This is a genomic window from Providencia sp. Marseille-Q8014 (assembly GCF_965112055.1).
The window spans coordinates 3,633,301-3,690,971 of record NZ_CBCOPT010000001.1 but is presented as its reverse complement, the minus strand read 5'-3'; the positions used below and the strand labels follow the sequence as shown (position 1 = coordinate 3,690,971).

The window sequence follows — 57,671 nt, the reverse complement described above, 5'->3', positions numbered from 1 at the left end:
GCACTCTGTGATCATGATGAAGTTATTACGTCGCGCAGCGGATGAACTAGGTAAAACAATTATTTTAGTTATCCATGATATTAACTTTGCGTCGGTTTATTCAGATCATATTTTGGCCATGCGATCTGGGGAGTTAGTTTATCATGGCACGCCCAAGGATATTATGAAGGTGGACATTATTGAGGATATCTTTGATACACCAATAGAAATAAAATCGGTGGATGACAAACTCATTGCGATGTATTACTAGCTTAATTCCTTAGTTTCTATCGTATAAAAAATAACCTCTATCACCGGTTCGGTATAGAGGTTATTTTATTGATGCAGCGAATGATAATAAATCACCATCGCCCGCTGCATTAAATCACTTATTTCTTAGGACGTACCGCGGTCACTTCGATTTCAACACGCCAAGCTGGGTTAGCTAGTTTAGCGACTTGGAAAGTTGAACGAGCGGGCAGGTTTTCTGATTTGTCATTATAGAATTTTGAGTATCCAGCCATAAAGCCAGCAAAATCCATAGTGCCTTTAGTTTCATCACCACCAACAAGGAAAACTTGCATTTTCACAACATCGTTCAGAGTCAGGCCAAGATCAGCAAGGTGAGCTTCGATCTGCTTCATGACGTTGATAGTTTGAGTTTCAGTATTACCGTATGACTCAAGGACACCTTCAGGAGCGTCTTTAGAGATTTTAGTTGGCACCTTTCCGCTTAGGAAAATGATGTCATTAGTTGCACTGATTTCTACCGACTCAGCGATAGGCATTCCTTGCAGCTTATTGGTTTTTACACCTTCAGCATTTGCACTCGCTACACCCAGAACCAATGGGAGAGAAAGAAGTAAAGTTTTATAGCGCATGTAAGCTCCTTAACATTATCACAGTAATAGTTCTCCTCATACTTCAAGCCGTCGCGTTGTTGGCGACGGACTGAGTTATTTAGAGTATCAACTTATATAGACAAGCCATACATTCATTGATGCAATGCACAGCTTGAACAATAAATTTTAAAGAACAATTAACGTCAGTAGAAATTATCGCTCTTATTCAGTAAAACGAGAAAGTCTGTACGGGTGTGGATCGATGACTGGTTTAGTATCCATCAATAGATCCGCAGTCAGTTGACCTGATGCTGGACTTTCTGTCATACCCCAACCTGTTGCTGTGTTGATAACAAGGCCTGGGTATTGTTCAATTTTAGAAATAATTGGAATTTCATCATCGGTTGGGCTAACTGTGCCGCCCCAACGTTCAACCACTTTCGACTCTTTAAACACAGGGAATTCATTACGCAGTCTTTCGAGTACGCCATCCAGGTGGTCTGTGTTTGGTGTGTTAGTAGCTGTACGGAACTCTTCAAATGGTGTTTTTTCATCTAAACGCCATGACGTTGCCATTGTGAAAGAGTTAAACAAATCTTTACCGATAGAGAATTCTAATGGTAGTTCTCCGCCGCCCAGTAAGTGCATAAAGCGTGGACCTAACAGGAAGCTGTCTTTCACGATAGAGCTCGTAAAGATACGTGGAGCAACCGCATAAGTTCCATCTGCCTGCTCACGGAAGTGGATACCATTTGGTAAGTGTACGTTACCTTTTGGTGCGCCCGGTACACCCGTGATACGTTGTTGTGAGAGATAAACATTGAGTGTAGGAACGTCAACGCCAAGGTTACCCATAAACAGACGAGACCAAATACCGCCCGTTAGAACCACGTTAGAGGTTTTGATGGAGCCTTTCTCAGTCACCACATCTGAAATTTTACCGCCTGCGGTTTCCAAGCCTCTTACGGCACAATTGGTATAGATACGAATCCCGAGTGATTTTGCGTAGTTCGCCATCGTTGGCGTCACAACTTCAGGATCGAGGCTACCAGCATCTTCTTCAAATCCACCAATTTTCCATGGTGTCTGAGCATTAGGAAGACGTTTTGCCAGTTCTTCACCCTCGATCATGCGAGTTCTCAATGGGGTATCAAAACCTGGGTTCTCTGAATTCTTTTTAATCCATTCTCTGGTCAGTTCAAGATCTTTTTCGCTTGAAGGAACTTCAACACGGCCTTGAATTCGGTAACTTGTATCTGCACCGATTTTTTCATTCATACCGGTCCATAAAATCTTTCCATAATGGTGTAATGGAAAAATTTCTGGAGAGGTTTTGTAACTAATGATTTGACTGTAGGCACGACCAGACTGTTCACCGCCGACAACACCTTTTTCACAAATAACGACGTTCATTCCTCTTTCAGTAAGATTAATGGCAGTCATTATTCCTTGAAGGCCAGCACCGATAATGACAGCATCTGCTGATTTCGGTAATGCCCCCTCGGTGCCCGCAACAGCAGGTACACGAGATTTAGTCGACTCAAATCGACCTTCTCTACGGATCATTGGAACAACCGTAGCACCCCCTGCGAGAACACCCGCAGCACCGACCCCTAAAAGTAGTTTTCTTCTCGAGATTTTCATCTGTAACCTCAATAATAACCTTAGTTTTTATATAGTAAATTATTACAATTTAAGATAATCATATTATCATAATTCAAGTAATTGTTAACCATGGGGTATATTTGTTAATAAAACTAAGTGGAATGTGAATAATCTTGATTGTGATAGTCAAGCCTGTAAAGGGTTTGCGCGTTGTTTTAATAAAAATCAATCCTTTTAGGCGGCAAAAAAATAAAGTGAAATGTCAGCTAAAATGTACAGTTGTTTTTTTATTTGCTCGGGAAAAATGTCAATTTGTTTCACGAGGTGAGTAATAAATAAAAATACTCAAACATGTTAAATAATAATCAACTATATTTCGTGTGGTTAATAGCAAGAAAAAAAAGGTGCCCCATTATTATTGCATTTGTGAGGTGCCATCTTGATGGTGGAGGAAAGCCAGTGACAAAGACGAGACAGTAATGATTAAATATTTATTAAATGTCTAAATATATTTTGAAGATTATTGTTGAATTTTTAAACTTTATATTTTTGTTTGGTAGAAAGTTGGTGAAATAATAGCGTCTCATTAGGTTTACACTATTTAAAAATAAACGCAAAAAATATATTTGTTCAATTTTTATCGGTTGCCACTGTGGATGGAGATATTTTTTGCTCAATAAAACATATAGTTATATTTTTCTGCTTTGGGTGAGTCATGCAGGTTGATTTTTAAATTTGGTTTCAACCTTTTCGCCACTGTGGTGTTAAAAATAATCTTAACGCCTACACTCTGTTGTTCGCTCATATTGATAGAAACAAAATATACGAGCATTGTAAATAGGGTTATTTTTTGGGTGATTCAATAATTGTGTTATGACGTTAAATCTATCTGTAAGTTATTTAGCTTAAACGCTATCCGTATATTTATTGTGCTTATTAGTCTGGCAGATATAAAAAGCGTGTATCAAAAAAATATGGGTTATTTGATGTTTATTAATTAAATATTTTACTTAGACTAAATTACTTAGATAAAAACCCTTACAATTAAGGGCGGATTTGTTATAAGTTTAGTGATTATTCCTTTGTGTAATATGGGGTGAAACCTTGAATTATGTTTGCCGTCCGTTGTTCAATAGCATAATTCTTTTGATTTTCTTAGTTATCCTTACTGTGAGTATAAACCTTGAACGAAGTGCTGTTTTTATCTTTAATAAAGTGCTTTAGGTATTGGCTTAATGAAGGTGGTGCTAGTAAGGCATGACCTTTCACCCTAGAATTCTTATGATATTCATTGAAGATTTTTTGCATGAAAATTAGGCAGTCTTGATCTAAAACCGATAAAAATCGATAGAGCAAATCAAGAGTGAGTGGGGTGATGCCATTTTCGTAGCGTGAAATTTGCTGTTGGCTAATTCCCATTAACTTAGCAAGTTCCTTGCCGGTTATTTTTTTCTCTTTTCTTGCTTGGCGCAACAAGCTACCTGCTAATGTGGTGAGTTTATGCTCTTCCATTATCCTATTTTCTACCCAATGTTAGATTAGATGGTGGTTATCACTAGGTCGCTACTATAACGAGTCCATAGTTGGTGTAAAAATGTTTGTACCGAATAGATAAGGATAATTGATAGCTTCTGACTATCATAATGATTTATTTCGATCGAATATTTCGATCATTTGTTTTGTTTGATAGCTGTTTTTTTAGCTAATTGAAAGTTTAAAGCTATGATGGGTAAGTCATTTTATGATTATTATTTTGATTATATTTTTCATATCATATAAAAAATAGTGAATGTGGTTATTAATACGCCATATTTGGAATTATTTATTTGATAGTATTTTGTTTCTATTTGTTACAAATTCTCATAAGCAGAAAATACTCTGTACGCCGTAGTTTCATATAATGAGTATTTTGGGGCTAAACGTGAGCTGCAAAGGCCATGATTGATTCATTTTTGTCTAAGTTGTGTAACAGTGAGATAAAGTTGATGCGATGAGCAAATTTAGCCAGTCGCGCTATTGCAAGCGAGAGAATTTCTCTCTGTAGACAAATAACCTGCCATATTGATTGAAAGCGGCGCAACTCGATATTTTGCGCCGCTTTGTATGACCAATTACTATTTAAAAATAGTGGTTCAATAGAGAGCATTAATGACGGTCATTCAAATATTCAGGCTCTTTAGGAAGCTTAAAGCAGCAGAACAAGCAGATACATAATATAACCATGACATAAATAAAGAATGAGTTTTCTGCGCCATTGGCTTTAAATTGTAATGCGACTGAGGGAGCTGAGCCGCCAAAAATTGCATTTCCTATCGCATAGGATACACCGACACCTAATGCTCGTAGGTGTGGTGGGAACATTTCAGCTTTAACCAAACCACTGATCGATGTATAGAAGCTTAATAGCATCATTAAGAAGATAAGTAATAAAGTGATAATGACAGGAGAGTAAGCAAAATAACGCATGCCTATCACCATTACGGGATAGATAAATATAATCATAGATAGCGTAAATGTAATCATGGCGGCTCTACGACCAATTTTATCTGAGATAATGCCAAATAGCGGTTGAGACAACATAAACACAAATAATGAGATGGTCATGATATAGCCGACAATTTTGCTATCAATACCGATATTGGTTAAATAGGTTTTTGAATAAACCGTAATAATATAGAAACACAGAGATCCTGCTGCGGTATAGCCAATGACTAATACAAAGGATTTCCAATGTTGCTTGAGTAGTGCGATTAAAGAACCAGACTCCTCGGCTTCAGAAGCTTCATTACTGAGCGTTTCATCAAGGCGTTTTCGGGCGATCAGCGAAACAATAGCGGCAAAGCCACCGATGACAAAAGGAATACGCCAACCCCCATCCGATAACTGCTGTTCACTGAGGAACGCTAACAGAATGACACTGAGTAAACTCGCTAATAACTGACCCCCAGAGAGTGTGACATATTGAAACGATGCAAAGAACCCCCGTTGTCCTTTGAGGCCAAGCTCACTCATATAAGTTGCAACCGCACCATATTCACCACCAACAGATAATCCTTGTAACAAGCGAACTAGCAGTAAGAGTAATGGCGCAAACATTCCTACTTGTGCATAAGTGGGGAGAGCCGCAAATAAGAAAGAGCTGAAGCCCATCAAGTAAATTGAGGCAACCATAGAACGTTTGCGACCATGACGATCCGCGATGCGACCAAATAGCCAACTACCGATGGGACGCATAAAAAAACTGGCTGCAAAGACACCCCATACATAGATAGATTGTGTCAGGGGATCCATATTTTGAGGGGTAAGAGCTTTAGTGAAATAGGCAGCAAAAACAGCATAAATATAAAAATCAAACCATTCCACTAAATTACCCGAAGCCGCACCCACAATACCGCGAATACACTTGGCTCGGTTATCTTGCGTGATATCCGTTTTTTTGAGATTAACTTGAGATATTTCCAATTTATCACCATCGTAACATTGGTTAACAATATTTTAACTAATAGCGATATTTACTTAGTGAGTCAATATTTGAATATATGGTAAGTTAAATACTGAGATCAATATCCTGTTTTTCGTTTCTTTTTTAGATAACTAACAAGACTAAATTTTACAAGTAACTGAGTGTTTTATAGATGTTTTTTAATTAGTTTAACTTAGCTATTGAGGTGAACTTTCCTGTTAATTAAGAATTTTCGCAAATAAAAGCGCTGACAGACTAATATCGTGAGTAAAATACCTTTCCTTTGCATTTCATTGCATGAATGCAGCGAGCTTGAGAAATAAAAAAATAATAGGTTATTGATAGTGATCACGAAAATAACGATGAACATGCCTTTGAATATTGGTTGATTCAGTAAAGAATACTATCGATTAATATGATGCGATTCATGTTTAACTATTTGAAAATAAATGCTTTTTAAAAAGTGGTGTTTGTCGGTTAGTTTAAATTGAACGTTAATAAAATCCTCTATCTAAATTAACGTAATAAAAATGATTATCATTTTATATTTATTAATGTTGATAAATTTATGTTAATTAATTCTTATAAAGAATAATAAAAATGTTTTATTATTTTTCTGATAATTTTGTTAGCTAAATATTAACTGAATGCAATCATTATATTTTAGATATAACCGACTGGAAATGTATTTTATAAAGTTATTAACTAACATTTAATACCGTTAATAGAGGGAAATAGGCTAAAATAATTCATCGATATATATGTTTTGATATAACGGAAGCGCTGTGATTTATAGTTTTTATCAAAGGGTTGGTGTTATTAGTAACGTAGGTTATTACTCTTTTATTGATGTGAAACAATCTCTTAGTTTTGTGTGTTGATATTATGACCTCGACTAAAAATCTTATTATTTCGACTTTATATGACTAGTCACATTTATGACTAATCGTACTCATCTTAAATAAATTTTATTCAGTGTCGATGGAAGTTTGATTTCTAACACTTTAAGCAAACTAATTGAGCGAGTTATGTATGGCAAATATAAAAGAGAAAGCATCTGTTTTTGCTCCTCTTACCCGTCGTGGATTTATTAAAGCCGGAACAATCACTGGGTTAGCGACAGCGGCTGGAGGATTTTCTCTTCCTTTCAGTTCGGCTGCTGTTGCAGAGCAAAAAACAGTTACCCCCACTGGTGAAGAAAAAGTGGTTTGGAGTGCATGTACAGTCAACTGTGGGAGTCGTTGCCCATTACGTATGCATGTCGTTGATGGTGAAATAAAATACGTTGAGACTGACAATACCGGCAATGATGTCTATGAAGAATTGCATCAAGTGCGAGCCTGTTTACGTGGCCGTTCTATGCGCCGTCGAGTCTATAACCCAGACCGTTTACGTTACCCAATGATGCGGGTCGGTAAACGTGGTGAAGGCAAATTCAAACGCATTAGTTGGGATGAAGCTTTTGATGTCATTGCTGACAATATGAAGCGCTTAATTAAAGACTATGGTAATGAGTCTATCTACCTCAATTATGGCACTGGGACTTTAGGCGGTACCATGACAAAATCATGGCCACCAGGGGCTACATTGATTGCACGTTTGATGAATTGCTGCGGGGGATATCTAAATCATTATGGCGACTATAGTACCGCACAAATTGCTGCCGGTTTAAATTACACTTACGGCGGTTGGGCTGACGGTAATAGCCCTTCTGATATCGAAAATTCAAAACTTGTCGTCATGTTCGGTAATAACCCAGGTGAAACACGTATGAGTGGCGGCGGGGTCACGTACTATGTTGAACAGGCTCGTGAAAAATCGAACGCCAAAATGATTATCATTGATCCTCGTTATACCGATACAGGTGCAGGACGTGAAGATGAATGGATCCCTATTCGCCCAGGAACCGATGCTGCGTTAGTCAGTGCGATCGCTTATGTGATGATCAAAGAAGATTTAGTCGATCAGCCATTTCTTGATAAATATTGTGTTGGTTATGATGAGTCGACTTTACCAGCGGGAGCCCCCAAAAATGCGCACTACAAAGCCTATATTTTAGGGGAAGGACCAGATGGCCAAGCGAAAACACCTGAATGGGCCGCACCTATTACAGGTATTCCTGCTGCACGAATCGTAAAACTTGCACGTGAAATTGGTATGGCGAAACCGGCTTATATTGTTCAGGGGTGGGGACCACAACGACGCTCTAACGGTGAGCTCGCCTCCCGTGCTATCGCAATGTTAGCGATTCTTACAGGGAATATCGGTATTCATGGTGGCAATACTGGAGCGCGAGAAGGATCGTACAGTATTCCATTCGTGCGGATGCCAACTTTAACCAACCCAGTAAAAACCAGTATTTCGATGTTTATGTGGACAGATGCCATTTTACGTGGGCCTGAAATGACGGCAACACGTGATGGTGTTCGCGGTAAAGATAAACTTGATGTGCCGATTAAAATGGTTTGGAACTATGCAGGAAACTGTTTAGTGAATCAGCATTCAGAAATTAACCGTACCCATGACATTCTGCAAGATGATTCGAAATGTGAAATGATCGTGGTGATTGATAACCACATGACAGCATCAGCGAAATATGCCGATATTTTGTTACCGGATTGCACCGCTTCTGAACAGATGGATTTTTGTATGGATGCTTCAGCGGGCAATATGTCATATGTCATTTTTGCCGATCAGGCAATTAAACCGCGTTTTGAAAGCCGCAATATTTATGAGATGACGAGTGAAATTGCTAAGCGTATGGGCGTTGAAGCGCAATTTACTGAAAACCGGACTCAAGAAGAGTGGTTACGTCATCTCTATGAGCAATCTCGCGAGGCATTACCTGAATTACCAACTTTTGAAGCGTTCCGTGCACAAGGTATTTTCAAAAAACGCGATCCTAAGGGCCATCATGTTGCTTATCGTCATTTCCGCGAAGATCCGATCGCTAATCCACTCACGACACCATCGGGAAAAATTGAGATTTATTCTTCTCAATTAGCTGAGCTGCAAAATCTTTGGGAGCTCGAGGAGGGGGATGTGATTCATCCATTGCCAATCTATTCCGCGGGTTTTGAACAGTATGGGGATCCATTAATGGAAAAATACCCACTACAGTTGACTGGCTTCCATTATAAATCACGTACTCACTCGACATATGGCAACGTTGATGTACTGAAAGCCGCATGCCCACAAGAGCTATGGATTAATCCACAAGATGCAGTGAAACGAAACCTAAAACATGGCGATTTAGTGAGAGTATTTAATGATCGCGGCGAAGTGCGCGTGAAGGTGAAAGTGACACCTCGTATCGTGCCGGGCGTTGTGGGTCTCGGTGAAGGCGCTTGGTATGACCCAGATGGTAACCGAGTGGATCATGCCGGAAGTATTAATGTGCTAACTACCCAACGGCCGTCGCCATTAGCCAAAGGTAATCCATCACATTCTAATCTTGTTGAAGTTGTGAAAGCTTAGGGGTGCGAGTTATGTCAACGCAATATGGTTTTTATATCGATTCAAGTCGTTGCACTGGCTGCAAAACCTGTGAGCTAGCGTGTAAAGACTTTAAAAATTTATCTCCAGACGTCAATTTTCGTCGTATCTATGAATATGCTGGTGGCGATTGGACTGAGCAAGATGGTGTATTTGGGCAAAACGTTTTTGCTTATTACCTGTCAATTTCCTGTAACCATTGTGATGATCCTGCATGTACAAAAGTATGTCCAAGTGGGGCAATGCATAAGCGGGAAGACGGTTTTGTCGTTGTTGATGAAGAGGTTTGCATAGGCTGTCGTTACTGTAGTATGGCTTGTCCTTACGGCGCTCCGCAATTTGATGAGGTCAAAGGACATATGACCAAATGCGATGGTTGTTATGAGCGAGTTGCCGAAGGTAAAAAGCCGATCTGTGTTGAGTCTTGCCCGTTACGTGCATTGGATATGGCACCTATCGACGAGTTACGTCAAAAATATGGCACCTTAGCGGAAATCGCGCCATTACCAGCTGCAAAATATACACATCCAAATATTGTGTTAAAACTGAATGCCAATAGCCGTCCAGTTGGTGACACTTCAGGGCATCTGGCTAACCCGGAGGAGGTATAATATGGGATCGGGAATTCATGAATGGCCATTGATGTTTTTTACGGTGATTGGTCAAAGTGTCGCGGGTGCTTTTATGATGATGGCTGCGGTATTACTGAGCGGTAAACTTTCAACTGAGTTGGATCGCAAGGTTCATTACAGCATGTTTGGCTTGTGGCTGTTGATGGGAATAGGTTTTTTATTATCAACAATGCATATGGGAACACCATTACGTGCTTTTAACTCATTTAATCGCTTGGGAGCATCTTCCCTCAGTAATGAAGTTGCCAGCGGCGCCATTTTCTTTGCGTTAGGCGGTTTTTATTGGTTGCTAGCGGTCTTCAATAAGATGCCTGCTGCGCTTGGTAAAGTATGGTTGTTCATCGTGATGGTGATGGCGGTTGTCTTTGTTGTTGCGACCTCTCGTGTGTATCTGATTGATACCGTGCCAACATGGAATACTATCTATACGACAATGAATTTTATCCTCACCGCATTCCTTGGAGGACCTATACTTGCCGCATTATTGTTGCGTATTGCAGGCTTTGATTTGCAATGTATTCGTCGTATTCCTGCGCTAAGTGTGTTGGCATTATTGGTGAGTATATGCATCGCTATTTCTCAAGGTTTTGATTTAGCGAGTATTGAAACATCTGTGCAAAAAGCCACCGACTTAGTACCTGATTATGGAATATTGATGGATATAAAAGTGGTGGCTATTGCGATGGGATTAGGCTGCTGGATCATGCCATTAATCGCGAAACGTAACCCTTCTGTGCTGAATATGTTGATAGGATTTTTATTCGTGATGGCCGGTGAAATTGTCGGACGCGGCGTTTTCTACGGCTTACATATGACAGTGGGTATGGCAGTTAACTAGTTAATGAAAAAGAGGCTTAGTAATTTACTGCTAAGCCTTTTAATGCGATTTATGGTTAAATCAAGATAGACAAATTATTAAATATCTAACGATAAGTGAATAAAACACACCATGAGTGAACAATCTTTAAATCATATTTCTTTGACGGCACGAGTGCTTGGTGCTGCTTTCTATTATGCGCCAGGTGATATACAGGAAATCATTTCATTGCTGTCAACGCTTCAATGGACAGAGGAGTGGCCGTACGGTTCTCATGAGCAAAAACAGGCTATTGCCGATAAATTGGCCATAATCGCGACGGATAATGAATCCTTGGATGAGGCCTATCAGCGGTTATTTATTGGGCCTTATGCGCTGCCTGCACCGCCTTGGGGATCGGTATGGCTCGATAGGGAAAATGTGATTTTTGGGGACTCGACTTTACAATTGCGTGAGTGGATGCATGCCCATAGTATCGATATTCATTTATCACAGAATGAACCTGAAGATCATTTTGGCTTATTGCTTATGATGGTGGCATGGGTCGCTGAAAACAATCCATCTCAATTAAACGAGTTATTGGCTCAGCATATATTACCTTGGGGATTCCATTATCTTAATAAAATGGAGCAAGAGGCTAACTTTCCTTTCTATACAGGCCTTGCTGAATTAGCGCATTTAACATTAGCGAGTTGGCAGCAATCGCTTCATGTTGACGTAGAGAAGAAAATGATTTTTTATCGCTAATATTAAAATGGCATAACACGTATAGCCCTTAACTGAAAGGGCTATATAAATATAAAACAACCACTTGTATTTTGTGTTCTCTCCCAATCGCATCCCCATCATGTCTTTCAGGTAAAAAGCCATAGTCTGTTGTATCCATTGAGAGGTATAGGGGAATACACTTATTTTCTATTGCTTGCGAGTTATCCTATTTAGATAAATTATTTTTTCTAGAGTATAGGGATAGCGATTAAGTCGGTTTAAAATAAGTCGTTTTTTCTCTGGTCGTTATGATGGGTTGAGTATGCGTAATCAGTCATTAATGCTTTTTTTTATTTTTCTTTTTTTATCGGTCACAAAGTCGTTTGCACAAGTACCAACACAAAGTACAGAGAATTGGCAACTGGTGGATACGCCGCCAGCACTGATGCAACTTAAACAAAGTGAGACGATTTTCGCCCCAATTGCAGGCAACATGAAAGCCGTTGCTGAACTTTATCCTGAGCATGGTTTTTATCTGTATAAACCAATGGGGGATTACCAACCTATACAATTTGGGAATGATTATGCCTATGTTAATACTGAGGCGGTATCCCCATTAAAACCTCGCTTAACCCCTGAAGATGATAGGCTAAATGAGTTAAGTAACCCGATTTATGATTATTTAATTACCACAAAAAATACGCCCGTATACCGTTCGGCAAAACCGCATAGCCAGCCAATCGCAACGCTATTTAGCAATCTCCGCTATCCAGTATTAGTTCGTATGATTAAAACAGATAAGCAAGGGGAAAAAGTGGCATGGTTAACGATTCGTTTAGGTGATCGCTTGGGGTATATCAAGTTAGATGATGTGGAGATAGATAAAGGTATTCCTATCTTGACCTATCATCATTTACTGAAAGAAAGTGAAAACAAAAAATTCCAACAGACTTCAACGACGACTTCGGTTGAAGCATTTCAAGAACAAATGAATTATTTGCAGCAAGCGGGTTATCAAACGCTTTCTTTAGCCGATCTTGAAGGATATTTAGATAAATCAGTGAATTTACCCGCTAAATCAGTGGTTTTAACCTTCGATGACGGTTTGAAATCGGTATATCGCTATGCTTATCCCATTTTAAAACACAATCAGCAGCAAGCGACCTTATTTGTGATCTCTTCGCGTATTAAAATGACCCCTCAAAAATGGTCTGCGGACGGGCTGCAATTTATGAGTAAGCAAGAAATAAAAAATTGCCAAGATGTGTTTAATATTCAGTCGCATACTCATTTTTTACATAAGCTCGATAAGCACAAAAGCCCCATTATTTTTAGTCGTCAAGAGCACACTATTTTCTTAGACTTCCAGCGCTCTATGCGAATTTTACAGCAATTTGAGCCTGAACAACGCTATTTAGCATACCCCTTCGGTGGATTTAACCCAATCGCGATGGATGCCGCTAAGTTATCGGGCATACATCTTGCCTTAACCACGATTCAAGGTAAGGTGCGCCTTGGCGATAATCCATTTGCCCTTAAAAGGTTGTATGCACTGAAAACAGACCCAATCGAAAAGTTTGCACGTATGGTGGGGAATAGTGGAGAGTCGGTGGTTAACGAAAATATTGTTGTTGATAGGTAGAATCGTTATTTAAGCAAGAATATCTTATCGGCCTTCATGTCATCGTTTTATTATTGATAAACAATGGAAGCATATTTCCATTGTTTATCTTTTTATATCGCAATAGTCGGTTAAGAGTGTGGGTCATCCGCCCGCTTTCCTCGCCCCATTTCTTTTAAAAAGCGCTGCTGATAAATAAACAGCTCTTTAGCTGAAATACAGTGATAATTGATAGAGAACTGTTCAGCGGTACACTGAATAATATCCGCTAAAGCAGGATAGTGGCGGTGATTCCAATTAGGAAACAAGTGATGGGTTAAATGTAAATTAAGCCCACCGAGCCAGTAAGTTAACCAACTAGGGGTAGTATGCCAGTCATAGGTCGTTGAAAAAGTATGGGTGTAAAATCCATGCGGCATATTTCCTTGTTCTGGTGGGGTATAGAAAGTCGCTTTGGCCCAGTGAGTACCTAAAATTAATACCACGAAAATCAGCGATGCTAACATTTGGCTCAAGAAATAAGTGAATAGTAGTAAGCCTAATCCAATCTGTTTATCTGTCAGGAGATAAAAAGGAATGATAATCACGAGAGAGATATGCAGTATTTTGGCGCATAGAAATGTCACAATGCCGCTTTGCCCTTGATGGCGCATATGTGGAGCAACACGCGTGAAGTGGAAGCGATCTAACCAATCAAATACCCAAATTAATGCTGGAAAGGTGAGCGCCGCAACCAATGGCCAATAGAGGTGCTGCGCCTTCATAAAAGGATACCAGCGTTGATAGGGGGTTTGTCGCAATACAAAATTTTCTTCGATATCTAAATCATAATGACGAATGTTGGTATGCGCATGATGAAAAATAATATGGCGTACTCGCCAACATTCGGGATCCAAGCCTAAAGGTATCGTGATCCAAAAATTTAGCCAACGGTTGGCTTTCGCTTGCTTGAAGATTGCATTGTGCGAGGCATCATGGACTAAATTGATCGCTAAGAGCAGCGCAAAGCAGATAAATAGGGGATAAAAAATAAAAAAGAGCCATGCCGCATCACTCCACAGGGCAGTGAGATAGCTACCTAGGCAGCAACCCACTAATACTAGGCTTTTTAGATAAAACCGCCAATCGGCAAAGCGATGGTCATTATGCTGCTGTAGATATCGATTAGCGGCCTGCATGAGTGCTTGGCGGAATGCTTGGTCTTGACGATGCTGGTAGCCGAGTGGTCTTAGGGGTTCAGGATGCATGGTTAACCTGCACTGGCTGACGGCCAATACCCAGTAGCAAAGAGAGGCTATGTAGCCATAGTGCCCCAGCCAATGTTAGCCAAAACAGGGTTTGCCACTGCCAAATAAATAATACGCAAAACAATAAGACGGTCGCGATAGTAAACCAACTCCACAGACCTACTAGGCGGCCATCGGATATTCCTGATAAGGCAATGGTCCCCGCGGCAAGCAGAGTAAACAATAGTATTTGTTGGCCAGTCGTACCTTGATAACCATAACCATATAAATAAACATAACCAATAACGAGAGTAAAAAGTAACAACGTTCCTATGACAAGGAACCACTGATTAACGCGATATAATGGCACTTTTAATGAAACTGTTTGGGGTTTTCGCTTTAAGATCCGCCAAAATGGACGGTTATTATCAATGAATGGGTTCTCTGTTGCTGGCTCGCCTTTGATACCATAGTGGTACTCGCTGTCAGGTAATGCTGAAAATGTCCCAAACCACTTATCCCAAAAGATAAAGCTACCACCAAAGTTACGGTTTGAGTAGTGACCCTCTTTGATGTGGTGAACTCGATGATGGTGTGGCGTAACCATGACTTTCTCCCACCAACCAAGGTGAGGTATTAATGCACTGTGATTAAAAAATTGAATACTATAGTGCAGAATAGAAATGGTAATAAAGATTTCGAGTGGAATACCCAACAAAGCTAACACCATGAAGAATGGGATAGATGTCAATGATGAGTACCACGAATTACGGACTCCCAGAGAGAGATTGAAATGTTCACCTTGATGGTGAACGACATGCACAGCCCATAACAGACGATATTTATGGTGTAAGCGATGTAACCAGTAAAAACCAAAATCCCACGCAAATAGCGTAAAAATCCAAACTAACGCTATAGGCCAGTGTTCAACAACACCTAATGAAAAGTGACTGACAACGAATCCGTAACAAAACAGCTCTAATCCACGAAATAACCACAACATAATATGGCCTGAGTTCAGGTTAAATACCCACTCTTGCCAATTAATTGTTCCTTTTTCTGTTTTTGTGATGATGATTCCTTCAAGCGTCACAACCAATAACATAAAAATAATCGGAAAAGTTAATTCATTCACTTAGCTTTTCTCCATAAACATACGGCTGGTTGTGCAAAACGAACAATATACAGCACACTGATCGCCGTTAAAGCTCCGGTCACAACATCAATAAATAAATGTCGTTTTAGTATTAAAACAGAGGCACAGATAGCGATGGCCCATAATAAATATATTGTGGTACGAATGATTTGCTGTGATGACCATAATGCATTGAGAACAACAAGAGTCAATGAGACATGTAGAGAAGGTAATAAATTTTGCGGGCTATCGATACTCATGAGATGACAAAGCGCATGACCTGCTAATGAAAGGCATTCAATCGGTGGATAACTCATCGTCGTTGGAAAAAATAGATAGATAACGCCTGAAATAAGGGCACATAATTGCATCGCAAACATTAAGCGACGTGCTTGGCTAAGGGAACTACATAGATAACCTAATGGAATAAATACAAAAAAAGAGAGATATAGCCATATTGCTTCCACGTTGTAAGGAATAGCATTATCGACCCAACTTGGCGCTAATAACGTGGCATTTTCATCAATTTCACCTGTGAATTGATAAATAATACCGACGGTTCCCCAGCCAAGGAGGCAATAAAGCAATCGTAATAGAATGTGTTTGAAATTCATTCAACCTCCTTGCGCCTGATCCGTCTTCGTTTTATGGCAAAAGGTTGTGAAATAGGGTCGACGCGTAGCGTCCAAGTCAGCTGATCAATCGCCACATTTTGCCTAATAAAGTAGTCTTCTAGCGAGCGCTGACATTGTTTGAGTTCAAATGCCTGACACTCTCCCTGTAAATCGAGATGGCAGCCTTGTTGAGTTAAGCGAAAATCAGCAGTGACAGGGAGATGATTAACGATAATGCGAGACACGGGATCAGCAAATAATGTCACGACATTGCCGTGATGGTCAGGTAGCAATAATTGGTCATCACAACGACCTTCGATTCGTTCAATGGCAAGTTGAGGATCACCACAAGGGCAAGGAGTGTTACGTATGACTAAAATATCATCCAGTTGATAGCGAACGATAGGTTGTGTTTTTCGCGTAAAATCGGTGATTATTGGTGAGAATCGCTGTTCATCTAGCCAATGTGGCTCAATATGTAAAAAAGCTTCATTCAGATGCAGGGTTCCCTGTGCACAGGTACAACCTAAAAACCCCTCAGTTGCTTGGTAAATTTCGCCGACATGAGAAAAACATTGCTGTAGAAGCTGCTTATCATGAGGTTGTAGAACCTCGGCAACGGAAATAACGTTTCGTACATTGAGCTTAATCTCTCGGTTGTTAATGGCTTCTGCAATTGCGCATAGCACCTGAGCAGGGGCGACAATAATAGTCGGTTGATCGCTTTCTAATGTTTGTAGCTGTTGGCGGAAATTGGCATAGAGGTCATAAAAGCGCAACGAGATCCAACGGTTATTAACACTTTCATAGAGGTTATTATTTGCCCGTAAAAATAAGGCAATGCGTTCACCGTTGAATAAACCGAGAGGTAGCATTTTGGCTAACATACTACCAGACCAAATATTTTGTTCTTGTGGACTCACGACGAATAAGCCACGACGGCCGGAGGTACCCGATGAAAGGCCAACACTGTATTTACCCATTTTGGGCGAAAAATCACGTGATTTTTCGCTCTGTTGAGCGCAATGAAGCAGCCTCTCACTGGAGAGCTTAGCGGTATTCATACGGTCAAAGTTATCCATCATGATTTTTTTATTCATGATAGGAAATTGTTCAAGCGGCAGGTGTACAAACTGACTAAAATAAGGGCTTTTTACCAACGTCTTGCGTTTAAACGCGTTTAAACGTCGCTGTTGATAGTCCTCAAGTGCCACTCGGTCTGTAAAGTGCAGACGTTTGGCTCGCCAGTAATGCCATAACACGGATAAAATCAAATAAGGTCCCCTTCATGGCATAATTGAATGGGAATATTTTGTTTGTCGAGTTGATGCAGTTTATTAAGTGTCTGATAATAGGCGTGCTTATCATCCATAATGATATGAGCAATCGCCATAGGTCCACGTCGTTCGCGATAATTTGTGGGTGACCAAGCGGCATCACCCGCTAATAAAATCCAACCTTGTTCAGTGAGTACACATAGCCCAATATGCCCAGGGGCATGCCCCGGTAACGGAACAATGAATAATGTTTTTTGGTCATTGACCGCAAAACCTTTCCCAAGGATCTGCAATTCAGGTGGAAGTTCGACAGCCTCCAGTCCTTCATAAAAACGTGCTCTTTGCTCGAAATCTTCTGGGATCAGCCCACGAACAAAAGCGCCTTTTAATGCTGCAAAACCAGTGAGGTGTCGTGTTTTTTGCCACCCTTCACCGGAACAAATAATTGGAATTCCAGGGAAGTCACGTAGCCCAGCAATATGGTCACCATGAAAATGCGACAAGATAAGGCCATTTACATCATTTGGTGTGATCCCTGCATCTGCAAGTTGGTTAATGAGGGCATCTTTACTCTCAAAATAGACCGGTGTGACGGTGCGGTAAAACCGCATGATCCCTGTACGAGTATGGTCATAAAAGTGATTCGCATAGCCCGTATCAAACAGCCATCGCTGATCATTACCCTCAATTAACCACGCTCTGGCAGGAAATTTACATGCTTTAATACTTGCCCCTTTTAATGCCACACAGCCAGGGTGAGTACAATATCCTACCTCAAACTGATTGATAGTTAACATAATTTATCCTGCTGCCGTAGCCATTGGGCTGTTAGGTGAATACCTTCCGTCATATTAATAGGCGGATAATAGCCGAGTTCTTGCTGGGCTTTTTGATTATCTAACGTCATGGTGAAATAAGCAGCTCCCAGACTGTAGCGGGTTAATAGCGGCTCTTTGCCGGTAAGGTGCGCGATACCTTCAAGTACTGTTGCCAGTGTCAATAACACCGGATAAGGGGCTGAGCATATTTGGCAGTCTAATGTTAACTCATCAAAGAGTTGTTCTAACGTTTGCCTCAGTGGCTGAGGTTGTTGGTTAGTAATATTATATGTTGCCCCACTGATAAGATTATCTCTGGTAGTGGCTAGCATCATACTGTGAACAACGTTACCAACATAAGTCAGATCGAATGCATGTTTACCACCCTCTGGCAGCACTAATTTGCCTTTTCTCGCTTTAATTTGAGCGAATAAACGAGGCAATAACACACGATCATAGGGGCCAAACAAACCGCGAGGGCGCAATATGGTGTAGCGTGTGAGGGGGTAATATGCAACGCTTCGTGCAATCGCGGTTTCGGCTAAATATTTGGTTCGCGCATAGTGGTTGGCAAAACGTGTATTAGTCTGTGTCTCCGCAATATCACGCTGGTGGCTGAAATTGAAGTAAATCGCGGGGGTGGAGATATGAATAAAGCGCGGAATATGTAGCTCACCCGCGGTATCTGCAAGCATTTGGGTTGCTCGATAATTGATCTCGACAAACTCATGGTATTTCCCCCAAGGGGATGAGAGTGCAGCACAATGCCAAATAGCGTCGCAGCCATCCATCAACCTTTTGGCGTTTTCAATGGAAAGATGGGCAAGGTCGATTGGCAAAAACTGGACACCTTGCTGGCTAAGCTGTTGACCAATTTCTTTATTTCGACCACAAGCAACCACTTGATGACCCTGTTGCAGTAAGCTATCGACCGCATTTCTACCCAGTCCACTCGTTGCTCCTGTCACTAATATTTTCATGGGATCAGCACCATGGCACAAAAAGCGAGCCCCGCAGCAGTCCCTATTAACATGACATTTTTTTGCTCATAAAATCGGCCACTTTCAATTGCTTCATGTAATGCGGAAGGAATTGAGGCAGCGACTTGGTTGCCACGAAAACGGTAAATATCAATTAACTGTTCCGGCTTGACACCTAAGCGTTGCCGCATATGCTCTAAAGACAGATGGCTTGCTTGATGAGGGATGACGGTGCCAATGTGATTAATCGGTAAATGCGCATCTGTTAAAACGCGTTGCATAAAACGTTCGACCAAGGATGAGGCCATTCGAAACAGTTTTTTACCTTGCATATGAAATAAAAAATCCGTATCGGTCATGCCTGCGCGTGGATTTCGACGTGTGCCTCCAGCGCGTATTTCACACAGCTCGATACCTTCAGTGTGTGTTTCATGATGATAAGTGATGATGCCACTTGTTCCATCGCCTTTTTCAACAATGACGCAGGCAGCGCCATCACCAAAAATTAATGCGGATTCATTATCGTGCCAATCGATCCCACGAGAAGCCAGATCTGCGGAAACGATGGCAATGCGTTGATATTGGCTGGTAGAAAGGAAACCCGCGGCTACTTGCAGCGCGGTGATAAAGCTGACACAACTGGCATTAATATCAAAACAGGCGATACCTTGCTTCAGTCGTGATTGCGCAAGAATGTGTGCGGCCGTACAAGGAAGAGCTTGAACGGAAATAGCTGAGGCAGAAATCAGCATGTCAATGCTTTGCGCTGGAATTTGTTTGGCTTCAAGGGCATGGTGGAGCGAATCGGCAGCTAATTGTGCTTGAGAATCTTCATTATTTGCATGAAAGCGATAATCAATACCCGAGTATTTTTTCACATAGCCGCTCGGCTTATTGAGTCTCACATCTAACTCTTGTGAGTCTATTTTATTTTTAGGAAGTGCAATGCCCGATGCGATAATTTTTATCGGGGTCACGAGAGGGTTAGTAAGCATGTGAAGCTTATCCATATAAATAAATTATTAGGATTATAGATATCAGAATTTCTACTCATTATATATAGGATTAAAGAGCGTTATTTGGGATTGGCATGGCGATTAAAATGATGCAGTGTTTCTTTTAGCAATGTCCTGATTATATCTTGCCAAGAGGCAGGTAAGGATGATGACCAGACGACATCGATATCCCAAGTGGCTGACGCAATGTTTTCAATGGGGATGAAAGTCACATCGTGACGACTAATATGTCTAGCGCTATAGGGAACTAAGCTGACGCCAGCACCCGCGCCAACGAGAGCAATGATTGTTTGAATATCACTCGCTTCTTGGGTTGGAATCAATGATATTTTTTGTTGTTCTAAAAACTGTTCAATTTGCTGAGAAAGCCCGCTGCCTCGTTCCTTCCTAAGTGATAAATAAGGATGGGTCATTAAGAGTTGTTTAATCGATTGATGAGTTAATTGGGATGTGGAAATGGCCAGTGACAGTGTTTCTTTTTTTAACGGATAAACCGCAAAATGTGTAGAGAATGGGGTTTTAGGACGACGCAAAAAAGCAACTTGTAATTGATGGTTGGCTAATTTTTGCGACATGATATTTGACGGCATATCATCAAAGTAAATGGTGGTTTTTGGTAAATGTTCCCGTAAGCGAGCCACGAAAAATGAAGCCTCTTGGAAGATGGAAATACCAAACCCAACATAGATAGATTTAGGAAATTGAGAACTTAATTCAGAAGCTCGATTTAAAAGTTGATTCGTTTGAGACAGCACTTGCTGAGCGAAAGGAAGCAGTTTGTGACCATTTTCCGTTAATTGTGCACCGTGACGACCACGTTCGAATAACGTTATAGCAAGTTGCCGTTCTAATTGTTTAATCTGTTTGGTCAATGCTGGCTGAGTGACATACAGTTGTGATGCTGCCGTATGGTAGTTCGCTGTTTCGGCTAAAACAACAAAAGCACGTAATAATCGAGTATCCATTACGCCTCATCGGTAAATTTATCAGTTATGTTGGCTTGTAGAGACAATATATTATGTCTCTACAAGTATATTATTCATTAAAAAAGATGCGCCACTGTTATTTTGAAATTGCGACTGGCTTATCAGCAAATCTTACGCTGCGTGCATCTCGTTCATAACCCATGGTTTTAGTAAGAATGCCATACAGTTCAGGGCGTCGACCTGACATCCAGCGGCGGCCTGTCGACATAGGAAGTAAACTTAAATCCAGTTCGGCGATAACCATATCATTTTCAATTGCATCACTTTCTTTAATAATACGTCCATAAGGGTCTATGATCATGGCATTACCAGTGCGTATCTCATCATCATCTAGCCCAACACCGTTACTGAAAACATAAAAGACACCATTATCATGCGCACGAGCTGGTAGCCAACGCATTAACCAGCCGCGTCCATGTTCACCTTGGAAAGCATCTCGTAAGGCTTCTGGGGCTATCTCTCTATTTTCCCATAAAGACAGTGGGATTGGTTTCATACTATATGGACTGCGGGAATTGGTACCTCCCGTTTGATGAGGCGCTAAAATAATATCTGCGCCCAATAATGCAGTCGCACGCGGGTTTTCGACTAAATTATTATCCCAACAAATGAGGATACCTGCTTTTACCCCCCATGGCGTATCAAACACGGTATAGCTATCACCCGAGTGGATGCTAGGGTGCTCAAAAGCATGGAGTTTGCGATGAGCATGATATGTGCCATCGGGCATACAAGCGACCCAAGTATTATAACACTTATCATCTAACCCTTTTTCAATCAGCCCTACGCCAATAATCATATTGAGCTCTTTCGCTCTTTGGCGGATTGGGGTTAATGAAGGGCTATCATGTAGCGTTTCACTGAGTTGATAAACCTCTTCACTAGGCAATTTAGGTACGTGCCAATAACCGGTAATGCACATTTCAGGTAACACGAGTATTTGTACGTTCTGTGATGCGGCTTGATCGATAAAGGCATGGATCTGCTTTAGATTATCGTTTTTGTCAGAAGCTTTATGTTGAAATTGTACAGTGGCTACTCGAATGGGTGTCGACATAGTGTATCTCCTCTCTTACGGTAAAGAGATAACACCACATAATTGCACAGAGATATAATGAGATATTATCCTTTTTGATAACCAATCGTTATCGATCTAAATCAGATAATCACTTTGCTTCTGCTGAGGGCTAGTCAATAAAGGCATAATATTATGCTTCTCCAATATTAGACTGAAATGAACAGATCACGCTAAAAAACAAAAAAGTGTTATTGATAACCCAAATTAATCTTTGATCAATCATTCAAAAATGCTGTTTATGTTAATAACATGTTACCCTTCATATAAACATTAAATAAGCTTATTAAATCTATGCATATTCTCCCGATTAAATTTTGAGTTTTGGGGAATACTCTCTTATGAGATTTGTCCTAGTTTTTGATTTTTATAGGTCTGTTTTTGATTGTTTCAAAGTGATTCCTCTGTTTTTAGCCTATTCGCCACTCTCATTTGAAATATTTACTATCATTTGGTTACATTTTGTAAAGAATGTAATTCATTGAATGTAAAGAGTTATTTCTATTCATAAAAAGACTGATTATGAGTGCTAGCCATTGATTAATCTAATTTATGATAAATTTCCATCTTTAAAACTAGTTAGACCCTATTTAACTGCGTAAAACTAAGGAAAAATTAAGATTAGCGTGATTTATCATATTCTGTACTCTTTAACCGAGTATGACTTTGGTGCTAAATTCATGCTTGATAAAAGCAGATAAAATAAATAAACCACTGTCAGTGGTAAAATAGTTAGAATATAAAAAAATGAGACTTAAATGAATTTATTTGGCTATATTTTATATTTCCTCTTATATATCAACGATGAAATACCATATTAAATATAGTTGGTGTTATTTTTTATTTATAATGATCCTAGCTTCTATTTATATAGTTATACAACCAACAGTAGTAAAATGAATTAATGATAAATATCAAAATGTTAAGGTTGTTTCTTTATTTTTTTAAAAAAAGGTCGCCCAAAATGCTATAAGAATATTTACTTTAAGTGGCCTGTATTTTTTAATAGATATTCTTGATAGGTTTCGTCTAATTTTATTAATCGTATCGATCGTTATAAACAGTTTTACTTTCAAAGTGTCAAATCTATAATTAAGTCAAATTCATATATTGCATATTTAACTACTTTTTCTTAATGTGAATTACTTAAATAATAATAATTAAAAAATATTGTTTATGACGTTATCTTTTTCACTACGATAATTTTAAATGAGATCGGGTCTTAATAAATGAAAAATGTAAACCAGATCGTTGGTAAAGAAATCCGCAAAAGAAGAAAGAGTTTAGGCCTTTCTGGCATTGAACTTGCGGATCTTGTTGGCGTGAGTCAGCAACAAATTTCACGTTATGAAAGAGGTGAATGCAATATTACATTGGATAATCTACTTAATTTAGCAAAAGCGCTTGAAACAGATTTAATATGCTTTTTACATGATGATATTTTTTCGATAGAAAGTTGTGTGGAGCTAAAAAAAGAACTAAAAAAAGAACAAAAAAACAGAATTATAAAACATAGAATGGCTAATCATTACTTATAGCCTTTACATTATTATTCAGTTGTCTCTCTAAACTATAACAGAATTAATCTCTACCTAATGATCAATATCGTTAGGGAGTTTGTACGTCAGTCGTCTTTCTTAAATAGGAAAATAATATGAAATTATCTAAAATTGCTTTAGCTACCATTATTGCGGCATCATTCACTACAGGTATTGCAAATGCAGCTGTTGACCAAGGTAGTGGTGTTATTAACTTTAAAGGTAAAGTTATTAATGCTCCATGTACTCTGCCTGGTGACGGTACTGTTAACGTCGACTTAGGTCAAGTTGCAAATAAAGTTTTAGAAACAGGTAACAAATACAGCCAAAATGTTCAATATACTATTGCATTAGAAAACTGTGATTTGGGTGAAGTTAAAGGCGAAAATGGAGAAGCGTCATTCCCAGCGGTAAGCAAAGTTAAAGTGACTTTCTCAGGTACGCCTGACTCAACGAAAACTGAACTGTTAGCAAACACGGGTACTTCTAAAGGTGTTGGTGTTCGTCTGTTGAACGCTAATGGTGCAGTGATGAAACTAGGTGATACTAGTATTGAAATTCCACTGGTTGAAGGTCCAAACAAACTGACTTTCAGCGCACGTGTTGAAGCGAACGGTAGTAAAGTAGAAACAGGTAGTATCATTTCTCAAGCAACTTACGCTTTAAACTACCTATAATTTAACTCGCTATATTTCAAGTTATCTCATTATTGATGTGTATATCGCTACTTGAGTATATCGTTATTTATATTTCTACAGGTAGTTTTCATTACCATCTAAATGAAACTAGAACTATTTGAGTATATGTAAGTAACAGGTCTTTTTTTGCCTGTTACTTACCTTTCTTGGTTTGATTTGTTTACCTATATGACAGGGATTATCATGTCTTTATTGCCTCAATTCAAAGTAAATAAATTATTATTCTCCATTGTTTTAGCACTTTCCGTCTCAAGCGTGGCTAAAGCAGTCGAGTTTAATATGAATATTATTGATGCAAAAGACAGAGATAATATCGATCTCACTCAATTCTCAAATCCAGACTTTATACCTGCGGGAGAATATTTAACAGATATTACCCTTAATGGTCGTAAACTCTCTGGACAATATTTAATTAAATTCACTGAAGTTGATAAAGATACTTCAGCACTCTGTATTACGCCTAAAATGATTCAGCTTTTTTCATTGAAAAAGAAAGTCAGCGATGAAATTTTACAGCATGAAAATAATCAGTGTGTTGAATTACCTAAATCAATGGATATTAATTATCATTTTGATAAAGCTAACCAAAATATTTTATTTTCAATACCACAAGCATGGCTGGAATATGATGACCCTTATTGGGTTCCACCATCACAATGGGAAAATGGAATTACTGGTGCATTTATTGATTACAATCTTTTTGCCAATTATTCAGCACCTAAAAATAATAGTGAAACCTTTAGCGCTAGCAGTAACGGAACCGCGGGGGTGAATTTGGGGGCATGGCGTTTTCGTGCAGATTATCAATACCAATATAACCGTTCACAAGGTAAAACCAATGAACGGTTCGATTGGACACAGATTTATGCATTTAGAGCTTTCCCCGAATTAGGTGCTAAAATTTTATTGGGTGAGTCATACCTAAAAACGGATATATTCGATAGTTTCCGTTTTATTGGTGTATCACTCTTTAGTGATACTCGTATGCTACCGCCTTCGATGCGTGGTTATGCTCCACAAATTACAGGGATCGCTCAAACGAACGCGACCGTCATTATTTCTCAAAATGGGCGGGTGATTAAGCAAACCCGGGTTGCACCAGGACCTTTTAATATTCAGGATATCACTGAGGCGGTGCAAGGTACCTTAGATGTTACGGTGGAAGAGGAAAATGGAACTAAAACCCAATACCAAGTAACAGCCGCATCATTACCATTTTTGACGCGACAAGGTCAGTTTTTATATAAATTCTCTGCTGGGGAGTCGAGCCCATTTGGACATTCACAGCGTGTTGAGCCTCGATTTATCTCTGGAGAAATGTCTTACGGCGTTTTAAGTAATACCTCATTATTTGGTGGTTTGATCGCAACAATCAGCAATAACGATTACCAAGCGTTTAACTTAGGTATTGGTCAAAATATGAATCAATTTGGTGCGATTTCTTTTGATATCACTCGCACATACGCAAGATTAGATCATTTTGGCACCTATTCAGGAAACAGTTACCGCTTAAATTACTCGAAACGTTTTGAATCAACGAATTCGCAAGTCACCTTTGCGGGTTATAAATTCTCGGAAAAAGAATTTTTGACCATGCCGCAATATATTGATGCAGCGAACGGCATACTTGATTTTAGGCGGGATAAAAACGTATATACCGCATCGTTTAACCAATACATTAGTCCGTTGGATGTCACGCTATATTTTAATGCGTCTCACCATCAATTTTGGAATAGCGAATCGACCACATCCTTTGGGATGAGTGTGAGCAAATTATTTAATATTGGTGATATAAGAAATATTTCTGCCACATTCTCACTGAATAAAATCAAATATCAGGAAACAGATGATAACCAAGCTTATTTATCGTTTTCAATTCCATTAGAAAGTGGTGCTTCTGTTAGCTATGACATGCAATATGCGAATGGAGGCAAAAGCTTAAATCAATCAGTCGCGTATTACAGTGAGAATATAAATAACAATTACTGGAGCTTACGTGCTGGCGGTGATAAGCGTGAACTTGGTCGCATGGAGCCGAGTATTAGTGGTACTTATCAATATTCTTCACCTTATGGTGTGCTGAATATGAATGGTACAGATAACGTCAATTCATACCGTGCATTGGGTGGAAGCTGGTATGGTTCGATGACAGCGACTAAATATGGCGCTGCATTGCACCGTAATGGCACAAATAATGAACCACGAGTCATGATTGATAGCGGTAATGTTGCGGGTATTTCTATCGATAACGGTCAATCAGTTACCAACCGATTTGGTATCGGTGTTGCCACAAATTTAAATAGTTTCTCTAACTCTGATGTGTATATCGATATGAACACGTTACCTGATGATGTTGATGTGAATGACAACATTATTGGTAAAACCTTAACTGAAGGTGCAATTGGTTATCAAACTATTAGCGCTAATCAAGGTAAACGTATTTTGGCGGTTGTTCGTTTAGAAAATGGGAAATTCCCGCCATTAGGAACCAGCGTGATTGAAATAAACACAGGTAGAGAAGTTGGCATTATCGGAGATAACGGCATCGTATATTTAACGGGTATTAATCCAGAAGAGCAATATAGCGTTAAATGGTCAGGCGGAAATGCGCAGTGCCAATTGAATTTCACGAGTTTCTCTGAAAAAGAACAAAGTAAAGTTTTGATTCCCTGCCTTTAAAGGAAAGTGTTATGAATAAATTGTATAAAGCCTCTGTTTGCTTTTCGCTCATATTTATAGGATTACAAACAGCGTCTGCGGCAATCAATATCGACCGTACAAGGATCATTTTCCCCGGTCAGGACAAATCTGTCAGCTTAGTTATTAATAACCAAAGCAAAACGATGCCTTATCTTGCACAGTCATGGATAGAAGATGATAAGGGGAATAAAGTCTCAGCACCTTTTACTGTGCTTCCGCCTATGCAGCGCGTTGAACCGAACGCTAAAAATCAGATAAAAGTCATTAAAACTGAGGGATTGGATAAATTACCCCAAGATAGAGAATCATTATTTTATTTGAATGTCCGTGAAATTCCACCGGTTGCGGATAAAGAAAACGTGGTGCAAATTGCGATTCAGAGCCGTTTGAAAATGTTTTATCGGCCATCACAGATTGAAAACAATAGCGATAAAGTGTGGGCGAAAGAGTTGAAGTATACCCATACAGGTAATCAATTGCTGATAGAAAATCCGACAAAATACTATGTGACTCTAGGTTATTTAAGTAGCCATTCCACGAGTAATTTTCCTGGTTTTGAAAGTGTCATGATAGCCCCGATGTCAAAGGAAACGGTAACCGTACCAGCGACGCCATTTAGTCAACTGTATACAGGGTATATGGATGATTACGGTGGTATGAAAATGCTGACTTACCAATGTGCTGCATCTATTTGTCAATTATCTAAAGAAAGTAAATAGGATCCGGCCATGAGAAATTGCTACGTATCAATATGTTTTTTTATTTCTTTGCTGCTAACAGGGAATGTTTATGCAGATAGCAGCATGATGAAAGGCGACCTGAATTTTACTGGGCGTGTTGTTTCATTGCCTTGCAAGATCAGCTTTTCATCGTTAGATCAAAATATTGATTTGGGACCAATTTCTCTTAATTTCTTTCATGAAATAGGGGATAGGAGTCCTCAGCAAGAAATTAAATTAAAATTTGATGATTGCATTTTCCCTTCGTTTAATCGCGATGATAGAGAACCCGTTGTTCGGATTATGTTTATTTCCGAACCCACAGAAAGTACGGATCGTAATTTATTTGGCGGTAAAACGATATTGAAAGGTTATGGGATTAGATTAATTGATAAAAATGGCAATACAGTGCCAAACGGAGAATATCGTAATTACTCGGTTTACTTTGATGATAACCAGCAAATTACTCTTTATTCAATGTTAGAAAGCTATCTTCCTCGAAAAGACTTAACTGTAGGTAATATCAAAACACAAATTACATTGAGCATTGCCTATCTCTAATAAGGTGTATAACTCATGATACACAGATTGATTAAATACAGCAGACTCCCTGTTTTTCTGCTATTGGCATTTTTTAGTACGAGAGTATTCGCTTTAGATTGTGTGGAATACGGAACCGGAGAAGTGATTAAACCGGCAGTACCTGTCGGTCAATTAGCGATCCCCTCGGATACACCAGCAAATACCGTGATCTGGCAATCAAACCCGATGACGGTTACCGTTTATTGTGACAATGTTATAGGCGATGCCGTTGACGTTGTTCATATGTATTTCAACCCAACTTCTCAAAAATTGGGAACAGGGTTGTTATTGGGCGCGAATTATAAAGGTATTCAGCTCGAAAGAAATCAACAGAGCGTAAGCTTAGGTACTAAACCTATCCGTAAAGGGCAGAGTGTCACTGTCACTGTGACATTTTCTCTGTATATTAAGGTAACTGGTGTGGTTCCCCCTTCAGGTAATTATACGGGCGATAACCAATTTACGGTTTTCCAATTTGATGGAAGTGGAGGCATTAACTTTACACCAGGAGCGAAAAACTTAAGGTATGCGATTTCAGGATTAAAAGGTATCCGTTTTTTGAAATGCGGGGCGGAGATTAAAGTTTATCCAGAATCTCAACAAATTGATTTTGGCCAATTGATGATAACCGACCTTAACCAAGGAAAAGAGTTTAAAAAGGAATTTCAACTACAAGCGGCAAAACGAGGGTGTTTAGATAATTTCTCAATGAATGTGAGCTTTGAAACAACGGATAATCTCAATGGTGATTATGCGATTGATTTAAAAAATGGTACTAACCTCACCATATTTGACGATCAAGGTGGTCGCGTAAAATTTAACTATTTCCAGTTTTTCGGTTCTCTACCTACAGGGAGCACCTCAATCACTCGTACTTATAACGCATCGGTCAAGAAAGTAAGTGCGGTGAAAACCGGACCATTTAATGCTTCAACGATCGTTAGGATAAACTATTACTAATCATGATTTTTAAGGAGAGTATTTGTCAGGGAATGACATTTTTTAAACCGCTCAACATGCTGACGGTGACAGTAAATCGGCTATTGTTGTTAATGATATGGCCTTAAATAAAAAACGGCGACGATTGAATTTAGTCGCCGTTATTTTTTATTTATTTAACACAACGTTGGCAAGTTTGATTTTGTACTTGTTCGAAAAAATTATTGCCTTTATCGTCAACTAAAATAAAGGCAGGAAGTCCTTCAACCTCCATTTTCCAAACTGCCTCCATACCAAGCTCTGGATATTCAAGGCAACTTAAACTTTTGACGTATTCTTGCGCTAAGATGGCTGCTGAGCCACCAATACTGCCTAAATAAAAGCCACCGTGTTTTTTACATGCGTCAGTGACCGCTTGGGTTCGATTACCTTTTGCCAGCATGAGCATGCTGCCGCCATGAGATTGGAATAGATCAACATACGGATCCATACGGTTACCTGTCGTTGGGCCTAATGAGCCAGAAACTTTATCTTCGGGCTTTTTGGCTGGACCTGCGTAATAAACCATATGATCTTTAAAATATTGTGGTAGCTCTTCTCCATTATCTAGGCGTTCTTTAAGCTTCATATGTGCGATATCGCGCGCAATAATCAATGGACCGCTAAGGGAAACGCGAGTGGATACAGGATGTTTGCTTAATTCTGTCAATATCGCTTGCATTGGCTGGTTCAGGTCTATATGAACGACTTTAGCTTCATGATGTTGGCGTAAAGATTCGGGGATATATTGCGCAGGATTGTGTTCCATTTTTTCAATCCATAAGCCTTGTTTGTTGATTTTTGCTTTAATATTACGGTCAGAGGAACAGGAAATGGCTAAACCAATTGGGCAAGATCCTCCATGACGAGGTAAACGCACTACTCTGACATCATGCGCAAAATATTTACCACCAAATTGAGCACCAAAACCAAAATGGCGAGTTGCTTCAAGTAAGGTATTTTCGAGTTCGATATCTCTAAATGCTTGACCATATTGATTACCCGAGGTGGGTAAATTGTCATAATATTTTGTTGAAGCCAGTTTTGCGGCTTTTAATGTCGCTTCAGCAGAGGTTCCTCCAATCACAAAAGCGATATGGTATGGAGGGCATGCAGTGGTTCCTAATGCTTTCATTTTTTCGATCAGGAAAGCTTTTAGTTTATTCGGTTCTAAAATCGTCTTGGTTTCTTGGAATAGAGCCGATTTATTGGCAGAACCGGCGCCTTTATTCACAAACAAGAAGTGATATTCCTCTCCTTCAGTAGCAAAAATATCAATTTGAGCAGGCAAATTAGTGCCGGTATTGACCTCAGTATACATATCTAGCGCGGCATTTTGAGAAAAGCGAAGGTTCTCTTGTTTGAAGACATTATAAACACCACGAGATAAAGCTTCTGCATCATTACAATCAGTCCAAACTTGTTGGCCTTTTTTAGCAACAATGGTTGTGGTACCGGTATCTTGGCAGTTCGGTAAAATTCCTTTAGCGGAGATTTCGGCATTACGTAAAAGTTGTAACGCGACATACCTATCATTTTCACTTGACTCTGGATCAGATAATATCGCCGCTACTTGCCTTTGGTGCGCTGCTCTTAAGAAAAATTGAGAATCATAGACGGCGTGTTGAGCCAAAATGGTTAGCGCTTCCGGTTCAATTTTTAAGATCTCTTTACCTGCGAATGTCTCTACAGAAACGTATTTGTCACTTAACTGATAATATTCAGTATTGTCTACAGATAAAGGATAAGGCGGTTGATAAAAAAATTCATTATTAGACATGTTATTTACTCACATATTTATCCAATGGAATCGTGTAATAGCCCCAATAAGGAGCTTCTGTTTATTCATAATTGAATGCTGTTTCTGCTAGCCTAAAAATGTAAGAGGAATGTGCTGCGGCTAAAAGAGATGCGATTATGAATAGCGGATGCCTATCTATTTATTTTTAATAAGATGATTGTATTCAGTTAGATGTGGTCAATAACATGACATTGATTAATATTATCGATATTACATTTCATTTAAGTGAAAAGTTTGCGAGAGGTCACAGAATAAATAAAGCAGGATTTATTTTGAGCCTATGTTATTAGTGTTACTGACTATCTATTTTTGAAATTCAATTGCAAAAAATGTATTGATAATATGGTCGAGCAGAGCGATTTTTAACTTTTATGTATCCCTATTGTCTATTTTTTTCATAGAGTTGTATTAAACTTTAATCAGTATTCATGCTGTTTATGTTATGAATAATGAAAATCTAACTTAAGTTGCCTTTATGATTATCTTACAAAGGGTTGCCGATTCATGTTGCTATGGTTAAGTGGCTTATTTTTTTCGTAAAGACAATAATTTCATTGAGTTTTCATAACGAAAGGCAAACAAAATGCTGAAAATGGCTTTCAATTTGAGCAAACAGTGTTTATCATGCACCACTTAATGAAATTTAAATGGCGCTACTGGTTTTGGGCTTTGCTGGGGAAGATAAGAAGAGTCAATCTCCGATAAGCTTACACAGTCTTTAACGGTAGCGGTTCTATCTGCATTATTCATAGGGATAGAGTGTAGCATAAATGACTGAGACAACCTCTCTGACACCACTCGTCGAATTAAAAGCATTAAATAAAGCTTTTGATGGCAAACAAATTATTTCCGAGCTTGACTTAACCATCCAAAATGGTGAGTTTTTAACCATTTTAGGGCCTTCTGGCTGTGGCAAAACAACCGTTTTACGTTTAATTGCCGGCTTAGAAGATGTTGATGAAGGCAAAATCATCCTTGATGGCCAGGATATTACTGATATTCCAGCAGAACAGCGTTTTGTGAATACGGTATTTCAGAGCTATGCTTTGTTCCCACATATGACTGTTTTTGATAACGTCGCTTTTGGTCTACGTATGCAAAAAACACCCGCAGATGAGATCCAGAAACGTGTTGATCAAGCATTGCGTATGGTGCAATTAGAGGATTTCGCGCAACGTCGTCCAAACCAGCTGTCTGGCGGACAACAACAGCGAGTTGCTATTGCTCGGGCTGTCGTTAATCGCCCAAAAGTCCTCCTGCTGGATGAATCTTTATCTGCCCTAGATTATAAATTGCGTAAGCAAATGCAAAATGAGTTAAAAGCATTGCAACGTAAGCTGGGGATAACGTTTATTTTCGTCACGCATGATCAAGAAGAAGCACTTGCGATGTCTGACCGTATTATCGTGATGCGTGAAGGCAAAATAGAGCAGGATGGCTCACCACGAGAAATATATGAAGAGCCTAAAAATCTCTTTGTTGCTCAATTTATTGGTGAAATCAACATTTTTGATGCGAAAGTGCTATATCGCATTGATGAACAACGTATTCGCGCCAATGTTGAGGGCCATGAATGTGATATCTTTACCGCTCTTCCTGTTAAAGAAGGGCAATCTGTTCATGTCTTATTACGCCCAGAAGATTTGCGCGTAGAAGAGGTGAATGATGCAGAAAATCATCCTGGTTTAATTGGCTATGTTCGTGAGCGCAATTATAAAGGGATGACGCTAGATTCTGTGGTAGAGATGGAAGATGGCAAAATTATCATGGTCAGCGAATTCTTTAATGAGGATGATCCAGACGTAGACCACTCCTTAAACCAAAAAGTTGCTGTAACTTGGGTTGAAAGCTGGGAGGTGGTACTGGATGATCCGGCGTAAACATAAGATCTTACAAAACGTTATCATTACAGGCGTGGTAGCTTGGTTACTGCTATTTGTCTTTTTACCAAACATCATGATCATTGGTACTAGCTTTTTGACGCGCAGTGATACTAACCTTGTCGATCTGATCTTTACATGGGATAACTATCTCCGTTTATCGGATCCCATGTATGCGGAAGTGATGCTTCATTCACTGAATATGGCATTGGTCGCCACGTTTTTTTGTTTAATTATTGGCTATCCATTCGCTTTTATTCTGGCAAAGTTACCAAAACGTCTGCAACCTTTAATGCTTTTTCTGCTGATCGTACCTTTTTGGACTAATTCTCTAATCCGTATTTATGGATTAAAAGTTTTTTTGAGTACCAAAGGGTATTTAAATGATTTTTTGTTGTGGATAGGCATTATCGATAAACCGATACGCTTGATGTATACACCTGAAGCGGTTGTATTAGGCCTTATCTATATTCTATTGCCCTTCATGGTAATGCCGCTTTATTCCAGTATTGAAAAACTCGACAAATCTTATTTAGAAGCGGCGAGAGACCTTGGTGCGAATAAATTTCAGACCTTCATAAAGATCATTATTCCACTCACTATGCCCGGTATTATCGCGGGTTGTTTACTGGTGTTATTACCGGCGATGGGGCTGTTTTATGTTGCGGATTTAATGGGAGGAGCAAAAAATCTCTTAATAGGGAACGTTATTAAGAGTCAATTCCTGAATATCCGTGATTGGCCGTTTGGTGCGGCAACCAGCATCTTCTTGACTGTGATGATGGGACTGTTGCTGTATGTGTATTACCGAGCTGCTAAGCTTTTGAATAAAAAGGCGTATGAAGAATGATCGGTCGCACGTTACGAGGTGGCTTTATGGCCATCGTCTACGCTTATCTTTATATTCCAATTATCATTTTGATTGTTAATTCCTTCAATGAATCCCGTTTTGGAATTAATTGGCAGGGCTTTTCAACCAAATGGTATGAACTATTAATAAATAACGATAGCTTATTACAGGCGGCAGGGCATTCGTTGACGATGGCTGTTATTTCGGCGACATTTGCTACGATAATTGGCACATTAACAGCCGTTGCACTGTTTCGTTACCGTTTTAGAGGAAAACCGTTTGTCGGTGGCATGCTGTTTGTCGTCATGATGTCTCCTGATATCGTGATGGCAATTTCTCTGCTGGTATTATTTATGCTCTTAGGGGTTTCTCTCGGTTTTTGGTCGTTGCTATTTTCACATATTACATTCTGCCTACCTTTCGTTGTGGTGACCGTCTATGCCAGATTGAAGGACTTTGATGTGAAAATGTTGGAGGCAGCTAGGGACCTTGGGGCTGGGGAGTTTACAATTTTACGCAAGATTATCCTCCCGTTAGCATTACCCGCTGTTGTTGCTGGGTGGCTATTGAGCTTTACCTTATCTATGGATGATGTGGTCGTTTCATCATTTGTGACGGGGCCAAGCTATGAAATTTTACCGTTAAAGATTTACTCGATGGTGAAAGTCGGTGTTTCTCCTGAGGTTAATGCCTTGGCGACGGTATTGTTGTTAATGTCGCTAATTTTAGTTTGTTTGAGCCAATGGGTGATGCGGGATAAACTCGCAAAGCAGCCATAATCATTATTTATGTTGTATACGCAGCGCTGCTACTGGGGTCAGTAGCTCGCATATTTCGATGCCATTTGGCGATGAGGGTGGGCTCTCTATGAGCCTATAAGATATATATACACAAGATAATTCAAGTTTCGATTGGTGTAATCCGGTGATAAAGGGTGACTTGAAATATGGCGAGTATAAAAAAACACTTTGTTGAGGGATGCTCAGTAATGAAAAAATGGTCCTATCTGCTGGCGGCTGGCTTAGTTGCTGCAAGTATTGGCGCAGCTACAGCTGCTGACGAAAATAAAGACGTACTGTATTTCTATAACTGGACAGAATATGTTCCCCCTGGTTTATTAGAGCAATTTACTAAAGAAACTGGGATCAAGGTGATTTATTCCACCTACGAATCAAATGAAAGCATGTACACCAAACTCAAGACCTATAAAGAAGGTGCTTATGATTTGGTCGTTCCTTCAACTTACTTTATTTCTAAAATGAGTAAAGAAGGCATGTTACAAAAAATTGATAAAAACAAACTCAGTAATTTTAATAATCTTGACCCGAATCTACTGCATAAAGAATTCGACCCACAAAATGATTACTCGATCCCTTATATTTGGGGGGCAACGGGTATTGGTATTAACGGCGATGCGGTTGACCCTAGCTCGGTGACTTCTTGGGCTGATTTTTGGAAACCCGAATATAAAAATAGCCTATTAATGATGGACGATGCGCGTGAGGTATTCCAAGTCGCATTGACGAAATTGGGGTATTCAGGTAACACCACAGACCCTAAACAAATTGAAGAAGCTTATAAAGAGCTGCAAAAATTACGTCCAAATATTTTAGCTTTCAACTCCGATAACCCTGCAACACCATTTATTGAAGGTGAAGTTGATGTTGGGATGCTGTGGAATGGTTCCGCCTTTGTGGCGCGTCAAGCCGGCTTACCAATAGACGTTGTTTGGCCAAAAGAGGGGGGAATTTTCTGGATGGACAGCTTAGCTATCCCTGCAAATGCGAAAAATCCAGAAGGGGCACATAAGTTGATCAACTTCCTCTTGCGCCCTGAAATTGCCGCACAGGTTGCGGAAACGATCGGTTATCCAACACCCAACCTAGAAGCGAAGAAGATGCTACCGCCAGAAATCGCTAATGATCCATCCCTGTATCCAAGTGAAGAGGTGTTGAAAAAAGGTGAATGGCAAAGTGATGTCGGTAATGCAAATATTGTGTATGAAGAGTATTTTCAGAAACTAAAAGCAGGTCGCTAATATATTAGCGATTTTTAATCAGGGCATCGCAACGGCGATGCCCTTTTCGTTTTATTATTTGCTGCTATTCTTAATGACAAATTGCGCATAAGCATCAGCCCACGCTTGAATAAACTCTTTACTCTTAGGGGCAAAATTTCCTTGTTCATCGACCATACCATCAAACCATTTCAAATAGCACTCAGGTTGGTTGAGCGTTGGCATATTCAAAAACGCAAGGCTATTACGCAAGTGCTGTTGAGCAATAGCAGTACTGATATTTCCAATCGATACCCCTAAAATACCCGCTGGTTTCCCATTCCATGAATTATCACCCCATGGGCGTGAGCCTTGGTCAATGGCATTTTTTAAAACACCGGGGATTGAACGGTTATATTCAGGGGTAACAAAAATAATGCCATCACATTGAGTAATTTGTGATTTGAAACCCGTGACAATGGCGGGAACATGTTGATCAGCATCTTGGTTATATAAAGGCAGTTGACTGATATCAATAAATTGAAATGAGAAATGCGCTGGGAATAGCTTGATGAGTGCATTGGCGACCAATTTATTGTATGAGTCTGTACGTAAACTTCCTACAACAACACCAATTTGATATTGATTCGACATAATACATCCTTTTCTTTTGTGATTAGATGTTCTGCTTATATATTCTAGCGCTTTATCGGCATATAAATCCAATTTAAGACATATAAACATTAGAGAGTCATAAAAACTGAGCTTTTAAGATTAGCTAGCCGTATTTGTAACGAATTGAATAACGAATATAAATAAGATTACGGTAAGGATATAGCGGCGATAAATGTCGATTTTCGGTATTCGTTATGCTTAGAGAGGAACGTTTTGCGATGACGGTTGCGCGACAAAGAATGCCTGTTTGGCGATAAAGTTCTACACAAGGTTTGTGATAGCCTAAAACTTATGTATGACTTAACTCAGGGAAAAAATATGCAACATATTGAATGGGACGATTTTACTCGTGTTGAAATGCGGGCTGGTACGATAATTAAAGCGGAAGTGAATAGCAAAGCCAAAAAACCTGCTTATGTTATGGACGTGGATTTAGGTGAATTAGGTATTAAGCGTTCGAGCGCACAAATTACTGTCAATTACACACCAGAAGAATTGGTTGGTAAGCGTGTATTGTGCGTATGTAACTTTGAGGTCAAGCGCATCGCAGGTATTAAATCTGAGGTTCTTATTACAGGTGCTCCTGACGAGACAGGCGCTATCGTTCTGGCTGAGTTCAATTTACCTCTGCCTAATGGTGCGAGACTTGCCTGACAGGCTAGCTGCAATTTAAATAATAAAAAGGCTATACTGCTACTATGCCCAGCAAGTAGGAGTTCGCCTTTGTTATTGCCTGAATTACATTACCGCCAATATTCCGAAGATGTTGTTTCTCATCAGCATGATGGGCAATGGCAAATTGTCTTTGCATTAGCTGGTGGAATGGAAATTAATATGCATCGACAACATTTTTTGTTGGGTGCAGGCAACGGGGTGATAATCGCTCCGGGTGTGAGCCATGCCTTTAGCGGACAAACAGGTAACCAAAACTATGTTTTGGAAATGCCAATCGCTTCACAATGGCGTGTTGATGAAAAAACGCCCTACTTTTCGTTAACTCCGGCGGCAATGGGATTATTAAATTGGTTACAAAATTTCCCCCAGCCGCCTGAGCAGAATACGGTTATCGCAAAATTACTACTCGCACAATTGAAACCACAATCTCAGTGGATTGATAGCATTACGCAATGGGTTGATGCGCGCTTACATCGGCCAATTAGTTGCCAAGATATGGCTAATGCATTCTGTATGTCAGTCAGTACATTACAGCGCAAAATTAAAGTAGAGACTCAGCTAACCGTGATGCAATTTGTATTACAACAGCGAATGGAAGCCGCATGCCGTTTATTGATGGGAACTCTTTCAATTGAGCAGGTTGCATTAGCGGTCGGCTATGACTCTCATTCGGCTTTTAGCCAAGCATTTCGCCAATTCTATGGTAAAAGACCAATGGAATATCGCTTGGGGAGATGAGTGCATTACTTAGGCTTAAAGTGTTGGCGAATAGGCATTTCATATTCACCATGCAAAAAGTCAGTATTCACATTGGCTTGTTTAAGTTTCAGTTCTAACAAAGACAGTTGTTTGCTTAAAGGGAGATAGCTGGGATTATCAGGTTCTAAACCTTTCAACATATCGACCAAGGTTAGCGCATCTTTGCGATCTTGTAATTCGGGAGGTAGATAACCTGCATTTTTTAGTATGCGATAACTCGCCCGTAATTCAGGTGGGACTTGGCTATCATCATCCAGTAATAGCGGTTTACCTTCCCCTTGTAGATTGTTTAGTTCACCTTTGCTTAGGGCTTCTTGAATGTGGCGCTCAGCCCAATCATCAATAACAGACATAATGACTCATTAGGTTTTATATAATAAAAAGTGACTAGGGTATTAGACCGATAAAATCGATAAACGCTTAGCGGTTAATTCACTGAAAATCGGTATGCTTTCAGCATGAATCTTAGCAAGAACCGGCAAATACGTCATCAGTATTATAATCGTAACAACGATATCATTGCTATCTTCATTGTGACTTGATTATGTCTGGCTCCCCTCATTTTGAATCAATAAATAGTCGGAAATTAGGAAAAATATAAGGTGACATATGGCGTGTTTTGATTGATTTGAGGCCTAAAAAAAGAGGTTATTGGTTATTTATAGCAAGTAGCGCCATGTTTTGAACTAAAGCTCGCTGATTTATTATTTTTTACTCATATTTTAAAGGGGAAAAGAAGAAGAAGGAGAAAAAATATCATATCGCTTTACTCCTTTTATGAAAAAAATATCGTTCATTGAAGGCTAACTTTATTAAAAATAACCTCTATTGTGTGTGTTAGGGGTATTTTGTGAAATTTAAGTGTGTTCATCGACTGTTTTCAGTATGAGTGGCGAATAGATAAGAAATGATATTATTAATATTATGATTTTTAAGTTAATTAATGAGATTATTGTAAAAAAGAATATGAAACTTAGCGTGCTAGTCAGTATCACCTAATTGTGGGTTTTAGTTATCCATTTTGTTATTAATTATTTGATATTTTTTCAAGCTGTTAAAATTTATTACTTTAGGGATTAAAAATCATATTTTTAGTCTTTTTTTGATTTGTTTGTTATAAAATGCTGCCTCATTGACATGAATAACTTAACAATATTTTTTAAGTCGTTGTTTTATTATTGGCTTTATATATTTTCACTTACGCATAAATGGTGTTTTTTTTATTGCTAATAATAGGCTGCGTTGCATTTATGATGCTACTCCATGATAATTAATACACTTTTACAGCGTAACAATGGTTATGAATTGGAAATAGAAGAGTGAATTAATATTATGTTTTGATTTTTAGTGGAGTAACGGCATGCTTTTAAAAATAAATTCACGACCTTTAAGTGAAAGTGACAAAGTGGCAATAAAAAAAGAAATGGCTGTCATTATTGGTCGTGTATTGTTTAAACTTAGAAAGTCCTATGGCATATCAGGAAAGAAATTAGCGAAAGAAGTTGGTATGTCACAACAACAAATTTCACGATACGAAAATGGCATTAACTATATCACTGTGGATATGATTTTAGGTATATTATATTTCTTGGAAGTGCCTATTTTCGAATTCTTTAATATTGTGACGAAAGAAATTAAAAATAGTAATTATGAGCTATTTTTGATTTATGAGAAAGTATTAACGAATAATTATATAAGCTCTAATTTATTACATAAAGATGCTTTTTTTGATGTAATTAGTGATTCATCAGTTAAATACTATTAATTTTTAATTGTAGTTTTTATTCTTTTTGGGTTCCTTTTTTATTTTTAATCAAACTATTTTTATTTAGTTGTTCATTTTGTTTATTTGATTTTTTAATTAAATAAATGATTGGCATTTAAATCTGTAGTGGGAAATTTTATTTCCTTGTTAATCATCCGTATGTTTTACAATTAATAGGTTATAGGTTTTATTCATGAAAAATAAATCAATTGCAATAGCAACTTTTATGATGCTAGGTCTAGCATCTGCCGCAAATGCAGCAGACCAAGGACATGGAAAAGTCACATTTAAAGGGGCTATTATTGATGCGCCATGCTCTATTTCTCCAGACTCTATCGATCAAACTGTTGATCTGGGCCTCATTTCTAATATGGCATTAGTTGATGGTGGTAAATCTTCACCACGCGTATTTGACATTGCACTGGAAAACTGTGATATCACGAACCTCACTAAGGGGGTGCAATTGGTATTTACCGGCGCATCCGCAGCCTTCGATAATACCAATAAAACGCTCGGTATTGTTGGTACTGGTTCAGGTGCGGGCGTTCAAATTACGACGGGTAACGGGAATGTCATCACACTGGGTACCGCAACACCCTTCCAAAATATTCAAGAAGGTAATAATACCTTACGTTTCTCTGCATACCTAATGGGTAATGGTGGCGATATCTCTACCATTACTGCTGGTGATTTCAGCTCTGTTGCAGATTTCACGATGTCTTACGAATAATTCATATTGAGCCAGTAAACAAGGATGTTTTTGGCTCATCCCTAACTGAATTTTGAGTGAGAAATAAGAATGAATAATCCAATAGGCAGCGGTGTTTTTTCAATCGGTCTAGGAATATGTGCTTTGATTTTTGCTCCTTCAATAAGCGCATCAGGCTCAGTCAAGATGAATGGAAGCATAATTGAAACAGCTTGTGCTATTGATGTGGGAAGTCGTGACCAAACTGTTGATATGGGAAGCTTAGCGCTGACACAAATTCGTCGTGATGGGCAAGGACCAACACGCCCCTTTGTGATTCGATTAATGAATTGTGTTCTTGAGCAACAAGATCCGAATAAACCGAATTGGCAATATTTTCGTATTACCTTTGATGGCCCTCATGAAAAAGGGTTATTTGGTGTGAGCGGGCAAGCCAAAGGTGTCGGTTTGCTAATTCAGCGTGATAACGATGGTGAAATCGTAATTCCAGGTCAAGGTATGTCTTCTAATCAACTCGTTGAGGGGAACCGAGAATTAATCTATCAATTGCGGTTAGTCGCTAATCATCGTCCGCTGAGTTCAGGACAATATTACAGTCAGTTGCGCTTTAAATTGGATTATGAATAACGAAGACGTAATGTCATCTGGGCTTTCAGGGAAGATGACTCAATTCAATCATGCAATGACATCACGAAAAAAGAATATATAAGAAGGTCGATACCATGACCCTAAATTGTATTTATTCGCCGTTATTACGATTTGTTCAGCCATACAGAGCAGGGTTACTTGCAACCTTGGTCATCAGCTTAACAACAAATGCGACTGAAATAGAATTTAATACCGATATTTTGGACGTCAATGATCAGGCGAATATTGATTTAAGCCAGTTCTCTCGTCCCGGTTATTTAATGCCCGGAGAATACAGTTTTACTATTTTTCTAAATAAACAAAGTATTCCTGAACAAACTGTTTTTTATTATGCGCCAGAACACCAGAGGAATGAAAGTGAAGCATGTTTAAGCCCTACATTAGTGCAACAACTCGGTCTTAAGCCTAATTTATGGCCGACATTACAGTGGTGGCATCAAGATCAGTGTTTGTCATTAGAGAGCCTCCCAGGGATGGAAGTCAAAGCCGATTTAGCCTCCTCGGCTTTATACATTAGTTTACCGCAAGCTTATTTAGAGTATACGGCGGAGAACTGGGATCCTCCAGCTCGTTGGGAAGAGGGGATACCAGGAGCGTTACTTGACTATAACTTGAATATGCAAATTGGCCAACAGACAAGAAGTGGACTGCAAACCAGCTACAACGCCAGTGGTAATGGGGTGATGGGGATTAACTTAGATGTTTGGCGAGTACGAGCTGACTGGCAGCTGCGCTTTGATAAGCAACAAGGTCAAGATTCAACGTCATCGTTAGATTGGAACCGTTACTACATGTACCGCTCGGTTAAACCGTTAGGCGCTAAATTGACACTCGGAGAGGATTACCTGAGTTCTGACATCTTCGACAATTTTCGCTTTACGGGACTGAGTTTACTGACTGATAGCAATATGTTGCCGCCAAATTTACGAGGCTATGCACCTGAAGTGACAGGCGTCGCCAAAAGTAACGCAACCGTGATTGTGAGCCAACAAGGGCGAATTATCTATCAGACTCAAGTTGCAGCAGGTCCTTTTCGTATTCAAGACCTGAATGACGCACTGACGGGTGAGCTCAATGTCGAAGTGAAAGAACAAGACGGTTCAACACAAACATTCACTGTAAATACTGCGAGCGTACCTTATCTGACTCGACCTGGACTCCTACGCTATAAGCTTGCGGCAGGTCGCCCCACTGATTGGCGCCACCAAGTGAGAGGAGAAAACTTTGCTAGCGGTGAGTTTTCATGGGGAGTGAATAATGGTTGGTCTCTGTTTGGTGGCGGAATGACCTCAGAGAATTATAACTCTGCTGCTTTTGGTATTGGGCGAGATTTAAAGGTGCTCGGGGCTCTTTCATTTGATGTAACGCATGCGCGTGCTCATTTAAAAGACTTAAAGGATATCGGTGATAAAACTTATCGGGGAAGTTCGTATCGCTTGAGCTATTCAAAACACTTTGATGCTTATAACAGCCAAGTGACTTTTGCTGGGTACCGTTTTTCCGAACAAGGTTTTATGAGTATGTCTGAGTATTTAGAGGCACAGGCTACTGAAGTGCGTCAATACAACAGTAAAGAGATGTATACCCTCTCGTATAACCAGCAATTTCCTGAAACTGGGTTGAGTGCATACGTTAATTATTATCATCAAACATATTGGGATCAGCCGGATAACGATCGTTATAGCATCTCGTTAGCGCGCTATTTTGATGTCGATAAGTGGAAAAATTTAAGTGTCAATGTAACGGGCTATCGCAACCGCTATCGCGGAATAAATGATGATGGTATGTACGCTTCACTCTCCATACCATGGGGAGATAGGGGGTCTGTTAGCCTGAATAGTAGTTGGGATCAAAGTGACAGCACTCAGCGTATTAGCTACTACAACCGGTTCGATGAACGTAGCAATTACCAGTTAAGTACGGGGTGGGCGCAATCAGGTGCGCTGATGAGTGGTTATTACACTTATCAAGGTGATTTAGCTCAAGTTAATGCGAATGCAACGTATCAACAAGATCGCTATCGCTCCGCTGGCTTGTCATTTCAAGGCGGATTTACTGCCACAGAAAATGGCGCTGTGATGCATAGAAATAACCAATTAGGTGGAACGCGGATATTTGTTGATACGGATGGTGTTGCAGATATTCCATTACGTGGTTATGGCTCAGTGATACGAAGCAACCGTTTTGGGCAGGCTGTCATCACTGATGTGAATAGCTATTACCGCAACCAAATTAGCGTGGACTTGAACTCGTTACCTGAAAACGCACAGGTGTCTCAGTCGATAAAACAAGGCACTTTAACCGAAGGGGCGATTGGTTATCGTCAATTTGAGGTCGTGGCTGGGCATAGTGGAATGGCCGTATTGCGTTTATCGAACGACGATACGCCGCCGTTTGGGGCGACAGTACTGAATAAACGTGGACAGAATGTCGGCATGGTTGGTGATGATGGCGTGACTTATTTAACCGGTTTGAATCCTAAAGATGTATTAAAAGTACGTTGGGATGAGCAGGTACAGTGTGAGATCACCTTACCCGATCAGCTACCTGAAGGAGAGATGCTGTTATCTCGTTGGTTATTGCCATGCCACCTTTCCAGTAATCAGTGAGGCACAAGCAAGAGTGATTGTGTGGATAGACGGAAACAGAGTGCATCTGCTGGCCAGATAGTGAAACAACTTACCTTTAAAGTGATAAGAATAGGAAGATAGTTATATGATAAGTAAAACAATAGGTTATCGTACCTCAATGTTATTTTTAGGGGGCGTCTTTTCATCGATGATGTTACCCAACGCGCATGCTGCCATTGCACTGGATAGAACAAGAGCGATTATCACCGGTGAAGATAAGTCAATAAGCCTGAATGTCAGTAATGAAAACAAACAGCTGCCATATTTAGCTCAAGGTTGGATTGAAAATGGGCAGGGTGAAAAAGTTAGCGACCCGTTTACCGTGCTTCCTCCCGTGCAGCGGATTGAGCCTGGGGCAAAAAGCCAAGTCAAAATTCAAGCATTACCCAGTGTTGCTAAACTCCCTCAAGATAGAGAATCAGTGTATTACTTTAACTTGCGCGAAATTCCGCCAAAAAGTGATAAACCGAACACATTGCAACTCGCATTACAAACGCGCATTAAGTTGTTTTATCGCCCAAAAGCGATCATTCCAACTCGCGAACAAAGGGATAATCCATGGCAAGAAAAAGTGACGCTAACTCGGCAAGGTGACCAATATACACTGGTTAATCCAACACCTTATTACGTCACAATTGTAGATGCTACGCCACGTAAAGAAGGAGCAACAGTCTCTGGATTTGAGCCAGTGATGGTTGCACCAAAAAGTCGCCAACCATTAGCAGGAAGTGCGAATGCATTGGGAACGAGTCCTGTGCTGACGTATATCAATGATTATGGTGGTCGGCCAACATTGACCTTTACATGCCAAGGTCCTAATTGCCATGTAGTTCCTGAGAAAAACTAGGACAGACGGATTAAGAACGGATTAGATAACAGAGGAACGTCATGACAGTAGCGCATAGAACTCTCCAGGGTATGCCGTTGAGTTGTTTAGGATGGATTTTACTTACGAGTTCTGCTCTGGGGAGCACCTTAGATAAGGTGGATAACTGGGATGTGGATGGGGCTCATGGCGCGTTATATGTGCAGGGAGCGTTAACCGAAAGTGCTTGCCGACTGGCGATGCCTTCTACCTACCAAACCGTAGATTTAGGAACGATAGGAACGGGGCAAGTAGAGAAAGTGGGTCAAATGGGGACTCCTATAGCCATACAGTTACGGCTAGAAGATTGCTTAAGAGGGGAAAGCCGAAGTCGCAATAAAGCGGGCAATGTTTTATGGAGCCCAGATATGCCAGCGATGAAAATTCGTTTTTTAGCACCGACGGACGCCCAAGATGAGCAGTTAGTGTCTGTGTTAGGCGCAAAAGGAATGGGATTGCGATTGAGTGATGCTGAACGTAACCCAATAACATTGGGGCAATACAGCCGCCCTCAGTTGATTTCTTCAGGGCATAATCAATTGACCTACTATATAACCCCAGTACGAACAACCGCAGAGTTAAGGTCTGGTGCTTATCGTGCATTGATCCGTTTTCAAGTGAGCTATGAATAGAGGACATTCTGATGCAATTAATAGATGTTAGGCTCTATACATTAAAAAAACGGCGGTTATTCGTCACTATTTTGTTATTAAGTAGTGTGATGATATTTGCTAAAGCGGATACAGCTAATCTCAATTTGACATTAACAATTACGATGCCACCTCAGTGCACTTTTAATGGTAATCAGGCCACGTCGGTTAGTTTCGGTGAAGTACAGCAAGGGCTTATTGATGGGACGAGCTATAAGCGGATGCCAATTAATTATGGTCTTGTTTGTACGGGGCTTGAAAAAAACAATTTAACTATGACGCTGTCTTGGAATGAATTAACTCTAAATGGTGAATCAACAATAAAAACCAATCGAACGGATTTAGGGATAGCCATTTATCGTGATAGCACTCGAGTGAGAAATAATTCAGCCATTAATTTTACCTACGGTTCATCGCCACAATTATATGCAGTACCTACAAAACCAACAGGAAAAATGCTTACGGATGCGGGTAGGTTTACCGGTGTGATGACAATGACCTTAAATTACCAATAGGTTAAGGAATGAGTATGAAAAAACATATAATCTATTGGCTTGGGATAGGCTTATTTGTAGGTCTCCACCCTGTATTATCTCATGCTTTGACCGTTAATTTTGATGGCACATTAGTGGTCACACCGCCAGAATGCACGATTAATGGAGGAAGCACAACGGATGTGGATTTTGGCAATATACACGAAACCTTGATTGATAATAGCAGCTATAAACGTACAAAGATTGAATATGAATTAAATTGTATCAACATTTATAGCAATGCGGTGAAAATGACGTTGGGATGGAATGCAACCACGATTAATGGGCAGAATGTCATAAAGACCAACCTAACAAATTTGGGAATTGCGATATATCAGGATAATACCCGTTTGAATAACGGAGCTGTATTGAATTTTACTTATAAAGGAACAATGCCCTCTTTATATGCGATCCCAGTGAAACCAATTGGTAGTGTGTTAACCGATGGCGGTAATTTTAGTGGCATATTAACCATGTTGGTTGATTATCGCTAAGGAGAAAATATGAAATACCCAGGTTGGTGGTTAGTAATATTATATTTTGTCGGTACTGCTCCGGTTTTAGGGGTAAATGTCAACCTACGTGGAAATCTTATCGTCACTCCCCCAGAATGCATCTTGAATAATAATAACCAAGAATCAATTCATTTTGGCGATATTTTATTAACTCGGATAGATGGAACTCATTATTTACAGGATTTGCCGTTAAGCCTGACCTGTTCAGAATTAGCTAAAAACAATCTGACATTAACGTTGAAAGGTGAGCAAACAACTTTTAATAGTAATGGGGCATTGAAAACATCAAATAGTAAATTAGGCATAGTGTTTTATATTAATGGTTCTCGGCAAGCGATAAATCAACCCGTTAAATTTACGTACAGTGCACTACCTTCTTTAAAAGTCGCGCCAATAAAGAATAGCACTGCTAATTACAGCAACACAGACGGTGGTCATTTTACGGCACTTGCAACCTTGAAGGTGGATTATCAATGAAACGATTCGCAGTCATCTGTTTTATTGTGTTTGACATGTTGATGTTAGCCGGACAATCCGCTCAGGCAAATTGGGTATTTGACGGCACTTTAATTATTCCTCCTGTGTGTCAGCTTAACCAAAATAAACCAATACAGGTGTCATTTGGTAAAGTGGGAGTACGTAAAGTTGACGGTGATAGGTTTAAACAAGAGATTCCTTACCAATTGGACTGTCTAGGTGATTTAAATCAACCTTGGGATGTCACACTAACATTTAGTGGTACTCAAGCTGGAAATGGGTTTGATAAGGCGACATTGCGAACGGTCAGCGCTTTAAATAATGGTAAATTCGGTTTGCAAATTCAAAAGGATGGTCAGGCATTAGAGTTGAATAAAGCATTTTCGATTAACCCAGCGGCCCCCCCAAAATTATCTGCGGTGCCTATTAAACTCGCGGGCACAGAGCTTATAGGGGATGATTTTATGGCAACAGGAGCATTGACCATTGATTTTCAATAAATTAATTTTTAAAACAAAGAATATGAGCTATAGGCTATGCCAATTATGCTCTTTTATTTTCGTTGGTTATTTGTTGAACTTTTCAGGGGTATCACAAGCGGAAACGGTACAATTTGATGGCGTTTTGGTTGAAGATGCTTGTGAAGTTTATCCTGGAGATGAAAATATTGAGTTAGATTTTGGCACTGTTGTTGATAAATATTTATATCTTAATACACGAACACATAGTCAGCCTTTTACGATCCGTTTAATTAATTGTGATTTAGTATTGGGAAAAGAAGTGAGAGTAACGTTTACCGGAAATGAAAATTTAGCGCTTCCTGGTTTATTAGCATTAGATCGCGGTAGTCAAGCTAGTGGGATAGCTATTGGATTAGAAACTGAAAATGGAACGCCTATTATCCTAAATAAGGTACATAGCTATATACAGAACCTTCACACTGGAAATGGCAATGATTTAAATTTAAAAGCGTATATACAAGGTGAACCCAATGCACTATTAACAAAAAAAATAGGCAGAGGTGAATTCTATGTAACAACAAAATTTGTTTTAGAGTATGAATGAAAATTGGCTCATTTAGTGAATTAAGCGCGAATAGGGTTTATTTAATAAAACAAAGTTTATGAGCTGACTTAAAGAGCTGAATGTCTCAATCAATTATGAAGACAGTTATATTTATTGCTAAAGCTAATGTATCAAATTCTAAAGCAGATAATTTGGTTTTGCTATTTTAATGAATGATAAAAATCATCATCAGTTTTAGTTTTAATTTCCACATGAAAAATGAGTTGTAGTTTATAAAAAGTATAATATTTTTAATAGGATATATATGAGAACTTTTCCCTTACTATTAGCGTGTGTGCCTTTGAGTTCATTTGCTGACTTCACGGTTACGGCCGAACAAACAACCGCACCATTCATGACGGTCTGGGCGGAAGGATTAGTCACCTATCATATTGTTAGATTTACTGACTGTAAAACAGCTGAGTGCTCGCAAGAAATACATAACGATCGTGCTAGAGTGAGCGTAGAACCAACGCTTCTTGATGATCAAGGTTTTGATCCCTTAGGTAATCGGGTTAGTTATGAAAGTTATAATATTAATTGTGATGGTCAGGCGCTGAGTCATATGGCTGGTTTAAACTGGGCGAGTAAAGTGTTTAATGGCGGTATGAGACTACAATTAACAGACAATAGAATACCTTCAAAATGGTTACCTTGGGATGAGAATAATGTGTCGGTTGGGATTAATTGTTTTGACAAGGTGAATAAAACATACTTAATCTATTTTTCGAATAGTGGTGGTCAGTCTAAAGGGAGACCAAATAGGTTAAGTTCATGTAGTTTAAATAGCCAGAACTTAAATCTTAATTATTCCTCATCGAGTTTAAAAGCTGAAGGGCTTGAAAAAAGTACTCGTCTGAATATTTCCTGTACTTCTGGCACAGCTCGAAATTATCAATTAAGGTTGACGGCGAGTAATGCTACAAATGGGCTGTTGAATTTCGGAAATGGCGTTTCTGCACAAGTATCATTAAATGGTATTCAAGTGAACGCGAATGGTACTGGAATTTCACTTAATAACTTAGTCAATAGTACAATAGCCGTTAACGCTAAACTAAAAGGTAGCGCAACAAAATCTGGGGTATCAAAGGCAAATGGTATTTTAGTATTAGATGCATTATAAGCTGTTGTGACTGGTTTTTATTAATATTAGCGTTAATATTTATTAATTTCATCGTCTAAATTAATGATTCGATGTCATAATTAATTGCGTGAGATTAAAAGTAGATAACGGATAATATAATAAATATGTTAATAAATATGTGTGATAATTGCACTTTTTCTCATTGAGCAATCATATTCAGGATGAAGATGAAATGTTGATGGTTTTAATCATGCTAAAATAGATTCAACTTAAATTAATATTTAAATAGATAACGATATTGAAACGAAAACTTGCAGCAATAGAAGATTATTCGAGATTTCAAAAATGAGAGAGTATCTGAAAGTGATGTCATGATAGCAAAAATCGGGCATAGAAAAGATAACTTAGTTTATTATTCTTTTTGTAATTAGTAGGGAAAATCTTGTTGTAGATACGGATATTTCGTATCTAGTTTGTAGTGAAAATACTGAAAACTATTCTATTTTTAACTGAAAAATGCTTTCAGTCACCGAGAAAACCGCTTAAAACTGTTATCTGAACCACATTTTCACTAATTATCGTTATTTTTAACTTAATGCGTTATTTATTTAAATATTTAAGTAATCTTGTATTTTTATACTGTGTTTTGTGATTTTATTTGTGTTTAATTAACGTTAAAAACTAAAAATAAATGTTTTGTTAGGTTAGCGTTATATTTTTGAAAATAGCTAAAGCACAAAACATTGTGTAATGTCCATTTCTCTTGTTTATAAGGAGAAAATATGGAACAAAAAAAACAAGATGGGAGCCGCTTTCTACGCACAGTAGAATGGCTAGGTAATGCATTGCCTCACCCAGTCATTTTATTCATTATTTTAACTGCAATTTTATTGGTCTCATCAGCAGTCGGACAATATTTTGGTATTAGTGTGGCTGATCCCCGTCCTGAAGGGGCAAAAGGCCGTGCCGCAGATGGCATTATTCATGTTGTCAGCCTATTAGATGCCGAAGGTATTCGTAAAATTCTTTCAAATGTTGTTAGCAACTTTACTGGTTTTGCGCCGTTAGGTACTGTTCTTGTTGCTTTATTAGGGGTTGGTATCGCGGAACGAGCAGGGCTTTTATCGGCAGCTATGCGTTTAGTGGTCATCAAAGCACCACGTAAACTAACAACAATGGCGATTGTTTTTGCTGGTATTATGTCAAACACCGCGGCTGAGTTAGGCTATGTCGTGTTAATACCTCTTGCTGCCATTATTTTCCACTCATTAGGCCGTCATCCTCTTGCAGGACTTGCAGCAGCCTTTGCTGGGGTTTCTGGCGGATACTCTGCAAACTTGCTATTAGGCACAGTTGACCCATTATTATCGGGTATTACACAGCAAGCAGCACAAATTATTGATCCTACATATACCGTAGGGGCTGAAGCTAACTGGTATTTTATGTTTGCCAGTACATTCTTGATCACTATTTTGGGTTACTTCATTACAGAGAAAATTGTTGAGCCACAATTAGGGCCATACCAAGGCGGCGGGGTCGACGAAGATGAAGATAAATTACGTGCCGATGCTGAAGTCACGCCTCTTGAGAAAAAAGCACTATTTTGGGCATCCGTGACATTTTGGGGATTAGCGGCGCTATTAGCACTCATGGTCGTGCCTGAAAATGGTATTTTGCGTAACCAAGAAACAGGCTTAGTCAGTAATTCGCCCTTTTTAAAATCTATCGTGGTCTTTATTTTTATCTTCTTTGCGGTGCCGGGCATTGTTTATGGTTATGTTGCAAAAACGATGCGCTCTGATAAAGATGTCGTCGATGCAATGGCTAATGCAATGAGTACGCTTGGGCTGTATTTGGTGATTATTTTCTTTGCGGCACAGTTTGTGGCATTTTTTGGTTGGACCAATATTGGGCAAGTTGTCGCGGTAAAAGGCGCTAACTTCTTAAACAGCATCGATTTACATGGTGGAGTTCTGTTTATTGGTTTTATTATTATCTGTGCCTTTATTAACTTAATGATTGGTTCTGCTTCAGCGCAATGGGCTGTCACTGCACCGATTTTCGTCCCAATGCTAATGCTAGCAGGCTATGCACCAGAAACCATCCAAGCGGCATATCGTATTGGTGATTCAGTCACAAATATTATCACACCAATGATGAGTTATTTCGGCTTGATTATGGCTATCGTGGTCAAATATAAGAAAGATGCAGGTATCGGTACACTCGTTTCAATGATGCTGCCTTACTCAATCATCTTCTTTATTGGCTGGTCATTATTCTTTGTTATCTGGGTATTTGTACTTGGATTACCTGTAGGGCCGGGCTCCCCGATTTATTTTACACCTGGTAGCTAATAGTGATTAACGCAAAGGTAGCCAGAGTTTATGGCTACCTTTTTTATCTAGCCAATAAAAATAGCTGAACAGCCACTCATGTTACAGGCAATGATGATTTACTCATGGCATTAGCGGAGAAAGAGTGGGTTCTCGATCGTCGTTAATGACCTTACCAAATCGAGAATCGCCTAGATTCCATTCTGTAATAGCAGACATAATTTCTTCTTTGCTCCGTCCAATAAAATTCCACCACATTAAAATAGACTCATTAAGTGGCTCTCCACCTAATAACAGAATATGACTATTTGCTGAAAGTTGTAGTGAGACTTGAGTCAGGCCTTTACCTAAATAAATTAATTCATTGCGATGGCTATGCTGGGAACCAATAATGGCATCACCTTCAATAATGAAAATACCGTATTCAAAATCAGGGCGTAGTGTTAATGACAATGCGTGGTTACTGTGGGTTGTGATATCTAAGCCTACTAAAGAAGAAAACGATAATGTCGGTGCTTTATAAGTATCGTACTCCCCAACGAGTAATTGATATGTAATATCTCCAACTGACCATTTAGGCAAAGTAGGGTAGTGGTCAAAGCGAGGTGGCATATCTTTCATTGCTGCTGGCAGTGCTATCCATAGCTGCACCGCATGTAAATGGCGGTTGTCGCCATAGGTATCTTCAGAATGGCTAATGCCTTTACCGGCGGTCATCAAATTAACTTGGCCTGGGCGGATCACTTGTTCGTAGCCTAAACTGTCTCGATGTAGAATTTCGCCTTCAAGCATCCAAGTAAAGGTTTGCAGTGCGGTATGTGGGTGAGGGGCGACGCGCATACCATCTGCATCACCTTTAAATACCGTCGGACCCGCATGATCGAGAAAGCACCAAGCACCAATTAAACGCCGCTGTTTGGTCGGTAAAACTCTCGCGACAGGGATCCCGCCAACATCTTTAATGCGTGCATGAATATGTAGGAACGGTTGTGAGTTATATTCATTTGTGATACTCATTTGCACCTCTTCTTTAGGAATATTGGCAAATAGATAAGATTTAGTGACGGATATCTTGATACTCAGGCGTTTTATCAAATATCGCTTTGGCGAATGGGCATAATGGAATAATTTTACGCTTTTCAGAACGCATTCTTTCAACCACTTTTGCGACTAACTGTTTAGCTATTCCTTGTCCTTTTAAACGTTCATCAACGACGGTATGGTCAATAATCGCGAGTTCGTCTCCGGTATAGACAAAGGTAATCTCAGCAAGACGATTTTTTTTATCATCCGATAAGATAAAAAAGCTGTGATGGTCAGATTGGATGTTGTTCATATTATACCTACTCATACCGTTAAGAATAAAAAACCTATGGAATTTAGCTTAGATAAGATTAGGTATAAATACAATGAGGTTCTTTTGCTCAAACTATTCAAATATTTTGAATGGTCTTTATTAAAAATGATATAAAAAAAGAGAAAATCGATTTTTTATATATTTATAAAATAGTTTTATGTTGAATATTATTTTTTCAACGGAGAAACTCTATGTATTTAAAATTTATCAATCACATTCCATACTTGGATTGTCGTTATCATTTGCTTTCAAGTGAAAAAGCAAAAGCGGAAACCAGTACCGGAAAAAATTTTTCTCTTGGTATAACTTCAGTTTATAACTTATTTAAAAACCATAATTTAAAAAATAAAATTAATGGGGCCATTCCTTGTCCTGCCGCTAGCGGTAGTGATAAACCTACTCTAGACAGAGTAACACAAAGTCAACACGCACTTATTCAATTTCAAAACAGTCTTGTCAATGTGGCAGAAAATATATTGAGAAAGTTTAATGTGTCTGCTGATGGTTTAAAAAGTATCTCTGAAGAGTTAAATGAGTTATCTCATGGCGAGAACAGATTACTTAATCCAAAAGAAATAAATAAGGCTAAAGGTTTCAAAAAATATTTAATTCGATTCATTCATAATGAAATGCAAGGTCATAATCATAAAATCTCTTTAGAGGAAGTGAAAGTATTATTTAATAACGAATTCAAAGATATTCTCAATAGTAATGAATGGAAGATTGTTGAAACGGAGTTAGTATATGGGAATAAAAAATACTCTTTTGTATTAATACCGGCATCAAAAATGAAATATAATAACGCTGATAATGATATATTTTATGATTGTAGTTATCAGAATAAAGGTATTTGCTCTAAGTCGAGTGATGAAACCGTTCATGCCGTAAATTTATGGGTTTCTGACGTTAAAGATGATCAACAAAACTCATTGTTTACCGGCATTCGTCATGGTGTATTATCCCCTTTCTCCCTCCCAGAAGGGAGTTTTTTACGTAAGGAAGGTGCTAAAAATAGAGCGAAAGAAGTCGTTATCGCCGCCCTTTATTCTAAACCTGAACTTTATAAGAAAGCATTAAATAATGAGGTGGTGACATTAAGGATCTCTTCGACTTCTTTACTCACATATATGTTTGGTGAAACAAGCATGTTAGATGACCAAATTTTTGCTTGGGACTCTTTGAATAATGACCCGTTTGTGCATTTAAACATTCGAGATGAGAAAGGAGACTTAAAACAAGTTAAAATTAAGCTTGATATTGCAATTTTAAATTTTGGCGTAAACGAATTATCATTATCGATGATAAATAGGGTCTCGGATGGTATATCTGATAGATTATCTAGTTGTATAACGTATAAGAAAAATAATCTTCATCAATTAAACAAATCTGCATTGGAAAAAATAATGGGCGATGATTATTTAGAGAATAATCATCTAGGTGGATGGGTTGGCAACTATTTATCTGAAAATCCACACGCTGATAATCGCCACAAAATAGAAATATTATGTCAACAGATAAGAGATATCTGGAAAAATAGCTCATATAACAAGGATGCGAATGAACCCTATAAAATGGCCCAACGTATTGTTATGTTAACTTATGAAATTGATGCGGTGCCTTGTTGGAACTGTAAAAGCGGTAAAGACCGAACGGGAATGCTCGATGCTGAAATAAAACGTGAGACCCTGAGTTATCATCAAAATAAGCATTTAGGTAAACCTAGCAGTAAATTAATCAGTGAAGAAAGCCAGCTTTTCCAAGATGTGTTGTTACAGAGCGGCAATTTACAAATACAGGAATATAACACAGGTCTTGTTGGCAACAAGGTTGTTAAAGATCTCCCTCTCTATTTGAAACCAATGGCCCTATCTTATGATGCGCGTATAGGTGATCGATTTATCCGACAACAAGTTAAAGGCTTTTCATCTTTATCTTAAGCGCATTTTCTATTGATCTAAAGGGTACGCCAGTGCCCTATTCAATAATGACAAAGTGATATTTTTTATATTTATTGACCGTCAAGGTAGAGATTAATACGGATATCAGTAATAGGCTAAAAAATTTAGCGCAATCACAGTGAGTGAAATTGTTTCGTTTTTGTCACAAAATTGTTTCATAATGTTATTTTTAATGACTTGATGTGATTATCATCACAATAACCCCGCCTTTTTTTGCATATAAATCGCTCATGTTTATGTCGCTTTAGTCAATATGAGATCATGATTATGGTATTTTCTACTCGAGACACACTCTTTTCCCTACTGACCTTAGACAGTATTTCAGGTCATGAAGCCCCTATCGCAAATGTGATGAAAAAACATCTCAAAACCAGTGCTAAAGACCTTTGGCAGGATCGCCTCGGTAATGTCGTTGCTCGTTACGGAAGTGAAGATCCAAAAGCACTGCGTTTAATGGTCTTTGCGCATATGGATGAAGTGGGATTCATGGTACGAAAAATTGAATCGTCAGGGTTTATTCGTTTCGAACGAGTCGGCGGGCCTGCACAGGTGACAATGTCAGGTTCAGTGGTTCGCCTTGCCGGTGAATCTGGCTCAATACCTGGATGTATTGGTATTAAATCTTATCACTTCGCGAAAGGAGATGAACGTACACAATCTCCCTCTATTGATCAGCTATGGATTGATATCGGAGCGAAAGATAAAGCAGATGCTGAAAGGATGGGAGTCAAAGTCGGTACACCAATTACGTTGTATAACCCACCCCAAGAACTGGGTAATGACATGGTTTGCAGTAAAGCATTAGATGATCGACTTGGCTGTACAGCGTTGCTGGGTTTGGCCGATGCAATCAAAGATAAAAAACTAGATATAGCCGTATTTATTGTTGCCTCAGTACAGGAGGAATTCAATATTCGTGGCATCTTGCCTGTACTACGCCGTGTAAAACCTGACCTCGCTATTGGAATCGATATTACCCCTTCTTGCGATACCCCAGACTTACAAGACTATTCGGATTTAGTCATCAATAAGGGGGTCGGCATTACTTGCTTAAATTACCACGGTAGAGGCACCCTTGCAGGGCTAGTCACACCTGTTCGTTTGATCAATATGTTAGAAAAAACAGCGTCTAAAAACCATATTCCAGTACAAAGAGAAGTTGCTCCAGGTGTCATCACTGAAACTGGCTATATTCAAGTTGAGCAAGATGGCATTCCTTGTGCAAGCCTCTCTATTCCATGCCGCTACACACATTCACCGGCTGAAGTTGCGAGTTTACGTGATCTCAGTGACTGCATTCGGTTATTAACTGCTTTAGCCACACTTCCAGCTAATCAGTTTCCTATCGAGTCTGACTCAGACTATAACCAAGAGGTTAATTAAAATGAAAAAAGTCCTCGTTGCATGTGGAACGGGTATGTCTACGTCCACAATGATTGCTCAAAAACTGCAAGATTACTTGGCAAGTGAAGGGATCCCAATCGTCACTTCACAATGCTGTTTAAATGAAATTCCACTCAATAGCCATGGTGTTGATCTGATTATCACTGCAATGAAAACGGATACAGATTATGGCGTACCAACATTGAATGGCGCGGCCTTACTCACAGGCGTTAATGACGATGCACTAAAACAAAAAATTAAAACGTTGTTATCACAATAAACCTCATAGGTGACGTTATGTTTGACTATATACTTTCTTTAGGCGGTACAGTATTTGTCCCAATCGTCATGATAATTATTGGCTTAATCTTTCGCATACCGTGGCTACAAGCCATTAAAGCAGGGGTGACTGTCGGTATTGGATTTGTCGGAATGGGGCTGGTGATCGTCATGGCTATTGATAGCCTAAGCCCTCCAATCAAAATTATGATTGAACGTTTTGGCTTATCTCTGCATGTGCTTGATGTTGGCGCGGGACCTGCATCCGGTGTTGGTTATGCAACAGCTATTGGTGCCATGATTATCCCCGTTATTTTCTTACTTAACATCACGTTATTGTTTACTCGCCTAACGAAAACCATGAACGTTGATATTTATAATTATTGGCACTATGCGATTACTGGTACCGTTGTTCAAATAGCAACAGGCAGCTTAATTTATGGTATCGCAGGGGCGATGTGTCATGCCATCTTATCGCTAAAAATGGCGGATTGGACAGCAAAACGAGTACAAACAATCGTTGGATTAGAAGGTATTTCAATTCCTCAAGGGTATGGCTCTAGTTCAGTCCCTCTATTCGTATTTCTTGATTCGATCTATGAAAGGATCCCTTTCTTAAAAGGAAAAAATATCGATGCTCAAGCAATCCAGAAACGCTACGGTATGGTGGGAGATCCCGTTATTATCGGGGTTGTCTTAGGTTTATTATTTGGGCTTGCGGCAGGAGAAGATTTTAAAGGTTGTGCGACGTTAATGATCACGGTTGCCGCGATCATGGTGTTATTTCCACGAATGATCCGCTTGATTGTCGAAGGTTTACTGCCGATCTCTGAAGGTGCCCGTAAATTTTTTCAGAAGCATTTTAATGATCGAGAAGTGTTTATTGGTTTGGACACCGCGGTAACGCTTGGCCATCCAACGACGATTGCAGTGGGCTTACTACTGATTCCTATCATGCTGGTCTTGGCAAGCATTCTGCCATTGAACAATGTGTTACCACTGGCTGACTTGCCTGTAGCTCCTTTCTTCATCTGTATGGCCACGGTAATCCATCGTGGTGACTTATTACGCACATTACTGAGCGGTGTGATTGTGATGAGCACCGTTTTATTGATTGCAACACAATTTGCCCCTTTCTTTACTGAAATGGCGCGTAATGGGGGCTTTAATTTTGCTGAAAATGGTTCACAGATTAGTGCCTTGTCTGTAGGCAATATGTTCGGCTGGTCTATTTACGAATTGATGTCATTTGGTCTTATTGGCGTTGTGCTAACTGTCGG

At 39.3% G+C, this 57,671-nt stretch carries 53 protein-coding genes (2 of these 53 only partly in view); 35 read left to right on the top strand and 18 right to left on the bottom strand.

Features of this window, described 5'->3' with window-relative positions; translation table 11 throughout:
• Window positions 1-250, top strand: partial view of an iron ABC transporter ATP-binding protein gene (locus tag ACWPW6_RS16425; protein ID WP_154621987.1) — the 3' end only. 506 nt of this gene lie to the left of the window's left edge; 250 of the gene's 756 nt are visible here — the last part of the coding sequence; its start codon lies beyond the left edge, outside the window; it ends in the stop codon at window positions 248-250.
• 118 nt (window positions 251-368) lie between these two features.
• On the opposite strand, the gene ACWPW6_RS16420 is transcribed toward ACWPW6_RS16425, so the two are convergent.
• From ACWPW6_RS16420 to ACWPW6_RS16405, 4 genes are all read right to left on the bottom strand, one after another.
• Window positions 369-860 carry a RidA family protein gene (locus ACWPW6_RS16420; RefSeq protein WP_154621986.1) on the bottom strand — a complete coding sequence of 164 codons (492 nt, stop codon included), beginning with the start codon at window positions 858-860 and terminating at the stop codon, window positions 369-371.
• Between the two features lie 183 nt (window positions 861-1,043).
• The gene (locus ACWPW6_RS16415) at window positions 1,044-2,465 is read right to left on the bottom strand and encodes an NAD(P)/FAD-dependent oxidoreductase (RefSeq protein WP_154621985.1); all 1,422 of its coding nucleotides are present in this window, start codon (window positions 2,463-2,465) and stop codon (window positions 1,044-1,046) included.
• Between the two features lie 1,116 nt (window positions 2,466-3,581).
• Entirely contained in the window at window positions 3,582-3,938 is a 357-nt protein-coding gene (locus tag ACWPW6_RS16410; protein WP_163863122.1) for a helix-turn-helix domain-containing protein, read from the bottom strand.
• Between the two features lie 633 nt (window positions 3,939-4,571).
• Window positions 4,572-5,888, bottom strand: coding sequence for an MFS transporter (locus ACWPW6_RS16405; RefSeq protein ID WP_154622413.1), 1,317 nt, complete (start codon window positions 5,886-5,888; stop codon window positions 4,572-4,574).
• Window positions 5,889-6,921: 1,033 nt separating this feature from the next.
• Between ACWPW6_RS16405 and dmsA the strand changes: the two genes are divergently transcribed.
• From dmsA to ACWPW6_RS16380, 5 genes are all read left to right on the top strand, one after another.
• The gene (dmsA, locus tag ACWPW6_RS16400) at window positions 6,922-9,366 is read left to right on the top strand and encodes a dimethylsulfoxide reductase subunit A (RefSeq protein ID WP_163863119.1); all 2,445 of its coding nucleotides are present in this window, start codon (window positions 6,922-6,924) and stop codon (window positions 9,364-9,366) included.
• A gap of 11 nt (window positions 9,367-9,377) precedes the next feature.
• A complete protein-coding gene (locus ACWPW6_RS16395) occupies window positions 9,378-9,995 on the top strand; it encodes a DMSO/selenate family reductase complex B subunit (protein WP_154622737.1) in 618 nt (205 codons plus the stop codon).
• A 1-nt stretch (window position 9,996) separates the two neighbouring features.
• On the top strand, window positions 9,997-10,854 hold the full coding sequence (locus ACWPW6_RS16390; RefSeq protein ID WP_154622738.1) for a DmsC/YnfH family molybdoenzyme membrane anchor subunit: 858 nt from the start codon (window positions 9,997-9,999) through the stop codon (window positions 10,852-10,854).
• Between the two features lie 111 nt (window positions 10,855-10,965).
• On the top strand, window positions 10,966-11,580 hold the full coding sequence (gene dmsD / locus ACWPW6_RS16385; RefSeq protein ID WP_163863117.1) for a Tat proofreading chaperone DmsD: 615 nt from the start codon (window positions 10,966-10,968) through the stop codon (window positions 11,578-11,580).
• A 283-nt stretch (window positions 11,581-11,863) separates the two neighbouring features.
• Window positions 11,864-13,183, top strand: a complete 1,320-nt coding sequence (locus ACWPW6_RS16380) for a polysaccharide deacetylase family protein (RefSeq protein ID WP_249999407.1) — start codon at window positions 11,864-11,866, stop codon at window positions 13,181-13,183.
• A 110-nt stretch (window positions 13,184-13,293) separates the two neighbouring features.
• On the opposite strand, the gene ACWPW6_RS16375 is transcribed toward ACWPW6_RS16380, so the two are convergent.
• The 9 genes from ACWPW6_RS16375 to ACWPW6_RS16335 form a co-directional block, all read right to left on the bottom strand.
• The gene (locus ACWPW6_RS16375; RefSeq protein WP_249999406.1) at window positions 13,294-14,409 is read right to left on the bottom strand and encodes a fatty acid desaturase family protein; all 1,116 of its coding nucleotides are present in this window, start codon (window positions 14,407-14,409) and stop codon (window positions 13,294-13,296) included.
• Window positions 14,399-15,523: a sterol desaturase family protein gene (locus tag ACWPW6_RS16370; RefSeq protein WP_196713667.1), complete on the bottom strand. Its 1,125-nt coding sequence runs from the start codon at window positions 15,521-15,523 to the stop codon at window positions 14,399-14,401. Before ACWPW6_RS16370 ends, ACWPW6_RS16375 begins: the two co-directional genes overlap by 11 nt.
• Window positions 15,520-16,137, bottom strand: a complete 618-nt coding sequence (locus ACWPW6_RS16365) for a phosphatase PAP2 family protein (RefSeq protein WP_154622742.1) — start codon at window positions 16,135-16,137, stop codon at window positions 15,520-15,522. The genes ACWPW6_RS16370 and ACWPW6_RS16365 overlap by 4 nt, the downstream gene beginning before the upstream one ends.
• Window positions 16,134-17,411: a F390 synthetase-related protein gene (locus ACWPW6_RS16360; RefSeq protein WP_249999404.1), complete on the bottom strand. Its 1,278-nt coding sequence runs from the start codon at window positions 17,409-17,411 to the stop codon at window positions 16,134-16,136. The genes ACWPW6_RS16365 and ACWPW6_RS16360 overlap by 4 nt, the downstream gene beginning before the upstream one ends.
• Window positions 17,408-18,211, bottom strand: coding sequence for an MBL fold metallo-hydrolase (locus ACWPW6_RS16355; RefSeq protein WP_249999402.1), 804 nt, complete (start codon window positions 18,209-18,211; stop codon window positions 17,408-17,410). Before ACWPW6_RS16355 ends, ACWPW6_RS16360 begins: the two co-directional genes overlap by 4 nt.
• A complete protein-coding gene (locus ACWPW6_RS16350) occupies window positions 18,205-19,212 on the bottom strand; it encodes an NAD-dependent epimerase/dehydratase family protein (protein ID WP_154622745.1) in 1,008 nt (335 codons plus the stop codon). Before ACWPW6_RS16350 ends, ACWPW6_RS16355 begins: the two co-directional genes overlap by 7 nt.
• Window positions 19,209-20,207, bottom strand: a complete 999-nt coding sequence (locus tag ACWPW6_RS16345; RefSeq protein WP_154622746.1) for a 3-oxoacyl-[acyl-carrier-protein] synthase III C-terminal domain-containing protein — start codon at window positions 20,205-20,207, stop codon at window positions 19,209-19,211. Before ACWPW6_RS16345 ends, ACWPW6_RS16350 begins: the two co-directional genes overlap by 4 nt.
• Window positions 20,208-20,287: 80 nt before the next feature.
• Window positions 20,288-21,193: a LysR family transcriptional regulator gene (locus ACWPW6_RS16340; protein WP_249999400.1), complete on the bottom strand. Its 906-nt coding sequence runs from the start codon at window positions 21,191-21,193 to the stop codon at window positions 20,288-20,290.
• 97 nt (window positions 21,194-21,290) lie between these two features.
• Window positions 21,291-22,271 carry a nitrilase family protein gene (locus ACWPW6_RS16335; protein WP_154622748.1) on the bottom strand — a complete coding sequence of 327 codons (981 nt, stop codon included), beginning with the start codon at window positions 22,269-22,271 and terminating at the stop codon, window positions 21,291-21,293.
• 1,247 nt (window positions 22,272-23,518) lie between these two features.
• Between ACWPW6_RS16335 and ACWPW6_RS16330 the strand changes: the two genes are divergently transcribed.
• The 6 genes from ACWPW6_RS16330 to ACWPW6_RS16305 all read left to right on the top strand — a co-directional run bounded on the left by ACWPW6_RS16330 (window position 23,519) and on the right by ACWPW6_RS16305 (window position 29,486).
• Window positions 23,519-23,827: a helix-turn-helix domain-containing protein gene (locus tag ACWPW6_RS16330; protein WP_154622062.1), complete on the top strand. Its 309-nt coding sequence runs from the start codon at window positions 23,519-23,521 to the stop codon at window positions 23,825-23,827.
• A gap of 116 nt (window positions 23,828-23,943) precedes the next feature.
• The gene (locus ACWPW6_RS16325) at window positions 23,944-24,504 is read left to right on the top strand and encodes a fimbrial protein (RefSeq protein WP_163863100.1); all 561 of its coding nucleotides are present in this window, start codon (window positions 23,944-23,946) and stop codon (window positions 24,502-24,504) included.
• A gap of 204 nt (window positions 24,505-24,708) precedes the next feature.
• Window positions 24,709-27,204 carry a fimbria/pilus outer membrane usher protein gene (locus tag ACWPW6_RS16320; RefSeq protein ID WP_208852753.1) on the top strand — a complete coding sequence of 832 codons (2,496 nt, stop codon included), beginning with the start codon at window positions 24,709-24,711 and terminating at the stop codon, window positions 27,202-27,204.
• A gap of 11 nt (window positions 27,205-27,215) precedes the next feature.
• On the top strand, window positions 27,216-27,944 hold the full coding sequence (locus ACWPW6_RS16315; RefSeq protein ID WP_154622064.1) for a fimbrial biogenesis chaperone: 729 nt from the start codon (window positions 27,216-27,218) through the stop codon (window positions 27,942-27,944).
• 9 nt (window positions 27,945-27,953) lie between these two features.
• Window positions 27,954-28,505 (top strand): fimbrial protein, encoded by a 552-nt coding sequence (locus tag ACWPW6_RS16310; protein ID WP_154622065.1) that lies wholly within the window; start codon window positions 27,954-27,956, stop codon window positions 28,503-28,505.
• 15 nt (window positions 28,506-28,520) lie between these two features.
• Window positions 28,521-29,486: a fimbrial protein gene (locus tag ACWPW6_RS16305; protein ID WP_154622066.1), complete on the top strand. Its 966-nt coding sequence runs from the start codon at window positions 28,521-28,523 to the stop codon at window positions 29,484-29,486.
• Window positions 29,487-29,637: 151 nt separating this feature from the next.
• Here ACWPW6_RS16305 and ACWPW6_RS16300 read toward each other — a convergent pair whose 3' ends face one another.
• Window positions 29,638-31,284, bottom strand: coding sequence for a fumarate hydratase (locus tag ACWPW6_RS16300; RefSeq protein ID WP_196713660.1), 1,647 nt, complete (start codon window positions 31,282-31,284; stop codon window positions 29,638-29,640).
• Window positions 31,285-32,075: 791 nt separating this feature from the next.
• Here ACWPW6_RS16300 and potA point away from each other — a divergent pair.
• From potA to potD, 4 genes are all read left to right on the top strand, one after another.
• Window positions 32,076-33,185 carry a spermidine/putrescine ABC transporter ATP-binding protein PotA gene (potA, locus tag ACWPW6_RS16295; protein ID WP_154622068.1) on the top strand — a complete coding sequence of 370 codons (1,110 nt, stop codon included), beginning with the start codon at window positions 32,076-32,078 and terminating at the stop codon, window positions 33,183-33,185.
• Entirely contained in the window at window positions 33,172-34,035 is an 864-nt protein-coding gene (potB, locus tag ACWPW6_RS16290) for a spermidine/putrescine ABC transporter permease PotB (protein ID WP_163863096.1), read from the top strand. Before potA ends, potB begins: the two co-directional genes overlap by 14 nt.
• Window positions 34,032-34,814, top strand: a complete 783-nt coding sequence (gene potC / locus ACWPW6_RS16285) for a spermidine/putrescine ABC transporter permease PotC (protein WP_154622070.1) — start codon at window positions 34,032-34,034, stop codon at window positions 34,812-34,814. Before potB ends, potC begins: the two co-directional genes overlap by 4 nt.
• Window positions 34,815-35,023: 209 nt before the next feature.
• On the top strand, window positions 35,024-36,073 hold the full coding sequence (gene potD / locus ACWPW6_RS16280) for a spermidine/putrescine ABC transporter substrate-binding protein PotD (protein WP_154622071.1): 1,050 nt from the start codon (window positions 35,024-35,026) through the stop codon (window positions 36,071-36,073).
• A 54-nt stretch (window positions 36,074-36,127) separates the two neighbouring features.
• Here potD and ACWPW6_RS16275 read toward each other — a convergent pair whose 3' ends face one another.
• Window positions 36,128-36,685, bottom strand: a complete 558-nt coding sequence (locus ACWPW6_RS16275) for an NADPH-dependent FMN reductase (RefSeq protein WP_154622072.1) — start codon at window positions 36,683-36,685, stop codon at window positions 36,128-36,130.
• A 339-nt stretch (window positions 36,686-37,024) separates the two neighbouring features.
• On the opposite strand from ACWPW6_RS16275, the gene ACWPW6_RS16270 reads away from it, so the two are divergent.
• Window positions 37,025-37,360 (top strand): tRNA-binding protein, encoded by a 336-nt coding sequence (locus ACWPW6_RS16270; protein WP_154622073.1) that lies wholly within the window; start codon window positions 37,025-37,027, stop codon window positions 37,358-37,360.
• Window positions 37,361-37,429: 69 nt separating this feature from the next.
• The gene (locus ACWPW6_RS16265) at window positions 37,430-38,119 is read left to right on the top strand and encodes an AraC family transcriptional regulator (RefSeq protein WP_249999397.1); all 690 of its coding nucleotides are present in this window, start codon (window positions 37,430-37,432) and stop codon (window positions 38,117-38,119) included.
• A 5-nt stretch (window positions 38,120-38,124) separates the two neighbouring features.
• Here ACWPW6_RS16265 and ACWPW6_RS16260 read toward each other — a convergent pair whose 3' ends face one another.
• Window positions 38,125-38,493 (bottom strand): DnaJ family domain-containing protein, encoded by a 369-nt coding sequence (locus ACWPW6_RS16260; protein ID WP_154622075.1) that lies wholly within the window; start codon window positions 38,491-38,493, stop codon window positions 38,125-38,127.
• Window positions 38,494-39,500: 1,007 nt separating this feature from the next.
• Between ACWPW6_RS16260 and ACWPW6_RS16255 the strand changes: the two genes are divergently transcribed.
• The 13 genes from ACWPW6_RS16255 (at window position 39,501) to ACWPW6_RS16195 (ending at window position 51,435) form a co-directional block, all read left to right on the top strand.
• On the top strand, window positions 39,501-39,905 hold the full coding sequence (locus ACWPW6_RS16255; RefSeq protein WP_154635616.1) for a helix-turn-helix domain-containing protein: 405 nt from the start codon (window positions 39,501-39,503) through the stop codon (window positions 39,903-39,905).
• Window positions 39,906-40,098: 193 nt separating this feature from the next.
• Window positions 40,099-40,635 carry a fimbrial protein gene (locus tag ACWPW6_RS16250; protein ID WP_154623607.1) on the top strand — a complete coding sequence of 179 codons (537 nt, stop codon included), beginning with the start codon at window positions 40,099-40,101 and terminating at the stop codon, window positions 40,633-40,635.
• 69 nt (window positions 40,636-40,704) lie between these two features.
• Window positions 40,705-41,241 (top strand): fimbrial protein, encoded by a 537-nt coding sequence (locus ACWPW6_RS16245; RefSeq protein ID WP_154623606.1) that lies wholly within the window; start codon window positions 40,705-40,707, stop codon window positions 41,239-41,241.
• Window positions 41,242-41,336: 95 nt separating this feature from the next.
• Window positions 41,337-43,871 (top strand): outer membrane usher protein, encoded by a 2,535-nt coding sequence (locus ACWPW6_RS16240; RefSeq protein ID WP_257759866.1) that lies wholly within the window; start codon window positions 41,337-41,339, stop codon window positions 43,869-43,871.
• 139 nt (window positions 43,872-44,010) lie between these two features.
• The gene (locus ACWPW6_RS16235) at window positions 44,011-44,739 is read left to right on the top strand and encodes a fimbria/pilus periplasmic chaperone (protein WP_196713755.1); all 729 of its coding nucleotides are present in this window, start codon (window positions 44,011-44,013) and stop codon (window positions 44,737-44,739) included.
• Window positions 44,740-44,780: 41 nt separating this feature from the next.
• Window positions 44,781-45,389, top strand: coding sequence for a fimbrial protein (locus tag ACWPW6_RS16230; protein WP_154623604.1), 609 nt, complete (start codon window positions 44,781-44,783; stop codon window positions 45,387-45,389).
• Between the two features lie 11 nt (window positions 45,390-45,400).
• Window positions 45,401-45,922: a fimbrial protein gene (locus tag ACWPW6_RS16225; RefSeq protein WP_163863092.1), complete on the top strand. Its 522-nt coding sequence runs from the start codon at window positions 45,401-45,403 to the stop codon at window positions 45,920-45,922.
• 14 nt (window positions 45,923-45,936) lie between these two features.
• Complete coding sequence (locus ACWPW6_RS16220) at window positions 45,937-46,434, top strand: fimbrial protein (RefSeq protein WP_163863090.1); 498 nt, start codon at window positions 45,937-45,939, stop codon at window positions 46,432-46,434.
• A gap of 9 nt (window positions 46,435-46,443) precedes the next feature.
• On the top strand, window positions 46,444-46,932 hold the full coding sequence (locus ACWPW6_RS16215) for a fimbrial protein (protein ID WP_249999383.1): 489 nt from the start codon (window positions 46,444-46,446) through the stop codon (window positions 46,930-46,932).
• Window positions 46,929-47,432 carry a fimbrial protein gene (locus ACWPW6_RS16210; protein WP_249999381.1) on the top strand — a complete coding sequence of 168 codons (504 nt, stop codon included), beginning with the start codon at window positions 46,929-46,931 and terminating at the stop codon, window positions 47,430-47,432. Before ACWPW6_RS16215 ends, ACWPW6_RS16210 begins: the two co-directional genes overlap by 4 nt.
• 22 nt (window positions 47,433-47,454) lie before the next feature.
• On the top strand, window positions 47,455-47,997 hold the full coding sequence (locus ACWPW6_RS16205; RefSeq protein ID WP_163863653.1) for a fimbrial protein: 543 nt from the start codon (window positions 47,455-47,457) through the stop codon (window positions 47,995-47,997).
• Between the two features lie 265 nt (window positions 47,998-48,262).
• Entirely contained in the window at window positions 48,263-49,120 is an 858-nt protein-coding gene (locus ACWPW6_RS16200; protein WP_249999380.1) for a hypothetical protein, read from the top strand.
• A 743-nt stretch (window positions 49,121-49,863) separates the two neighbouring features.
• Complete coding sequence (locus ACWPW6_RS16195; protein ID WP_249999378.1) at window positions 49,864-51,435, top strand: AbgT family transporter; 1,572 nt, start codon at window positions 49,864-49,866, stop codon at window positions 51,433-51,435.
• A gap of 102 nt (window positions 51,436-51,537) precedes the next feature.
• Here ACWPW6_RS16195 and ACWPW6_RS16190 read toward each other — a convergent pair whose 3' ends face one another.
• Complete coding sequence (locus tag ACWPW6_RS16190; protein WP_249999376.1) at window positions 51,538-52,431, bottom strand: pirin family protein; 894 nt, start codon at window positions 52,429-52,431, stop codon at window positions 51,538-51,540.
• Between the two features lie 40 nt (window positions 52,432-52,471).
• Window positions 52,472-52,750, bottom strand: a complete 279-nt coding sequence (locus tag ACWPW6_RS16185; RefSeq protein ID WP_154622525.1) for a GNAT family N-acetyltransferase — start codon at window positions 52,748-52,750, stop codon at window positions 52,472-52,474.
• 212 nt (window positions 52,751-52,962) lie between these two features.
• Here ACWPW6_RS16185 and ACWPW6_RS16180 point away from each other — a divergent pair, with 212 nt between their 5' ends.
• The 4 genes from ACWPW6_RS16180 to sgcC all read left to right on the top strand — a co-directional run.
• On the top strand, window positions 52,963-54,708 hold the full coding sequence (locus ACWPW6_RS16180) for an inositol phosphate phosphatase SopB (RefSeq protein ID WP_249999374.1): 1,746 nt from the start codon (window positions 52,963-52,965) through the stop codon (window positions 54,706-54,708).
• A gap of 288 nt (window positions 54,709-54,996) precedes the next feature.
• Window positions 54,997-56,112 (top strand): M42 family metallopeptidase, encoded by a 1,116-nt coding sequence (locus ACWPW6_RS16175; RefSeq protein ID WP_249999372.1) that lies wholly within the window; start codon window positions 54,997-54,999, stop codon window positions 56,110-56,112.
• 1 nt (window position 56,113) lies between these two features.
• Window positions 56,114-56,392, top strand: coding sequence for a PTS sugar transporter subunit IIB SgcB (sgcB, locus tag ACWPW6_RS16170; protein ID WP_154623529.1), 279 nt, complete (start codon window positions 56,114-56,116; stop codon window positions 56,390-56,392).
• A gap of 17 nt (window positions 56,393-56,409) precedes the next feature.
• On the top strand, window positions 56,410-57,671 hold the 5' portion of the coding sequence (sgcC, locus tag ACWPW6_RS16165) for a PTS sugar transporter subunit IIC SgcC (RefSeq protein ID WP_154623528.1). It continues 52 nt past the right edge of the window; 1,262 of the gene's 1,314 nt are visible here — the first part of the coding sequence; its start codon is at window positions 56,410-56,412; its stop codon lies off the right edge, out of view.

Excerpts from the sequence above, each read along its gene's own strand:
- ACWPW6_RS16420 (WP_154621986.1), bottom strand. The coding sequence starts at position 860 with ATGCGCTATAAAACTTTACTTCTTTCTCTCCCATTGGTTCTGGGTGTA.
- ACWPW6_RS16415 (WP_154621985.1), bottom strand. The coding sequence starts at position 2,465 with ATGAAAATCTCGAGAAGAAAACTACTTTTAGGGGTCGGTGCTGCGGGT.
- ACWPW6_RS16410 (WP_163863122.1), bottom strand. The coding sequence starts at position 3,938 with ATGGAAGAGCATAAACTCACCACATTAGCAGGTAGCTTGTTGCGCCAA.
- dmsA (WP_163863119.1), top strand. The coding sequence starts at position 6,922 with ATGGCAAATATAAAAGAGAAAGCATCTGTTTTTGCTCCTCTTACCCGT.
- ACWPW6_RS16395 (WP_154622737.1), top strand. The coding sequence starts at position 9,378 with ATGTCAACGCAATATGGTTTTTATATCGATTCAAGTCGTTGCACTGGC.
- ACWPW6_RS16390 (WP_154622738.1), top strand. The coding sequence starts at position 9,997 with ATGGGATCGGGAATTCATGAATGGCCATTGATGTTTTTTACGGTGATT.
- dmsD (WP_163863117.1), top strand. The coding sequence starts at position 10,966 with ATGAGTGAACAATCTTTAAATCATATTTCTTTGACGGCACGAGTGCTT.
- ACWPW6_RS16380 (WP_249999407.1), top strand. The coding sequence starts at position 11,864 with ATGCGTAATCAGTCATTAATGCTTTTTTTTATTTTTCTTTTTTTATCG.
- ACWPW6_RS16375 (WP_249999406.1), bottom strand. The coding sequence starts at position 14,409 with ATGCATCCTGAACCCCTAAGACCACTCGGCTACCAGCATCGTCAAGAC.
- ACWPW6_RS16365 (WP_154622742.1), bottom strand. The coding sequence starts at position 16,137 with ATGAATTTCAAACACATTCTATTACGATTGCTTTATTGCCTCCTTGGC.
- ACWPW6_RS16355 (WP_249999402.1), bottom strand. The coding sequence starts at position 18,211 with ATGTTAACTATCAATCAGTTTGAGGTAGGATATTGTACTCACCCTGGC.
- ACWPW6_RS16350 (WP_154622745.1), bottom strand. The coding sequence starts at position 19,212 with ATGAAAATATTAGTGACAGGAGCAACGAGTGGACTGGGTAGAAATGCG.
- ACWPW6_RS16345 (WP_154622746.1), bottom strand. The coding sequence starts at position 20,207 with ATGCTTACTAACCCTCTCGTGACCCCGATAAAAATTATCGCATCGGGC.
- ACWPW6_RS16340 (WP_249999400.1), bottom strand. The coding sequence starts at position 21,193 with ATGGATACTCGATTATTACGTGCTTTTGTTGTTTTAGCCGAAACAGCG.
- ACWPW6_RS16335 (WP_154622748.1), bottom strand. The coding sequence starts at position 22,271 with ATGTCGACACCCATTCGAGTAGCCACTGTACAATTTCAACATAAAGCT.
- ACWPW6_RS16330 (WP_154622062.1), top strand. The coding sequence starts at position 23,519 with ATGAAAAATGTAAACCAGATCGTTGGTAAAGAAATCCGCAAAAGAAGA.
- ACWPW6_RS16325 (WP_163863100.1), top strand. The coding sequence starts at position 23,944 with ATGAAATTATCTAAAATTGCTTTAGCTACCATTATTGCGGCATCATTC.
- ACWPW6_RS16320 (WP_208852753.1), top strand. The coding sequence starts at position 24,709 with ATGTCTTTATTGCCTCAATTCAAAGTAAATAAATTATTATTCTCCATT.
- ACWPW6_RS16315 (WP_154622064.1), top strand. The coding sequence starts at position 27,216 with ATGAATAAATTGTATAAAGCCTCTGTTTGCTTTTCGCTCATATTTATA.
- ACWPW6_RS16310 (WP_154622065.1), top strand. The coding sequence starts at position 27,954 with ATGAGAAATTGCTACGTATCAATATGTTTTTTTATTTCTTTGCTGCTA.
- ACWPW6_RS16305 (WP_154622066.1), top strand. The coding sequence starts at position 28,521 with ATGATACACAGATTGATTAAATACAGCAGACTCCCTGTTTTTCTGCTA.
- ACWPW6_RS16300 (WP_196713660.1), bottom strand. The coding sequence starts at position 31,284 with ATGTCTAATAATGAATTTTTTTATCAACCGCCTTATCCTTTATCTGTA.
- potA (WP_154622068.1), top strand. The coding sequence starts at position 32,076 with ATGACTGAGACAACCTCTCTGACACCACTCGTCGAATTAAAAGCATTA.
- potB (WP_163863096.1), top strand. The coding sequence starts at position 33,172 with ATGATCCGGCGTAAACATAAGATCTTACAAAACGTTATCATTACAGGC.
- potC (WP_154622070.1), top strand. The coding sequence starts at position 34,032 with ATGATCGGTCGCACGTTACGAGGTGGCTTTATGGCCATCGTCTACGCT.
- potD (WP_154622071.1), top strand. The coding sequence starts at position 35,024 with ATGAAAAAATGGTCCTATCTGCTGGCGGCTGGCTTAGTTGCTGCAAGT.
- ACWPW6_RS16275 (WP_154622072.1), bottom strand. The coding sequence starts at position 36,685 with ATGTCGAATCAATATCAAATTGGTGTTGTTGTAGGAAGTTTACGTACA.
- ACWPW6_RS16270 (WP_154622073.1), top strand. The coding sequence starts at position 37,025 with ATGCAACATATTGAATGGGACGATTTTACTCGTGTTGAAATGCGGGCT.
- ACWPW6_RS16260 (WP_154622075.1), bottom strand. The coding sequence starts at position 38,493 with ATGTCTGTTATTGATGATTGGGCTGAGCGCCACATTCAAGAAGCCCTA.
- ACWPW6_RS16255 (WP_154635616.1), top strand. The coding sequence starts at position 39,501 with ATGCTTTTAAAAATAAATTCACGACCTTTAAGTGAAAGTGACAAAGTG.
- ACWPW6_RS16250 (WP_154623607.1), top strand. The coding sequence starts at position 40,099 with ATGAAAAATAAATCAATTGCAATAGCAACTTTTATGATGCTAGGTCTA.
- ACWPW6_RS16245 (WP_154623606.1), top strand. The coding sequence starts at position 40,705 with ATGAATAATCCAATAGGCAGCGGTGTTTTTTCAATCGGTCTAGGAATA.
- ACWPW6_RS16240 (WP_257759866.1), top strand. The coding sequence starts at position 41,337 with ATGACCCTAAATTGTATTTATTCGCCGTTATTACGATTTGTTCAGCCA.
- ACWPW6_RS16235 (WP_196713755.1), top strand. The coding sequence starts at position 44,011 with ATGTTATTTTTAGGGGGCGTCTTTTCATCGATGATGTTACCCAACGCG.
- ACWPW6_RS16230 (WP_154623604.1), top strand. The coding sequence starts at position 44,781 with ATGACAGTAGCGCATAGAACTCTCCAGGGTATGCCGTTGAGTTGTTTA.
- ACWPW6_RS16225 (WP_163863092.1), top strand. The coding sequence starts at position 45,401 with ATGCAATTAATAGATGTTAGGCTCTATACATTAAAAAAACGGCGGTTA.
- ACWPW6_RS16220 (WP_163863090.1), top strand. The coding sequence starts at position 45,937 with ATGAAAAAACATATAATCTATTGGCTTGGGATAGGCTTATTTGTAGGT.
- ACWPW6_RS16215 (WP_249999383.1), top strand. The coding sequence starts at position 46,444 with ATGAAATACCCAGGTTGGTGGTTAGTAATATTATATTTTGTCGGTACT.
- ACWPW6_RS16210 (WP_249999381.1), top strand. The coding sequence starts at position 46,929 with ATGAAACGATTCGCAGTCATCTGTTTTATTGTGTTTGACATGTTGATG.
- ACWPW6_RS16205 (WP_163863653.1), top strand. The coding sequence starts at position 47,455 with ATGAGCTATAGGCTATGCCAATTATGCTCTTTTATTTTCGTTGGTTAT.
- ACWPW6_RS16200 (WP_249999380.1), top strand. The coding sequence starts at position 48,263 with ATGAGAACTTTTCCCTTACTATTAGCGTGTGTGCCTTTGAGTTCATTT.
- ACWPW6_RS16195 (WP_249999378.1), top strand. The coding sequence starts at position 49,864 with ATGGAACAAAAAAAACAAGATGGGAGCCGCTTTCTACGCACAGTAGAA.
- ACWPW6_RS16190 (WP_249999376.1), bottom strand. The coding sequence starts at position 52,431 with ATGAGTATCACAAATGAATATAACTCACAACCGTTCCTACATATTCAT.
- ACWPW6_RS16185 (WP_154622525.1), bottom strand. The coding sequence starts at position 52,750 with ATGAACAACATCCAATCTGACCATCACAGCTTTTTTATCTTATCGGAT.
- ACWPW6_RS16180 (WP_249999374.1), top strand. The coding sequence starts at position 52,963 with ATGTATTTAAAATTTATCAATCACATTCCATACTTGGATTGTCGTTAT.
- ACWPW6_RS16175 (WP_249999372.1), top strand. The coding sequence starts at position 54,997 with ATGGTATTTTCTACTCGAGACACACTCTTTTCCCTACTGACCTTAGAC.
- sgcB (WP_154623529.1), top strand. The coding sequence starts at position 56,114 with ATGAAAAAAGTCCTCGTTGCATGTGGAACGGGTATGTCTACGTCCACA.